The sequence below is a fragment of the Pseudomonas marginalis genome, assembly GCF_900105325.1.
Lineage (GTDB): Bacteria > Pseudomonadota > Gammaproteobacteria > Pseudomonadales > Pseudomonadaceae > Aquipseudomonas > Aquipseudomonas marginalis.
Genome location: NZ_FNSU01000003.1, coordinates 2,957,675 through 3,014,389, shown reverse-complemented (window position 1 = coordinate 3,014,389; position 56,715 = coordinate 2,957,675). Strand labels below are relative to the sequence as shown.

The following is a 56,715-nucleotide window of genomic DNA, read 5'->3' as shown; positions in this document are numbered from 1 at the left end:
GTTCCAAGCGACCCATGCAAACACAGTGGGCAAACTCTACGCCAACTAATGGAGAAAAAACAAGCCCTGGCAAAAGCCCAGGTTTTGCTCGGCCTCATGACACTTCGTTGAATAATGTGGAACCGACTTATTCGATAGAATGGGTCACTTGTTATAGGTTAATTCCTATAATAATGCCTATCGTTGCTGCACTGTTTTATGGCGGTTGCGTTACAGATTAGTGCACGTTAACGCAACCGCGTTACTTATAGGAACAGTCAATCAGCCACGATAGTAACGTTGCGGCACAAATGGCATTTTGCTTACACGAAGTGGCACTTTTTTCCCACGCACCAACGCAGAGACTTCGGTGTCCAGTGCGGTGAATGCGCTGTCCAGGTAACCCATGGCCAGTGGGCCACCCAGGCTCGGGCCAAAGCCACCGCTGCACACGCTGCCGATCACGCTGCCGTGTTCGTCGACGATCTCTGCGCCTTCACGTACGGGTGTGCGTTCCTGGGGCAGCAGGCCTACGCGCTTGCGGCTTACACCGGTTTGCTGCTGGGTGAAGATGCGGTCGGCACCCGGGAAGCCACCGGCACGCGCACCGTCGGTGCGTCGGGCCTTGGAGATTGCCCACAAGAGGCTGGCTTCGATCGGGGTGGTCTCAGTGTTCATGTCGTGGCCGTACAGGCACAGGCCGGCTTCCAGGCGCAGCGAGTCACGGGCGCCCAGGCCGATGGCCTGCACTTCGTCCTCGGCCAGCAGGCTGCGCGCCAGGCTTTCGGCGCTGGCGGCAGGCACGGAGATTTCAAAACCGTCTTCACCGGTGTAGCCCGAGCGGCTGACGTAGCAGTCCACGCCCAGCAGGCGCACCGGGGCGAATTGCATGAAGGTCATCCGGGTGACTTCCGGGGCCAGGCGCGCCAATACCTTCACTGCGGCCGGGCCTTGCAGGGCCAGCAGCGCGCGTTCTTCGAACAGCGGCTCGATGCGGCACTGCTCGCCGATATGCTGGCGCAGGTGCGCCAGGTCCTGGTCCTTGCAGGCCGCGTTGACTACCAGGAACAGTTCGTCGTTACCCAGGTTCGCCACCATCAGGTCGTCGAGGATGCCGCCCTGGTCATTGGTGAACATGGCGTAGCGCTGCATGCCGACCGGCAGGTCGATGATGTCGACCGGCACCAGGGTTTCCAGGGCCTTTGCGGCATTGGCGCCGGTCAGGCGGATCTGGCCCATGTGGGACACGTCGAACAGCCCGGCCTGTTCACGGGTGTGCAGGTGCTCCTTCATCACGCCCAGTGGGTATTGCACCGGCATGTCGTAGCCGGCGAAGGGCACCATGCGTGCACCCAGCTCGAGGTGCAGGGCGTGCAATGGGGTTTTCAACAGGGTTTCGGTGGACATGTTCAGCTCCTGAAAAACGTGCCGGCGCGCCTTTAGGCGTCAGCACTCGATAATGTTGACCGCTAAACCGCCACGGGCGGTTTCCTTGTATTTGCTTTTCATGTCGGCGCCGGTCTGGCGCATGGTGCGGATGACCTTGTCCAGCGAGACGAAGTGTTGCCCGTCGCCACGCAAGGCCATGCGCACCGCATTGATGGCCTTCACCGAGCCCATGGCATTGCGCTCGATGCAGGGCACCTGCACCAGCCCGCCAATCGGGTCGCAGGTCAGGCCGAGGTTGTGTTCCATGCCGATCTCGGCGGCGTTTTCCACCTGGGAAACCGTACCGCCCAATACTTCGCACAACGCGCCAGCGGCCATGGAGCAGGCCACGCCGACTTCACCCTGGCAACCGACTTCGGCCCCGGAGATCGACGCGTTTTCCTTGTACAGAATCCCGATGGCGGCGGCGGTGAGCAGAAAGCGCACCACGCCGTCTTCATTCGCGCCGGGGATAAAGCGCATGTAGTAATGCAGCACCGCCGGCACAATCCCGGCCGCGCCGTTGGTGGGCGCCGTGACCACGCGCCCGCCGTTGGCGTTTTCTTCGTTGACGGCCAGGGCGTACAGGTTGACCCAGTCCAGCACCGACAACGGGTCGCGCAGGGCCGACTCCGGGTTCTTGCACAACTGGCGATGCAAGGCGGCGGCACGACGCTTGACCTTCAGGCCGCCGGGCAAGATGCCTTCGTTGCGACAGCCGGCTGCCACGCAGTCCTGCATCACCTGCCAGATCTTCAACAGGCCGGCACGGGTTTGCGCTTCCGGGCGCCAGGCACTTTCATTGGTCAGCATCACCTGGCTGATGGACAGACCGTAGGTGGTGCAATGGCCGAGCAAGTCCTTGGCATGCTTGAACGGGAACGTCAGTGGGGTGGCGTCTTCGACGATCCGGTCCGCACCGGCGGCGTCTTCATCCACCACAAAACCGCCGCCCACCGAGTAGTACTCGCGGCTGCGGATCTGGATACCCGCCGCATCAAAGGCACGAAAAATCATGCCGTTGGGGTGGTAGGCCAGGGGTTTGCGAATCATCGCCAGGTGTTCTTTCTCGTTGAACGCAATGCTGTGTTCGCCGAGCAGGTTCAAGCGACCGTCGCCGCGCATCTGCGCCAGGCGTGCGGCCACGGTTTCGGTGTTCACGGTGTCCGGGTGTTCGCCTTCCAGGCCCAGCAGCACGGCCTTGTCGCTGCCGTGGCCTTTGCCGGTGGCGCCGAGGGAGCCATAGAGTTCCACCTTGATGCCGGTGGTGGCGCTCAGCAGGTTGTCACGCTTGAGGCCCTCGACGAACCGAGCGGCCGCACGCATGGGGCCGACGGTGTGGGAACTGGAGGGGCCGATGCCAATCTTGAACAGGTCGAACACGCTTAAAGACATGAGTTGTTCTCCGGTTTCTTGTTATGTATTGGGTGGTACTCGGTCAATGTGGGAGGGGGCTTGCTCCCGATGGCAGTGTGTCAGTCAACAGAGATGTTGAATGTAAAACCGCCATCGGGAGCAAGCCCCCTCCCACATTTGATTGAGTTCAGCCTCAGGTTACGCGTAGCTCTCGATTGAAGGGCATGCGCATACGAGATTGCGATCACCAAACACATTGTCAACCCGGCCAACCGGTGGCCAGTACTTGCCTTCGATCAACGAAGCGACCGGGTACACCGCTTGTTCACGGCTGTATGGGTGGCTCCATTCGCCAACCAGTTCCGCCGCGGTGTGTGGTGCGTTTTTCAGCGGGTTGTCGTCCTTGTCCAGGGTGCCGTTTTCCACCGCGCGGATTTCTTCGCGGATGGCGATCATCGCGTCGCAGAAGCGGTCCAGTTCTTCCTTGGACTCGCTTTCGGTCGGCTCGATCATCAGCGTACCCGCCACCGGGAACGACATGGTCGGGGCGTGGAAGCCAAAGTCGATCAGGCGCTTGGCCACGTCATCCACGCTGATGCCGCTGCTGTCCTTCAGCGGGCGCAGGTCGAGGATGCATTCGTGCGCCACCAGGCCGTTGCTGCCGGTGTACAGCACGGGGTAGTGCTCTTCGAGCCGACGGGAAATGTAGTTGGCATTCAGGATCGCCAGCTGCGACGCGCGCTTGAGGCCTGCGCCGCCCATCATGCTGATGTACATCCAGGTGATCGGCAGGATGCTTGCACTGCCGAACGGTGCCGCACACACCGCGCCTTCCTTGCGCGCCATGGCCGCGTGGCCGGGCAGGAAGGGCGTGAGGTGGGACTTGACGCCAATCGGGCCAACGCCCGGGCCGCCACCGCCGTGGGGGATGCAGAAGGTCTTGTGCAAATTCAGGTGGGACACGTCGCCGCCGAACTTACCCGGTGCGCACAGGCCAACCATCGCGTTCATGTTGGCGCCGTCGATGTACACCTGGCCGCCGTTGTCGTGGATGATCCCGCAGATTTCGCGGATACCTTCTTCGAACACGCCGTGGGTGGACGGGTAGGTAATCATCAGCGCGGCGAGGTGCTCACGGTGCTCGATGGCCTTGGCGCGCAGGTCTTCGATGTCGACGTTGCCACGGGCGTCGCAGGCGGTAACCACCACACGCATGCCGGCCATGTTGGCGGTGGCCGGGTTGGTGCCGTGGGCCGACGATGGGATCAGGCAGATGTCGCGACGTGCTTCGCCACGGCTCTGGTGATAGGCACGGATGGCCAACAGGCCGGCGTACTCGCCCTGGGAACCGGCGTTCGGCTGCAGGGAGATCGCGTCATACCCGGTGGCCGCGCAGAGCATGGCCTCCAGGTCGGAGGTCAGTTGCAGGTAGCCGGCGCTTTGCTCGGCCGGGGCGAACGGGTGCAGGGCACCGAACTCGGCCCAGGTCACCGGGATCATTTCACTGGCGGCGTTGAGCTTCATGGTGCACGAGCCCAGCGGGATCATGGTGCGGTCCAGGGCCAGGTCCTTGTCCGCCAGCTTGCGCAGGTAGCGCATCAGCTCGGTTTCCGAGTGATAACGGTTGAACACCGGATGGCTGAGGATCGGCGACTGGCGCAGCAATGCGGCGGGCAGGCGGCTGTCCACCGTGGCGTTGACGTCCGGCAGGGCTTTGCCATTGGCAAAGATCGTCCACAGGGTTTCGATATCGGCCTGGGTAGTGGTTTCGTCGACCGAAAGGCCAACCCGCTCGGCGTCCACCACGCGCAGGTTGATGCGCTGGGCGCGGGCCTTGTCGTGCAGCGCAGCGGTGTCGGCGCCGGTGTGCAGGGTCAGGGTGTCGAAGAAGTGTGCCTGCTCGACCTTGAGGCCCAGCGCGGTCAAGCCCTTGGCGAGCATCGCGGTCAGCTGGTGAATGCGCTTGGCGATCTGGGTCAGGCCCTTGGGCCCGTGGTACACGGCATACATGCTGGCGATGTTGGCGAGCAGCACTTGCGCGGTGCAGATGTTGCTGGTGGCTTTCTCGCGGCGGATATGTTGCTCGCGGGTCTGCATGGCCAGGCGCAGGGCCGGCTTGCCGAAGCGGTCTACCGACACACCGACCAGACGCCCCGGCATGTCGCGCTTGAACGCATCCTTGGTGGAGAAGTACGCCGCGTGCGGGCCACCGAAGCCCAGCGGCACGCCGAAGCGTTGCGCGCTGCCGATTGCCACATCGGCGCCGAACTCACCCGGCGGGGCCAGCAGGGTCAGGGCCAACAGATCGGCAGCCACGGCCACCAGGGCGTTGGCGGTATGGAAACGCTCGGTCAGCGCGCGGTAGTCGAACACGTCACCGTTGCTGGCCGGGTATTGCAGCAGGGCGCCGAAGAACCGGCTGACATCGGTCAGTTCGCGCTCATCGCCGACCACCACGTCGATGCCCAGCGGCTCGGCACGGGTGCGCAGTACGTCGAGGGTTTGCGGGTGGCTGTGGACCGAGGCGAAGAAGGCGTTGCTGCCCTTGTTCTTGCTCAGGCGCTTGCAGAAGGTCATGGCTTCGGCGGCGGCGGTGGCTTCATCGAGCAGCGAGGCGTTGGCGATCGGCAGGCCGGTGAGGTCGCTGATCAGGGTCTGGAAGTTCAGCAGCGCTTCCAGGCGGCCTTGGGAAATTTCTGGCTGGTAGGGGGTGTAGGCGGTGTACCAGGCCGGGTTTTCCAGGAGGTTGCGCAGGATCGGCGACGGCGTATGGCAGTTGTAGTAGCCCTGGCCGATGTAGGTCTTGAACAGTTGGTTCTGGCTGGCAATGGCCTTGATCCTGGCCAGGGCCTCGGCTTCGCCCAGGCCGTCTTCCAGGCCGAGCACGCTGGTGCCCTTGATGCTTTCCGGGATCACGCTGGCGCTCAGGGCTTCCAGGGAATCGAAGCCCAGGCTGGCGAGCATCTGCTGCTCATCTTCCTGGCGCGGGCCGATGTGGCGGGCGATGAACTCATTGGCGGTGCTGAGATTGATGGTCATGGCGCGCTCCTCAGGCTTCGGCGTTGGCTTTGATCAGGCGGTCGTACGCGTCCTGATCCAACAGTTTAGCTACCGCACCGGCATCGGCCGGTTTAAAGCGGAAGAACCAGCCTTCGCCCAGCGGGTCTTCGTTGACCAGTTCCGGGCTGCCATCGAGCTTGGCGTTCACTTCCAGCACTTCACCGTCCAACGGCATGTACACGCCGCTGGCGGCCTTGACCGATTCAACCGTGGACGCTTCAGCGCCCTTGTCATAGGCCTGCAACTCCGGCAGTTGCACGAAAACCACATCACCGAGCGCGTTCTGCGCGAAAGCGGTGATACCCACGGTGACGCTGCCGTCAGCTTCGGCGCGCAGCCATTCGTGATCTTCAGTGAAACGCAACTCGCTCATGGAAACTCCTCAGGGCCAGAATCGTCTGGTGGGCGGGATTGGAATAATGGGGAGTTGCTTAGCAATATCGCGGCCAACCTTATTAATCCGTTATAAATCAATAAGTTAATAAATATGGGTATAGGCTTATGCGGTTTAGCTGTAGCGATTTCGCTACAGTCAGGCCGGGGAAAAAAAGCCTATGTGGATCAAAGCCTTGCATGGCGCGCAAAAAGCAGGGCTGTAGCGAAATCGTTCCACTGTAGCGCTTTCAGTACAGCGGATGTCGTTCTCAGACCAAAACTTGGAAATGCATTCCATGCAGCGAGTCAGGGCTTGTTTGGAATGCCGTACTTGCGCAAGCGGTGGGCGATGGCGGTGTGTGAGGTTTGCAGGCGGCTGGCCAACTGCCGGGTCGAGGGGTAACTGACGTAGAGTTTCTCCAGCAGGCTGCGCTCGAAGTCCTCGACGGCCTGTTCCAGGCTATCGACTTCGCCGTCGTTCTGGCGGGCCACGGAGGTGCCGGCGATGTCCAGGTCACCGATGTCCACCAGGCTGCTTTCGCAGATGGCGGCGGCGCGGAAGATCACGTTCTGCAACTGGCGCACATTGCCCGGCCAGCGGTTGCCCAACAGCGCCGGATAGGTGCCGGGCGCCAGGCGGCACACCGGGCGCTGGATCTGCGCACAGGCCTGTTGCATGAAGTAGCGGGCCAACAGCAGGATGTCCTGGCCGCGCTCACGCAGGGGCGGCACTTCGACGTTGAGCACGTTGAGGCGGTAGAACAGGTCTTCGCGGAAGGTACCTTCGCTGACCATTTTTTCCAGGTCGCGGTGGGTGGCGCTGAGGATGCGCACATTGACCTTCACTTCGCGGTCGCCGCCGACCCGGCGGAAGCTGCCGTCGTTGAGAAAACGCAGCAGCTTGGCTTGCAAATAGGGCGACATTTCGCCGATTTCATCGAGAAACACCGTGCCCTGGTTGGCCAGCTCCATCAGCCCCGGCTTGCCGCCGCGTTGGGCGCCGGTAAAGGCGCCGGGGGCGTAGCCGAACAATTCACTCTCGGCGAGATTCTCCGGCAGCGCCGCGCAGTTCAGCGCCAAAAACGGCGCACTGTGGCGCGCGCTGATGGCATGGCAGGCCCGCGCCACCAACTCCTTGCCGGTGCCGGTTTCGCCCTGGATCAACAGCGGCGCATCGAGCGCGGCCACCCGTTGTGCGCGTGCCTTGAGGGTGCGGATCACCGGGGATTCGCCCAGCAGCGCATCAAAGCCTTCGGCATGATCGTGGTGCAGCGCCGACAGTTGTTCGCCGATGCGGTTGGGTTGGTACAGGGTGAGCAGGGCGCCGGCATCGGTGATCGGCGTGGCGTCGAGCAAAAGCGTCTGGCCGTTGACGCTGATTTCACGCAAGGGCAGGCGAAAGCCGTTTTCCAGCAAGGTGTCCAGCAAGGCCGAGTCATTGAACAGCTCGGCGATACTTTCCCCGGCCGGTTCGCGACCGTACAGCGCGATCAGCGCCGGGTTGGCCAGCAGGATCTTGCCCGCGCTGTCCAGGGCCAGCACCGGGTCGGTCATGGCTGCCAGCAGGGCATCGAGTTGCAGGTGGCGGCGTTGGCCGGGAAGGATGTCCACCACCGTCACCGCTTGTACGCCGTGCACGCTGAACAGCGCGTCACGCAGCTCTTCGAGCACGTCGGCGCTGAGGGTCGGCGCATCGATATAGACGTTGGGCGGCACCATTTCCACCGCATCCAGGTTGAGATTGCGCCCACCGAGCAAGGCCAGGACTTCCTGGGTAATGCCGACGCGGTCGATGAAGCTGACGTGGATACGCATGGGGCGCTTAGCAGTTCTGGAGAGTGGGAGGCGGCAAGTATGCCTTGGAGCGGGGCACAGGTGAAATCTGACAAATAATGGAGATCAAAATGTGGGAGGGGGCTTGCTCCCGATGGCGGTGTGTCAGCTGAAAATAAGCTGACTGACACCCTGCTATCGGGAGCAAGCCCCCTCCCACATTTTGCACAGTGTTGTGTCAGTCCTACCGGGTTACTCCAAGTGTTCAGGTTTGATCGGGTCCCCGGATTTCACATCCAGTTGATGCCGTACATCCTCGAACATCAGGTCGTACTGTTTGTGCATCGAGCCATTGAGCACTGCCATTTTCGGCATCCCATACTTCTGCGCGATGTTCATCGCATGCCGGGCAAAGTCGAATGCCTGGTCCTTGGGCAAGAAGAACTCTTCCTTGAGGTCCTTGCCCTGCACCGAGCCGTGCAGCTTGAACAGCATGCCCTTGCCTTCCTTTGGGTCCTGGCTGACTTCGTAGTCGATACACAGGTTGTAGCTGTAGTCGTCCTTGTTCAGCGCGTGACGTTCGACGTGCAGGTGACCGGGTTCAAAGGTGGCCATAGGCGTATCTCCTCTACTTCACAGATAGGTGATGCCAGGTGTCGCCGTGCTGATGCGTGTGCCGGCGCTGCCCTGGACGATGGCTTCGATGTCGGAGAGTGAACCGATCACCGCGGTTTTGCCAGTCTGGCGGGCGAACTCGCAGGCGGCTTGCACCTTGGGGCCCATGGAACCGGCGGCGAAGCCGAGTTTTTCCATGTCGTCGGGGTGGGCCTGGCCGATGGCTTTCTGGGTCGGCTTGCCGAAGTCGATAAAAGCGGCGTTGACGTCGGTGGCGATCACCAGCAAATCGGCGTCCAGTTGCGTGGCCAGCAACGAGGAGCACAGGTCTTTGTCGATCACGGCTTCGATGCCTTTGAGCTTGCCGTCTTCACCGTACAGGGTCGGGATACCGCCACCACCGGCGCAGATCACGATGGCGCTTTTTTCCAGCAGCCACTTGATCGGGCGAATCTCGAAAATACGTTTGGGCCGTGGGCTGGCCACGACGCGGCGATATTTATCGCCATCCGGGGCGATGGCCCAGCCTTTCTCGGCGGCGAGTTTTTCCGCTTCGGCCTTGGAGTACACCGGGCCGATGGGCTTGGTCGGGTTCTGGAAGGCAGGGTCCTTGGCGTCCACTTCCACCTGGGTGAGCAGGGTGGCGAACGGCACTTCGAAGTCCAGCAGGTTGCCCAGTTCCTGTTCGATGATGTAGCCGATCATGCCTTCGGTCTCGGCACCGAGCACGTCCAGCGGGTACGGCGAAACGCTGGTGTAGGCCGCCGCCTGCAACGACAGCAGGCCGACCTGCGGGCCATTGCCGTGGGCGATGACCAGTTCGTTGCCGGCATGGATCTTGGCGATCTGTTCGGTGGCGATGCGGATATTGGCGCGTTGGTTGTCTGCGGTCATGGGTTCACCACGGCGCAGGAGGGCGTTGCCGCCCAGGGCTACGACGATGCGCATATTGCAATCCTTCTAGAGCTCGTAATCCTTTGTAGGAGCGAGCTTGCTCGCGAAGGAGGTCAACGATAACGCGCCCATCCTGAATGAACGCGGTGCCCTTGAATTTTTCGCGAGCAAGCTCGCTCCTACAGTGGGATCGCAGCAGGGTTTAGATATCCGCGAGTGCCGACACCAGGATCGCCTTGATGGTGTGCATGCGGTTTTCCGCCTGCTCAAAGGCGATGTTGGCCGGTGACTCGAAGACTTCCTCGGTCACTTCCACACCATTGGCCAGGTTCGGATAACGTGCGGCGATGTCCTTGCCGACCTTGGTTTCGCTGTTGTGGAACGCCGGCAGGCAGTGCATGAATTTCACCCGAGGGTTGCCCGAGGCTTTCATCATCTTGGCGTTGACCTGGTACGGCAGCAGTTGCTCGATGCGTTCGTCCCACGCTTCCACCGGCTCACCCATGGACACCCAGATATCGGTGTGGATGAAGTCCACGCCCTTGACGGCTTCTTTCGGGTCTTCGGTGATGGTAATGCGCGCGCCGCTTTCCTCGGCGAAGGCCTGGCACTGTTTGATGAAGTCTTCATGGGGCCACAGGGCTTTCGGCGCGCCGATGCGCACGTCCATGCCGAGCTTGGCGCCGATCATCAGCAGCGAGTTACCCATGTTGTAGCGCGCGTCGCCCAGGTAGGCGTAGCTGATGTCATGCAGCGGCTTGTCGCTGTGCTCGCGCATGGTCAGGGTGTCGGCGATCATTTGGGTCGGGTGGAATTCGGCAGTGAGGCCGTTGAACACCGGCACGCCGGCGAACTTGGCCAGTTCTTCGACGATTTCCTGCTCGAAGCCACGGTATTCAATGGCGTCGAACATGCGACCGAGTACGCGGGCGGTGTCTTTCATGCTTTCTTTGTGGCCGATCTGCGACGACACCGGGTCGATATAGGTGACGTGGGCACCCTGGTCGTGGGCCGCCACTTCGAAGGCGCACCGGGTGCGGGTCGAGGTTTTTTCGAAGATCAGCGCGATGTTCTTGCCTTGCAGGTGCGGACGCTCGGTGCCGGTGTATTTGGCGCGCTTGAGGTCGCGGGACAGATCCAGCAGGTAATTCAGTTCGCGGGTGGTGTGGTGCATCAGCGACAGTAGGCTGCGGTTGCGCATATTGAAAGCCATGATGGAATCTCCTTAATAGTCGATAGGGTCGCGGATGATCGGGCAGGTCATGCAGTGGCCGCCGCCACGGCCACGGCCGAGTTCACCGGCGCTGATGGTGATGACTTCCACGCCGGCCTTGCGCAGCAGGGTGTTGGTGTAGGTGTTGCGGTCGTAGCCGATCACTACGCCAGGCTCCACGGCCACCACGTTGTTGCCGTCGTCCCACTGCTCGCGTTCGGCGGCGAAGCTGTTGCCGCCGGTCTCGACCACGCGCAGGGCCTTGAGGTTGAGCGCTGCGGCCACGGTCTCGAGGAAGTTGGTTTTCTCCCGCTGAATGTCGATGCCGTGGGGTTTGCTTTCGTCAGGGCGCAGGGTGAAGGGCACGATCTGGTTGACCACTTCGGGGAAGATGGTCACCAGGTCGCGGTCGCAGAAGCTGAACACGGTGTCCAGGTGCATCGCCGCGCGGGACTTCGGCAGACCGGCAACGATCACCCGTTCCACCGCTTTGTTCTTGAACAGGTTGCGCGCCAGTTGGCCGATGGCCTGGTGGGACGAACGCTCGCCCATGCCGATCAACACCACGCCATTGCCAATCGGCATGACGTCACCGCCTTCCAGCGTGGCGGCACCGTGTTCCTGGTCGGGGTCGCCGTACCAGATCTGGAAGTCCGCGTTGGTGAACTCGGGGTGGAATTTGTAGATGGCGCTCGCCAGCAGGGTTTCCTGGCGTCGCGCCGGCCAGTACATCGGGTTGAGCGTCACGCCGCCGTAGATCCAGCAGGTGGTGTCGCGGGTGAACTGGGTGTTGGGCAGCGGCGGCAGGATAAAACTGGCGTGGCCGAGGAAGTCGCGGAACATCTCGATGGTCTTGCCACCGAAGCTGCTCGGCAGGTCATCGGCTGACACGCCACCGATCAGGAACTCGGCGATCTTGCGCGGCTCAAGGCTGCGCAGCCAGGAGCTGACTTCCTCGACCAGGCCCAGGCCCACGGTGTTGGAAGTGATCTTTCGTTCCAGGATCCAGTCCAGGGCTTCGGGGTTGGCAACGATATCGGTCAGCAGGTTGTGCATTTCCAGCACATCGATGTCCCGTTCGCGCATCTTGGTCACGAAGTCGAAATGGTCGCGCTTGGCCTGGGCTACCCAGAGCACGTCATCGAACAGCAGTTCATCGCAGTTGTTAGGGGTCAGCCGCTGGTGGGCCAAGCCTGGGGAGCACACCATGACTTTGCGCAGTTTGCCGGCTTCGGAATGTACGCCGTACTTCACTTTTTCCGTGGTCATTACAGATCCTCCAGTGAACATCAGTTACAGAGTCAGGAAGCCGTCGTAGAGGCCATAGGCAGCCACCAGGGCGCCAATGACGACTGCGGCGAAAATCAGCTTCTCGACGTTGGTGAAAATCGGTTTGCCCAGTTCATGCTTGGCCTTGGCGAACAGGATCGCGCCGGGGGCATAGAGCAGGGCGGACAACAGCAGGTACTTGGTGCCGCCGGCATAGAGCAGCCAGACCGCGTAGATCAGTGCGACCGCGCCGATAAACAGGTCCTTCCTACGCTCCTTGAGGGCGTTTTCGTAGGTTTCGCCGCGTACCGCCAGCAGCAGCGCGTAGGCCGCCGACCACAGGTAAGGCACCAGGATCATCGAGGTGGCGAGGTAGATCAGCGACAGGTAGGTACTGGCGGAAAACAGCGTGATCACCAGGAATATCTGGACCATGGCGTTGGTCAACCACAGGGCGTTGGCCGGCACATGGTTGGCGTTTTCCTTGCGCAGGAACTCCGGCATGGTGTGGTCCTTGGCGGCGGCGAACATGATCTCCGCACACAGCAGCACCCACGACAGCAGCGCACCCAGCAACGAGATGATCAAGCCGACGCTGATCAGCACCGCACCCCAGTGGCCCACCACATGCTCCAGCACGGCGGCCATCGACGGGTTCTGCAGCTTGGCCAGCTCCGGTTGGGTCATGATGCCCAGGGACAGCACGTTCACCAGCATCAGGAACAGCAGCACGGTGATAAAACCGATCACGGTGGCCTTGCCGACGTCGCTGCGTTTTTCGGCGCGTGCCGAGAAGATGCTCGCGCCTTCGATACCGATGAACACCCACACGGTGACCAGCATCATGTTGCGCACCTGGTTCATCACGCTGCCCAGGTCCGGGTTCTTCACGCCCCAGATGTCAGCGGTGAAGATGTCCAGCTTGAAGGCGAACACGGCGATCAACACGAACAGCACCAGCGGCACCACCTTGGCGACGGTGGTCACCAGGTTGATGAACGCCGCTTCCTTTATCCCGCGCAGCACCAGAAAGTGCACGGCCCACAGCAAGACCGACGCGCCAATCACCGCCGCAGGCGTATTGCCTTCGCCAAAGATCGGGAAGAAGTAACCGAGGGTGCTGAACAGGAGGACGAAGTAACCGACGTTGCCCAGCCAGGCGCTGATCCAGTAACCCCAGGCCGACGAAAAGCCCATGTAGTCACCGAAGCCGGCCTTGGCGTAGGCGTAGACGCCGCCGTCCAGATCAGGTTTGCGATTGGCCAGGGTCTGGAAGACGAAGGCCAGGGTCAGCATGCCCACGGCGGTAATTACCCAACCGATCAATACCGCGCCAACATCGGCACTGGCGGCCATGTTTTGCGGCAGAGAGAAGATCCCGCCGCCAATCATTGAGCCGACGACAAGTGCAACCAGTGCACCCAATCGAAGTTTTCCGGGAGATTCAGACATCGCATAACTCCAATGCAGGAGAAGAGAGACCACAGAATAATTCCGTGCGCTAATCAAACAGCTGACTCAGATCACTTCATTGGCACATTCCATTGTGAATTAATGACTTAGACTGGAAAGTCGTGGGCAGTAGTTTTCCGCGCAAAGGCGCTTTCCAGAGCGATCTCTGCGGTTTGGTCAATCATTTAGTGCTGCGTATGGACGTTTGAAACTAGCCCGTTTTCCTGAATGTGCAAACTTTTCGCAATGGCGACAATAAAGAGCTTGGAAGCGACAAAGTATTCGGCGTATTTAAAATGTAAATAAGCCTAAACTATGCAAACTGTCATGCCGCTGAGTTATGAGCGTGGCGGTTTTATCGCTGTCTTTAATAAACGCTACACTCGCTGAGTTAATTAGTTGAGTGCATGGTTGTCCGCTCAAATTTTATTCAGGAGTCTGCATGTCTCAACCGGCCCAGAAACTTCGGCTTGGCGCCCTGATTGCCTTGGTGGTGGGCTCGATGATTGGCGGGGGGATCTTCTCGTTGCCGCAGAACATGGCCGCGCGCGCGGAGGTGGGCGCGGTGTTGATCGGTTGGGCGATCACCGCCGTGGGCATGCTGACCCTGGCGTTTGTCTTCCAGACCTTGGCCAATCGCAAGCCGGAACTGGATTCCGGGGTGTACGCCTACGCCAAGGCGGGTTTCGGCGACTACATGGGTTTTTCGTCGGCCTGGGGTTACTGGATCAGCGCGTGGATGGGCAATGTCGGTTATTTCGTGTTGCTGTTCAGCACCCTCGGCTATTTTTTCCCGGTGTTCGGCCAAGGCAATACGCCGGTGGCCATCGGCTGCGCATCGTTGCTGCTGTGGGCCGTGCATTTCCTGGTGATGCGCGGGATCAAGGAAGCCGCGTTCATCAACCAGATCACCACCGTGGCCAAGCTGGTGCCGCTGCTGATGTTCGTGGTGATCGCCGCCGTGGCGTTCAAGGCCGATATCTTCACGGCTGACATCTGGGGCCTGGAAAAGCCGCAATTGGGCAGTGTGGTGGACCAGGTGCGCAATATGATGCTGGTCACGGTATTTGTGTTTATCGGCATTGAAGGCGCCAGTGTGTATTCGGCGCGGGCCGAGAAGCGCGCGGACGTGGGGCGGGCCACGGTGATCGGCTTTCTCGGCGTGCTGGCGCTGTTGGTGCTGGTGAATGTGTTGTCCCTCGGCATCATGAGCCAGGCGGAGCTGGCCGGCCTGCAAAACCCGTCCCTGGCCGGTGTGCTCGAGCATATCGTCGGTCCCTGGGGCGCGTTGCTGATCAGTATCGGCCTGGCCGTGTCGCTGCTGGGGGCCTTGTTGTCCTGGGCGCTGCTGTGTGCCGAGATCCTCTATGCCACCGCCCATGACAAGACCATGCCGGCCTTCCTGAAAAAGGAAAATGCCAGCCAGGTGCCGGTCAACGCCTTGTGGCTGACCAATGTGATGATCCAGGTCTTCCTGGTGATCACGCTGTTTTCCCACAGCACCTACACCACCCTGATCTACCTGGCGTCGTCGATGATCCTCGTGCCTTACCTGTGGTCGGCGGCTTACGCGGTGTTGCTGAGCGGGCGTGGTGAAACCTATGAAGGTGCCCACCGCCATCGCATCAAGGACCTGCTGGTGGGGTTGATCGCCCTGGGTTACGCCGTATGGTTGCTCTACGCCGGGGGCCTTAAATACCTGCTGCTGTCGGCGCTGCTGTATGCGCCGGGCGTGATCCTGTTCGCCCTGGCCAAGCGCGAACAGGGCCAGTCGTTGTTTACCCACGTTGAGAAAGGCATTTTCAGCTGCGTGATCGCCGGTGCAGGGCTGGCGGCGTATGGGTTGTACAGCGGGGTATTGTCGTTGTGATGGGGTGACGGTACTGGCCTCATCGGGAGCAAGCCCCCTCCCACATTTTGAATATGTTCACCCATCAAAGTGTGGGGGGCTTGCTGCCGATAGCGGCCGTCAAGTCACCATTGAGGCCGGTGGGAGCCCAATTCTCCCGCCGGCAAATCCCATTGCAATGGCGTACCGCTGATAGTCAGCGGGGGCAGCAGACGATGGGCCTGGCCCCAGGCGGTCTGTTCGACGACCAGGCCTTGATCCCCTGGTTCTTCCTCGCGCAACGACGGTTGCTCGGGCACTTGGCCTGCTTGCACCAGTAACGTTGCGGTGCGTGCCAACGACAACCGCGCCGAACCACCGCGCCCCGACTGCAGCCGTTCGCCCAGCGCCTGAATCGCACTGGCCGCCATCAGATACCCGGTCGCGTGATCCAGCGCCTGCAACGGCAGTGGCACCGGTTTATCCGCGTGTTTCCAGAGCATGCCGGCCTCGGCGATCCCGCTGCTCATCTGCACCAGGCTGTCGAAGCCCCGGCGATTACGCCACGGGCCGCTCCAGCCGTAGGCGTTGAGGCTGACGTCGATCAGGCCTGGGGCGAGGTGTTGCAGTTCGGGGGCGGTGTAGCCCAGATGCTCCAGGGCGTCAGCGCGGTATCCGTGGAACAGGATGTCGGCGTCCCTGAGCAAACGCTCGAAAACCCGCCGACCTTCGGGCGTTTTCAGGTCCAGGCGCGCGCAGCGTTTGCCCAGGGTCATTTCCGGGACTACACCGGGTTCGTTCCAGGTGGGTGAGTCGATGCGCAGTACATCCGCGCCGAGGCCGGCAAGGAAACGACTGGCCACCGGGCCGGCCAATACGCGGGTCAGGTCCAGCACCTTGAGGCCGGCCAGCGGGCGTGCCAGCGAACCGTGCCAGGGTTTGTCGGTCGTGGTTTCGAAGGTCTGGCGTTGGACCAGCGCCTCGGCGTTCACCGCCAACCCCTGCGGATGTTGCTGCCAGGCTTGCCAGGCACGCATCTGCGCGGCGCAGCCACCTTGGTCGACAATCGCCTGTTCCAGTTCTGCCGCGTTCCACGCCGCGACCTTGCCGGCCATCCCGGCGCGGTCGGCGACCTTGCCCAGCACCCGCTCGGCGGCGGCACGGTGATGAGGCGCGTTGGTATGCAGGCGAATCCAGCCATCGGCGCTGGCGTAATCGCCGGCCACCGGATCCCACAACGGTGGCACTTGCCAGCCCAGCGGGCGGATCGAGGACGAGAACCAGAAAGAGGCGAGGCGTCGGTCCACACTCACCTCGGGCTGGCGCCCGGTCCGTTGCCGGATCAACTGGGCGACGGCCTGCCCGGCGGCGCCGATGCTGGCACTGGCCAGCTCGGTGACAGCGAAGGTCGAGGGCAGGGCGCCAGCCTCGGTGAAGGTCAGCGGGGTGTGGGGTAGATCGAGTGCGGCTTGGATGGGAGTCAGCAGGTCAGTCATCAAAGGCCCTCCGTAAGAGAGGGGCCACTATAGAAGATCATCACACCGGCGTGACAACTCCCGGTTCCAACGGCAGGTCGATGCTGGCGATAAAACCACCGGCTGGGTGATTGGCCAGGATCAGGCTGCCACCGTGGCGTTCGGCCGCGCGTCGCGCGATCGCCAGGCCCAGGCCGTGGCCTTGGGCGGTCTGGCCGGGAGCGCGGTAGAACGGTTCACCGAGTTGGCTCAGGTGTTCGGCGTCCACGCCGGGGCCATGGTCGCGCACGCTGATCAGGATACGTTCGCCCTGGCGCTGGGCGTGCAAATCGATCGGTTGCCCCGGCGGGTTGAAGCGCTGGGCATTGCGCAGCAGGTTATCCACAGCCCGTTCGATCATGGTCGGCCAGCCCTTCAGTTGCAGGTCTGCGTCGGTGCTCAGTTGCACCACCTGGTCCGGCGCGCTGAGTTGGGCATCCTTTTGCAGGGTTTTGAGCAGGGGGATGAGGTCGATGTCTTCGGCGCTGGCATGGTCGGCATCGACGCGGGCCAGCACCAGGATCTCGCTGATCAGCGCTTCCAGGCGGTCGCATTCGCGGGTCAGGCGTGGCCAGAGTTTTTCCCGTTCTTCGGGGCTGGCGCGCTCGGCCAAGGCCAGGGCGATGCGCAGGCGCGCGAGGGGCGAGCGCAGCTCATGGGACACGTCGCGCAGCAGCTGGCGTTGACTGCCGATCAGGCTTTGCAGGCGTGCGCCCATGCGGTTGAAGTCGGTGGCGAGTACGCCGAACTCATCGCGGCGGTTAGCCAGTTGCGCCAGGCTGTTCTGCTGGTAGGTGGCCTGGCCGAGGTCATGCACGGCGCCGCGCAGGCGGCTTAGTGGGCGGGTGATGGACAAGGTGACGAACAGGCTGAACAAGGTCAGTACCACCAGGGCAATCGTCAGTGCGCTCAAGGGCCATGCCAGGCTGCTGCGGTGCCACTCGTCCAGTTCCGGGTGCGGGATGCGGTAGATCAACAGGTAGGTGTCGCCGGTCTTCTCGCTGGTGTACTCGGCGGTCAGGCGTCGCCAGGGCAGATGGCCTTCCTTGCTGTCGTTCTGTCGGGCTTCAAAGGCGGCGGCGCGGCGCGGGAAGGTGCCGCGCACCACCGGCTCGCCGCTTTCGTTGAGCACTTGCACGTCGATGTGGTACTGGCGCTTGCGCTGTTGCAGCAGGTCCTGGGCAGCATCCTCACCCTGGGTTTCGTAGAGCTGGGTCCACTCTTGCGCCAGGTTATTGAGGCCGGGGTGGCGGCTGAGAATCCAGGCATCCTGGTTAAGCATGTGCCCAAGCAGGATCGACAACCCGGCAACCAAGGCGATGGCCAGCCAGAAACTGGCCAGGATGCGCCAGAACAATGAACGCACAGGAAACCCTCAAACAGGAAAAGCCCAGTGGTGGTGGCCACTGGGCTGGGAGTGTTAACGCGGGTGCATTATTGCGCTTTTTGCGACTGTTGCGCTTTCCAGGCCTGGAATTCCTTCCATTCTGCACGGCGCTGTTCTTGCTTCTTGACGATCTCGTCGAACTTCTTCTGCTGGTCAGGCTTGAGCACGGCACGGATATCGGCCTGGGTTTTCTGCTTGCCGGCGGCGATTTCATCCTGCATGGCTTTCTGGTCGGCGGCCGGGAGTTTGTCCAGGTACTTTTTGACCAGGTCCTTGCGAGCGTGCCATTGGTCACCCATCAGCTTGCCGATCTGCTCGCGCTGTTCGCGGCTCAGGTCCAGTTGGCTGAAGGGGCCGCCTTTGCCACGCGGACCGTGTTCACCGCCGTGGCCCGGGCCACCCATCATGTGCCCTTCAGGGCCGCCCATCGGGCCCGGGCCTTCAGGCAGTGCGGCCATGGCAACGGTCGGCAGGGCGGCGGCGAACATCAAAGCGATAAGGGTCTTGCGCATGGTGATTCTCCTGTCTCTATTCCGGTGAGTCCGGATGTGAGTAGATTACGGAGATCAAGGTCAGCCGCCGTCAGGAGAGGGTAAAGGTTTGGTAAGGGGGGCGGCAGCTGCAAGTTTTTAGCTGCAAGCGGCAAGTAACAGCTTTTCACTTGCCGCTTGTAGCTTGCAACTTATAGCTGCCTCTAGAGGCTGTAATAGTAGCCCCGGCTGCGCAACGCCACGATCCGTGGCCGGCCATCGGGGTGAGGGCCGATCTTCTTGCGCAGGTTGCTGACGTGCATGTCCAGGCTGCGATCGTAAAGGGTCAGCTTGCGGCCCAGGGCGATCTGCGCCAGTTCCTGCTTGTCCAGTGGTTCGCCGGGCTGGCGCAATAATGCTTCCAGCAGGCGGCTTTCGGAGACGGTGAGGGTGAATTCCTGCTCATCGATGCTGACCACGCCGCGCACCGGGCTGAAGCACAGGTCGCCCAGTTCCAGTTGGCTGGACACGGCGGCCGGGTGGCTGCGGCGCAATACCGCGCGCAGGCGCGCGGTGAGTTCGCGTGGGTCGCAGGGCTTGGCCAGGTAGTCGTCGGCGCCCAATTCCAGGCCGAGGATGCGGTCCAGGGGTTCGCCCCGCGCCGAAAGCATCAGCACCGGCAGCTCCGGATGGTCGTTGCGCAATTGCTTGAGCAGCTCCAGGCCGCTGCCGTCGGGCAGCATCACATCCAGTACCACCGCCGCCGGGGCGCTGTCGGCCAAGGCTTTGCGCGCGCTCAAGCCATCGTGGCAGGCGCGCACCTGGAAACCTTCCTGGCTCAGCCAACTGCTCAGCAGCTCGCAGAGCTCCTGGTCATCATCTATCAGTAACAGCTCGCTCATGACTCACTCAATTTAGCCATTGTCGACGGCGACGGTGCCCACCGCTGGCGAAGATCCCGCACAACAGGGCGATCAGTGCGACGGCCCCACCCGTGACGAACCATTGTTGCTGCTCGGTCAGCCAGCGGGTCAAGGCGCCGCCCTGTGCATCTTTGAGTTGCTGGGCCAGGCGTTGGTTCTCCTGGCGAAGGCGACTCAATTGAGCGCTTTCGCGGGTGGCATCCGCGCTTTGCAGTTGCTTGCTCAGTTCTTCACGCTGCCGCTCGCTTTCTTTCAAGCGTTGCTGCAACTCGGTGATCTGGGCGCCGGCGCTCAAGGACAGGGGCGTGGAACTGCCGGTGCTCGAGGTTTCTTCAGCGTGGGCCGTAGCCCCGATCATTAACACTGCCAACAGACACAACTGACGTAAGCGCATCGGAACTCCTGATTCCACACGAATATTCAGAACGTTGTCGGCAGGTTGCCGAAAATAATGAGCAATTAGGAGTGCGCCGTACTCAATAGGTTCGGCGCAATCGGGATCAGGGCAGGACTTGCTTGAAGGGTTTGATCACTACGTCGGCGTAGACCCCTGCGGCGACATAGGGATCGGCCTTGGCCCAGGCCTGGGCATCGGCCAGCGAGGCGAACTCGGCGACGATCAGGCTACCGGTAAAACCGGCGTCGCCCGGGTCGTTGCTGTCCACGGCCGGGTGCGGGCCGGCCAGCACGATGCGGCCTTCGGCTTGAAGGACTTTCAGGCGCTCGACGTGGGCCGGGCGCACGGACAGGCGTTTTTCCAGCGAGTTGGCAACGTCGGTGGCAATGATGGCGTAGAGCATGTCAGTCCTCGGTTTTCGGCGTAGTAGGCTCGGTGTCATGCAGGTGGCGCGACAGGTAGATGCCCTGGGCGACCAGGAACAGCACGGTCATGCCCAGGCTGCCGAACACTTTGAAGTCGACCCAGTAGTCCTGGAAGGTAAACGCCACGAACAGGTTGGCGGCACCGCAGAAGATGAAAAACACGATCCAGGCCACGTTCAAGCGTGTCCACACCGGTTCCGGCAGGGTCAGTGCGTGGCCCATGATCCGCTTGATCAGCAGGCGATCACCGATGAAGTGGCTGCCGATGAATGCCAGGGCGAACAGCCAGTTCACCACCGGCGCTTTCCATTTAAGGAAGGTTTCGCTGTGGAAGGCCAGGGTCAGGCTGCCGAAGACCAGGCAGGCGACCAGGGTCAGCCACTGGCTTTTTTCCAGTTTGCGCTGGGAAATGAAGATGGCGCCGTAGACCACCACAGAGCTGATGATGAGCACGGCGGTGGCACTGTAGATGCCGCCGACAGTCAGCTCATGGCCGGCCAGGTCGATGACCCTGGGGTCGAGTTTGTAAACGATGAAAAACAGCAACAGCGGGATGAAGTCGATGAATTGTTTCACAGTAAGAGCCAGAAGCTGGATGTGGCGGCATAATAACAAACATCCTTGGTTGCGATAGCGCCAGCTGACTTGAGGTTACACACCCCCGTGAATGTTGATTTGCACTGCCACAGCACGGCCTCCGACGGCGCCCTGGCGCCCGCGGTACTGGTTGCGCGTGCGTTTGAAAAAGGCGTGCGAGTCCTCTCGTTGACCGACCACGACACCCTCGAAGGCCTCGACGAAGCGCGTACAACGGCCCATGCCCTGGGCATGCAACTGGTCAACGGGGTGGAATTGTCCTGCACCTGGGGCGGCGCCACCATTCATGTGCTCGGCTACGGCTTCGATCAAAAAGCGCCGCCGCTGGTGGAGGCTATCGCGCAATTGCACGATGGCCGCTGGCTGCGGTCCGAAGAAATAAGCCGAAAACTCAGCCTCAAAGGCATGCCCAACGCCCTCGACGGCGCCCGCGCCCTCCAGCAGGAACTGGGTGACAGCGGCAACGCGCCGGCCCGTCCGCACTTTGCCGACTGGATGGTGCGTGAGGGTTTTGTCAAAGACCGCGCCGAAGCCTTTCGCAAGTGGCTGGGCGCCGGCAAGTTGGGCGATGTGAAGCAACATTGGCCGACCCTCGAAGACACCGTCGAGACCCTGCGGGCCTCCGGAGCCTGGGTCAGCCTGGCGCATCCCTGGCATTACGATTTCACCCGCAGCAAGCGTCGCAAGCTGATTGGCGACTATATTGGAGCGGGCGGTCACGCGATCGAAGTGGTCAACGGCTTTCAACCCGCCGAACAGGTGGGCAGCCTGTCGATCCTTGCTCGCGAATTTGGTCTGCTGGTCAGCGCCGGCAGTGACTTTCATGGCCCTGGCGGCTGGTCCGAGATCGGCGAGTACCGCGCGGTCCCGGAAGATTTGCCGCTGTTGTGGGGGAGATTCAAGCATGACCCCATTATTGCCACCGTCTGAACAGGTAGAACCCGTGAGTCAATTCTTCCAGATTCATCCGGAAAACCCCCAGGCGCGCCTGATCAAGCAGGCCGTAGAGATCATTCGCGCCGGCGGTGTGGTGATCTACCCAACCGATTCGTCATACGCCATCGGTTGCCAGATCGGTGACAAGGGCGCAGTCGAGCGTGTCAGACGCCTGCGCCAGCTGGATGACAAGCACAACTTTGCGCTGATCTGTAGCGACTTGTCCCAGCTGGGCCTGTTCGCCAAGGTCGACACCGGCACCTTCCGCCTGCTCAAGGCCCACACGCCAGGGCCCTACACTTTTATCCTCAACGCCACCCGCGAAGTGCCGCGCCTGCTGCTGCACCCGAAAAAACGCACCATCGGCCTGCGGGTGCCGGAGCATCCCATCGCCCTGGCGTTGCTGGCCGAGCTGGGTGAGCCGTTGATGAGTGTGTCGCTGATCATGCCCGGCGACACCGAGCCCCTGGAAGACCCGTACGAGATGCGCCAATTGCTGGAAAAACAGGTGGACCTGATCATCGACGGCGGTTTCGGCGGCAACAAGGCCTCCACCGTGATCAACCTGGCCGACGGCGAACCTGAAGTGATCCGTGTCGGTTGCGGCGATCCTGCGCCCTTTATGGCCGAGGCCTGAATGTCAGCCGTGGAAACCGTCGACAGCCAGGCGGGCGCCCAGCAGGAGCTGCCGTTTGCCATGGTGTACGGCCAGGCGGTGCTGGAAATGCCGCTGGACCTGTACATTCCGCCGGACGCCCTGGAGGTCTTCCTTGAGGCTTTCGAGGGCCCGCTGGACTTGCTGCTGTACCTGATCCGCAAGCAGAACATCAACATCCTCGACATCCCGGTGGCGGAAATCACCCGCCAGTACATGGGCTATGTCGAGTTGATGCAGTCGGTACGCCTGGAACTGGCTGCCGAGTACCTGGTGATGGCCGCCATGCTCGCCGAGATCAAGTCGCGCATGCTGTTGCCGCGCGCGGAGACGGTCGAGGCCGAAGAGGACGACCCGCGCGCCGAACTGATCCGCCGGCTGCAGGAATACGAGCGCTTCAAGGCCGCCGCCGAAGGTATCGACGGCCTGAGCCGCGTCGGCCGCGACGTGGTGGTACCCAAGCTCGACGCCCCCGAAGCCCGCGCGCGCAAGCTGCTGCCGGACGTGAGCCTGGAAGAGTTGCTGATGTCCATGGCCGAGGTGCTGCGCCGTGGCGATATGTTTGAACACCACCAGGTCAGTCGCGAGGCCCTGTCCACCCGCGAGCGTATGAGCGATGTGCTCGAACGCCTCAAGGGCGGCGGGTTTGTGCCGTTTGTGGAGCTGTTCACGGCGGAAGAAGGGCGCCTGGGGGTGGTGGTGACCTTTATGGCGGTCCTCGAGCTGGTCAAGGAGTCCTTGGTCGAGCTGGTCCAGAATGAGCCTTTTGCGGCTATCCACGTGCGGGCGCGAGCCGAATAAAGAGCTGAAACGATGAATCTGACTGAACCCCGCGAATTGGCCCCGTTGCTGGAGGCCTTTCTCCTGGCCTCGGGTAAACCGCAATCCCTGGAGCGTCTGTTCGAACTGTTTGAGGAAGCCGAGCGCCCTGAACCGCCGGTGTTCAAGAAGGCGCTGGAAATCCTGCGCAAATCCTGCGACGGCCGCGCCTTTGAACTGCGTGAGGTGGCGTCGGGTTATCGCCTGCAGATCCGTGAGAAGTTTTCCCCGTGGGTCGGCCGCCTCTGGGAAGAGCGCCCGCAGCGCTATTCACGGGCGATGCTGGAGACCATGGCGCTGATCGCCTATCGCCAGCCCATCACCCGTGGCGAAATCGAGGACGTGCGGGGCGTGGCGGTCAACAGCCATATCGTCAAGACGCTGCTGGAGCGTGAGTGGATCCGCATCGTCGGCTACCGCGACGTGCCCGGCAAACCGGCGATGTTCGCCACCACCAAGGTGTTCCTCGACCATTTCAACCTGAAAAACCTCGACGACCTGCCGCCCCTGGCCGAATTGCGTGAGATGGAAGCCGAGCCGGTGCTCGACTTCGACGACGCCCCGGTCCCGGCGAGCCTGCAGGAACTGGCCGACGCCACCGCCGAGCCGGAAGAGCCCAAGGACGAAACCAGTTTCCACACGTTGTTGCTGGAACTGGACGACATGGAGCAGGGCATCAAGACCGACTTTGATGACTTGCTGCGCGATGGTGTGGCCGAGCCGGAAGCCCAGGTGAGCGTGGAGGTCGAACCTGAACCTGAGGACGATATCCTCGGCGTGGCCGAAGCCCGCGAAAAACTCCTGGCCGCCGTCGCCGCCCTCGAACAACCGCCCCTGAGCGACGAAGAAGACGAAGCCCGGGCCCTGGCCGAAGCCATCGAGAACGAACGCCGCCAGTTCGAAGACTGACGCAGTCGAATGCGGGGCCTGGGGCACCACCGGTCGGCGGAAAAAACCATGACCTGGCGCTTATCGACTAGTCTCTGATGCGCAACGCGCGCCATGGGCGTATGATTCGCGACCCTTTGCCGACCTATTCGGCCAAAGCCCCGCTTTCAACACTCTTCAGGCCACGCCTGAATCGACCCACCGGGAGGTGCTTAAGATGAACGATAAAGACCAGAACGACAGCCAGGAAATCGGCCCTGCAGGCGAAAAGCTGCAAAAGGTGCTGGCGCGTATCGGCGTGGGCTCGCGCCGCGACGTCGAAGCCTGGATCACCCAGAAGCGCATCAAGGTCAACGGCGTCGAGGCCACCCTGGGCCAGCGCGTCGACCTGCACGACGCAATCACCATTGATGGCAAGGTCATCAAGCGTGAAGAGGCCGCCGAATCGGTGCGCCGCGTGATCATGTACAACAAACCCGATGGCGAGATCTGCACCCGTGACGACCCGGAAGGCCGTCCGACCGTGTTCGACAAGATGCCCAAGCCTAAAGAAGGTCGTTGGATCAACATCGGTCGTCTCGACATCAACACCACCGGCTTGCTGATGTTCACCACCGACGGTGAACTGGCCAACCGCCTGATGCACCCGTCCTACGAGATGGACCGCGAATACGCCGTGCGTGTGCGTGGTGAAGTCGATGACGAGATGATCGAACGCCTCAAGGCCGGCGTGGTGCTGGAAGACGGCCCGGCCAAGTTCACCGACATCAAGCAGGCGCCGGGCGGTGAAGGTTTCAACCACTGGTACCACTGCGTGGTGATGGAAGGGCGTAACCGTGAAGTGCGTCGCCTGTGGGAATCCCAGGGCCTGGTGGTCAGCCGCCTGAAGCGCGTGCGTTTTGGCCCGGTGTTCCTCAACTCCGACCTGCCGATGGGCCGCTGGCGCGAAATGAGCCAGTACGAAGTCGACATCCTCAGCGCCGAAGTCGGCCTGACGCCGGTCGCCATGCCGCAGATGAACGCCAAGAGCAAAGACAAGCTCGATCGTATGCAGCGTAAATCGTCGCGCCCCGTGGCCCGCACCGAACGTGTTGCCCGCACCCTGCGCCCGGCGCTGGATGCACCGGCTACCGGGGGGCGTATCTCACGTCAACCGCACATCGAAGGCGAGCGTCGCCCAACCGCGCCATCGCGCCAGGAAGGCGAACGTGCGCCACGCACCCCACGCCCAGCCGGTCGTGGTGACGCGCCAAGCGGTGGTCGCAGCAACCGTGGTGACGCCGGTCGCGGTGCTCCAGCATCCGATCACCCAGCCGACAGTGCCAACACCAAGCGCCCGGCCAAGCCAGCGCCGAAAAAGCGCCCAGGCCTGAAACTGGTCGCGGACGAGCCATCGGGCAAGCGCCGTGGCGCACCGGCCGGTTCAGGTCAACGTCCAGGCTTTGGTCGCAAGAAACCGCAGTGATGTAACCGCGGCACACAAACGCCAACCCTAGGGTTGGCGTTTGTGTGCCTTGGAATAGAGGTAAAACATGTGGGAGGGGGCTTGCTCCCGATAGCGGTGTATCAGCTTGCCAATCCGGCGACTGACGCACCGCTATCGGGAGCAAGCCCCCTCCCACAGTTGGATCTCCATCATTTTCAAGGTCGGTGATCAGAACGCAAAGGTGCCGTCAAAGACGGGTTTGTCATCCAACGCCAACACCCCACTGGCAAAGATCAGGTCCAGGTGATGGCTGCCTTTCTGCCCGCCACCCAAGCCCAGGTGCAAGCCGCAGTGGCGCTCCTCGAACCCGGCATTGCGCGCATACAGGTCCTTCACCCCTTCATTGGTGCCAATCCCCAGTTCCTCCACCCGGCGATTGGACGGGTTGGCATTCAGGTATTTATTGAAGTCGTCGGCCAGCCCCGGCACGTCACTGGCCACGCTGCAGATGGTCGAGTTTTCGATCCACAGTTCCAGTGGTGACTGCAGCACGCCGTACTTGCGTGCGAAGGGGATGGTGCTGAGAAAGGTGCCGACAAACCGCACCTGACCATTGATGGCCTCGCTGTGGGTGGCGATTTCGCCGGGGGCCAGGTCGTGGTTGCCGATGCCGTTGATATTGGTCCACTTCTTGATGCTGCTCATGGGCGCCTGCAGGCGTGAGCCGTGTTTGTCGGTAAAGCTCAGCACAGCGGCTTGGGACATGCGCCGGATCAGCGTGGCGTTGAGGTCGGCGATGCGCTGCGGCTCGACGCTGAAAGTGTCGTAGAAGTAGTCGCCGTAATCCTTGAACAGCAGGGATTTCTTCCAGTGTTCGGCCATCACGCCTTGCAGGGCACGGATGAAGTCCGGGCCTTCGGCGCGCGGGTTGGGCAGGGTGGAGGAATCGTAGAGGAACAGGTACAGGTCGCAGGCTTCGATGGCCTGCGCCAGGCTGTCGCTGTCGGCCAGGTCCAGGCGCTGCACCTGGAAGTTGAAACGGGCGGCGCTGCTCTGGGCGATCGCCTGGGCGATGGCGTCGTAGCGCTCGGTGTGGCCCAGCAGCACAGTGGGGCAGTTCAGGCCGCTGAGGGCCGGATGGTGTGCAAGGTAGTAGAGAAAGTGTTCAACGGCGCGGGCCTTGTCCATGACGTATGTCCTTGTGTGCCTTGGGTAAGGAGGCAGGTGCCGTGCACAGCACCTGCCGAATACGTGCCGGGTGTCAGAAAGGCCACATCGCCGTGCCAAATGGCACCACGGCATCGGCTTGCATCATTTCAACGGCGGCCTCGTGGGTCGGCGCTTCAAACCAATCGTCGAGCTGCAGTTCGGTTTCCAGGTCGTTTTCCAGTGCTTGCATGGTGTATCTCCTAGAGGACGTTGTTTGAGAACGGCTTGCCAGCGGGCTTCGCTGGGCAAGTGAAAGAACCTAGGTGAGAGTGTTTGGTAATGCAAAAATTTTATTGACACGGTCTCATTTGGATTTTTTCTTCTGTTTTTTCGCCGGCTTTTTTTCTTCAGGAAATACAGTGAGCTGGCATCGCTAATGGTGATGAATTTTCCTACCGCCATTTTTTCAAAAACTTACAGCTGTAACGCAGATTTTCCATGCTGTAACGATTAATTTACGTGTACCTCGCGGCATGATTGGCCTATTTACCGCTGTAAGGAATACCTGACAGATCGTCGCACGTGCTCTGCGGGTGCGGCTTGAAGCTGTCGAGCGGTGTACAATGCGCCGCGTTTTACTGTGACCCCCTTGCGTAACCACGCAAAAGGCCAAGACCTCAGGGTTTACCCGCCCTGATCACTCCGCCTGGCCACGAGCCCGGCGGGTTCGATTTCGTCACAGATAAAAACAAACAGGTGACGCATGACCGTTAGAAAGACGCTGTATTCCTGGTGCCTGCGCTGGGGTTTGAGCGGCGCTGCTTGAGTCGGTAATTCAAGGCAGCAACCTGCATTCAACATCATCAAACCTTGCGTGAGACCCTTTTCATGAGTGAACCCCATTGCTCTTCAGGCGAGCTGAAACGCGGCCTGAAAAATCGGCATATCCAGTTGATCGCCCTTGGTGGCGCCATCGGCACCGGCCTGTTCCTGGGCTCGGCCGGCGTGCTCAAATCCGCCGGCCCGTCGATGATCCTGGGTTATGCCATCTGCGGCTTCATTGCCTTCATGATCATGCGCCAGCTCGGCGAAATGATCGTCGAAGAGCCGGTCGCCGGTTCCTTCAGCCACTTTGCCCACAAGTACTGGGGCGGTTTCGCCGGCTTCCTGTCGGGCTGGAACTGCTGGATCCTGTACATCCTGGTGGGCATGTCCGAGCTGACAGCCGTCGGCAAATACGTGCACTACTGGTGGCCGGAGATCCCGACCTGGGTCTCGGCGGCGGCGTTCTTCGTGCTGATCAACCTGATCAACCTGGCCAACGTCAAAGTCTTTGGTGAAGCGGAGTTCTGGTTCGCCATCATCAAGGTGGTCGCCATTGTCGGCATGATCGCCCTGGGCAGCTACCTGCTGGTCAGTGGCAGCGGCGGCCCGCAAGCCTCGGTGAGCAACCTGTGGGAACACGGCGGCTTCTTCCCCCATGGCGTCAGCGGCTTGGTGATGGCCATGGCGATCATCATGTTCTCCTTCGGCGGCCTGGAAATGCTCGGCTTTACCGCCGCCGAAGCCGACCAGCCACGCACTGTGATCCCCAAGGCGATCAACCAGGTGATCTACCGCATCCTGATCTTCTACATCGGCGCCCTGGTGGTGTTGCTGTCGCTGACACCATGGGACAGCCTGCTGGCCACCCTCAACGCCTCCGGCGATGCCTACAGTGGCAGCCCGTTCGTGCAGGTGTTCTCGATGCTGGGCAGCAACACCGCCGCGCATATCCTCAACTTCGTGGTGTTGACGGCGGCGTTGTCGGTGTACAACAGCGGCACCTACTGCAACAGCCGCATGCTGCTGGGCATGGCCGAGCAGGGGGATGCGCCCAGGGCGCTGGCCAAGATCGACAAGCGCGGCGTGCCAGTGCGTTCGATCCTCGCTTCGGCGGCGGTCACGCTGGTGGCGGTGTTGATGAACTACTTCATTCCGCAACATGCGCTGGAACTGCTGATGTCACTGGTGGTGGCCACGCTGGTGATCAACTGGGCAATGATCAGCTTCTCCCACTTCAAGTTCCGCCAGCACATGAACCGCACCGGCCAGGCGCCGTTGTTCAAGGCGCTGTGGTACCCGTACGGCAACTATGTGTGCCTGGCGTTCGTGGTGTTTATCCTGGTGATCATGCTGATGATTCCGGGGATCCAGGTGTCGGTGTACGCGATCCCGGTGTGGGTGGCGTTTATGGCGGTGTGTTATTGGATCAAGAACAAGCGCAGTGCTGAAGCGGCGTTGAACACCGCGAGTGCGGCGTTGAAGTAAACAGGCGCCTACCTGGAAAACCCCGCATCCTGCATAGGGCGCGGGGTTTTTGCATTTTGAAGCCGTCAACTTTTTGAAATCACACCGCTCATGTATTCATTCAAGTCGCGAAAGTCCTTAACGTTCCAGGCATGCGGCGGGACCTTTACTCCATTCTCGCGCAGCGTTTTTGGGATCAGGTCTCCATTCGGGCGAAGTATGACCGACGACACAATAACGCCCGGGTAAGCCGCCAGCCGTTTTTTGAAGGCTGGGGTTGTCAGGTCAGGTGTAGGCGGGTTGCTTTTCCTGGCCAACGGTCCCGTTGCCTTGAGGTCTGGCCCGTGGCACATGGCGCAGCGCTGTGAATAGAGGTTTTTGCCATTGGCGTTATCTGCAAAGGACAGTGACGTTTGAATGAGTGATAAGGTGCCGAGCAAAGTGATTAATAGTCTTTTCATTGTCATGCGTCCTTGTTGTCGAGGTTGTTGTCCTGATTGGGCGTGTCTGTTGCCTAGGGTTTATTGAGTGATGCTGGTTATTTCCAACAACGTGCACCTGCCCGATGCCGAAATCGAGTTGACCGCCATCCGCGCCCAGGGCGCCGGAGGGCAGAACGTCAACAAGGTGTCGAGCGCGGTGCACCTGCGGTTCGATATTCCGGCGTCGTCGCTGCCGGCGTTCTACAAGGAGCGACTGCTGGCACTGCGTGACAGCCGTATCACCAGCGAAGGCGTGCTGGTGCTCAAGGCCCAGCAGTACCGGACCCAGGAACAGAACCGCGCCGACGCGCTGGAACGCCTGGTGGAGCTGATCCTCACTGCCACCAAGGTCGAGAAGAAGCGCCGCCCGACCAAGCCCACCCTGGGCTCGAAAAAGCGGCGCCTGGAATCCAAGACCAAGCGCGGCAGCATCAAGGCCGGGCGCGGCAAGGTCGACTTCTAGGCATCGCGCGCTTCGCGGGCCTTGGGCGCTTGCCGGTACAGGTAGACACTCAGCAGCAGCCCACCGAGGGCGGCGAGGGCGGCGAACAGGAAGATCGACGCAAAGCCGAAACCTGCCGCCACGGCCCCGGCCAGCGGCCCGGTAATGCCCAGCGACAGGTCGATAAACAGCGAATAGGCGCCCACCGCCGAACCACGGCTGGACGCGGGCACCAGGTTGACCGCCTCCACCCCCAGCGCCGGAAACACCAGGGAAAAGCCGAAACCGCTCAACGCTGCGCCGGCCAGGGCCAGGTTGGCATCCGGCGCCAACCACAACAGCAGCAGGCCGAGGATCTCCACCGACAGGCAGGCGATTGCCACGCGAAAGCCGCCGATACGGTTGATCAAGTTGCCGAACAGCAGGCGTGCACCGATAAAGCTGGCGCCGAACAGGCTCAATGCCCACACCGCGTTATCCCAATGCTGGGTGGTGTAATACAGGGTGATAAAGGTGGCGATGGTGCCAAAGCCGATGGAGCCCAGGGCCAGCGCGCAACCGTGGGGCAACACCCGGCCCAGTACATTCATGAACGGCAGGCGCACGCCGGCGACGATGGGCGCAGCCACTTTGTTCCAGGCCAGCAACAGGCCGACGACCGCCAGCAGGATAATGCTGACGCCCATGCTCCACAGCCCGAAATTCCTCACCAGCAGCACGCCCAACGGTGCACCGACCGCCAGCGCGCCGTAACTGGCGATACCGTTCCACGAAATGACCTTGGCGGTATTGGCCGCGCCCACCCGGCCAATGCCCCAGCCGATGGCGCCTGAGCCCACCAGGCTTTCTGCGCTGCCCAGTACCAATCGACCGATGAGCAGGCTGGCCAGGCTGACGGCCGGCACGCTTGAAAACCACGCCGCAAGCAACATGAACACGCCGCTCGCGCCGCAGCCCAGCAGGCCGATCAGCACCGCCCGCTTGCTGCCCAGGTTGTCGATGATTTTGCCTGCATACGGGCGGCTCAACAGCGTGGCCAGGTATTGCACGCTGATCACCAGGCCGGCGATCACCGCGCCGTAGCCCAGTTCACTGTGGACATAGCCCGGCAACACGGCCAGGGGAATGCCGATATTCAGGTAGCCGATAAAGGTGAACAACACGATGGAAACAACTTGCAGCGTGACCGCCATGGGGCGCTGGGTATCTGGCATGGGAGAGGTCCACTGTCGCAGCAGGTAAAGATAGGCTGCTAATGATACCGGGGCTTGGGCGTGCGCAGGGCGGTAAAACGCAAAAACGTCAGATCAAAAAGACGTCAGGCTTGAAGGGGGGCGAGTAACTGGGTGGTGACCAGGGCGGCCAGGGCGTTTTCCTGGGTGCCGAAGCGCTTGAGCAGCAAGGCTTGTTTGTCCGCGCTGAGGCGGTTCCACACGTCGACCATCTGCAGGGCGGTGTCGAGTACGGCGGTGTCCGGGAGGGTGTCTGTCATGGCGGGTACCTCGGGGTGATTCAGGCAGTGTGGAAAGCGTTCAAAGGTCCGCTTTCCACACGGTCTGGTACGGCGTCAGTCCTGGCTCTTGCTGTCGACTGGTTTTGCTTGTTTGGCCTCAGGCTGCTTCGCGCTGGCCTGCTGCGGTGTTGGCTGCTCAGTTTCGTGCAGGCTTGGGAAGGGGAGATTAGGTATCTCGTGCATCGTCGTCGCTCCTCGCAAAGTCTGTTTTTTCAATCGCAGGTGATTCCGCGCTCTCAAAAAGCCTTGGCAGGATACAGCACTGTAAATGACAAAAAGACTTTTATATCGCCGGGTGTACGAACCTTTTATCGTTTTTACGCAAGTGACAAGAGGTCACACCGTTCAGAACGGCACCTTGCCGAGGATCATGTCGCGGTACATCACAAAATCCCCGAGCAAGCTGTAGAACGGGTGCTGGAAAGTCGCCGGACGGTTCTTTTCGAAGAAGAAATGCCCGATCCAGGCAAAACTGTAGCCGGCAATCGGCACGGCCAATAACAGCCCCAGTGAGCCTCGGCCGATGGCATAGGCCAGGATGCCGATCACCAGGGTAGTGCCGATAAAGTGCAGGCGCCGGCAGGTGCTGTTGCCGTGCTCGGTCAGGTAATAAGGGTAAAACTCGGCAAAGCTGTTGAATCGCTTGAGGTTTTCCACTACGGCCGGCCCTTTGATTGTTGTGCCGCCGAACAGATGTTCGGCGGGGAGCTTATTTGAGTCTAGAGTGATCAGTGGTAACAGCCAGTGACAATAGATGCCACTTTAGTATCCTTGGCTTTCCTGGCTGCCGTTTTGAGCCTGCTTTATTCAAGAAGACGCCATGAGCGAACGAACAACGTCTGCAAGCTGGGCGATGGGGATAGTCAAGGCACTGGAAATGGACGGCCTGGATTGCCGCGCCTTGTTCAAGCAACTGGGCCTGGACTACGCCGCCCTGAGTGACCCCGATGCGCGGTTCCCGCAGGACTCCATGACCCGCCTGTGGCAGCGCGCGGTCGAGTTGTCGGGCAACCCGGCGATTGGCCTGAACATGGGCAAGGTGGTGCGCCCGGCGTCGTTTCATGTGGCCGGTTACGCCTTGATGTCCAGCAACACCCTGGCCGAAGGCTTCATGCGCTTGGTGCGTTACCAGCGGATCATCGCCGAAAGCGCCGACTTGAGTTTTCGACTATTACCTGAAGGCTATGCGCTGATTCTCACGGTGCATGGCGATCATCTTCCGCCGACCCGACAAAGCGCCGAAGCCTCCCTGGCCTGTGCGTTGGCGCTGTGCGGCTGGCTCACCGGGCGGACCCTGCAACCCCGCAAAGTGCTGTTGCAGGGCGATCAACCGGGGGACCTGGCCCCCTATAAACAAGCGTTCCATGCCCCGCTGGAGTTCGATGCGCCGTATGACGCGCTGATCTTTGAGCGCGCCGACATGGACGCGCCGCTGCCCACAGCCAACGAGGCCATGGCGCTGTTGCACGATCGATTTGCCGGTGAGTACCTGGCGCGTTTCTCCGAAAGCCGCGTGACCCACAAGGCGCGGCAGGTGCTGTGCCGGCTGCTGCCCCAGGGCGAACCCAAGCGCGAAGTGGTGGCCAAGACCCTGCACCTGTCCCAGCGCACCTTGCAGCGGCGCCTGCAGGAAGAAGGCACGAGTTTCCAGACCCTGCTCGACGACACCCGCCGCGAACTGGCCGAGCAATACCTGGCGCAGCCGCGCATGACCCTGTTGGAGATTGCCTACCTGCTGGGCTTTGCCGACCCGAGCAACTTCTTTCGCGCGTTTCGCCGCTGGTTTGATGCCACGCCCGGCGAATACCGGGCGCGGCTGCAGGACGCGTCGACGGTCAGTGACGCCAGAACGCCGGAATGCACAGAACAAAGACTGTGATGATTTCCAGCCGGCCCAGCAGCATGCCCAGGGACAGGATCCACTTGGCCGCATCCGGCAGGCTGGCGAAGTTGCCGGCCGGGCCAATGGTTTCCCCCAGGCCCGGGCCGACGCCGGACACGGTGCTGGCGGCGCCGGTGAGTGCGGTCATCCAGTCCAGGCCCAGCAGCGACAAGGCCAGGGCGATGGCGCAGATGGTGATGGCGAAGAAAAACGAAAAGGTCAGGATCGAACGCACGATCTCTTCGTCGAGACGGTGGCCGTTGTACTTCTGCTTGATTACCGCGCGCGGGTGAATCAGCTGGTTCAAGTTGGCCTTGAGCAGGATATAGGCGACCTGGAAGCGGAAAATCTTGATCCCGCCCGCCGTGGAGCCGGAACAGCCACCGATGAAGCCCAGGTAGAAAAACAGCATCAGTGAGAAATTGCCCCACAGGCTGTAGTCCCCCAGTGCAAAACCGGTGGTGGTCACTACCGACGTGACGTTCAACGCCACATGGCGCAGGGCATCCAGCCAATGCAGGTTGGTGGTCCACCAGTACCAGGTGCCGAGCACCAGCCAGGTCACCAGCAACAAACCGAGCAGGCCCTGTACTTGCTGATCCTTGATCAATGCCTTGCGATTACCCCGCAAGGTGGCCACGTACAGGGTGAACGGCAAGCTGCCGAGGATCATCACCACCACCGCCACCCAGTGCACCGCCGGTTGTTTCCAGTGCGCCAGGGACTCGTCCGAGGTGGAGAACCCACCGGTGGAAATCGCCGACATCGCATGGTTGATCGCATCGAACAGGCCCATGCCGGCCCACCAGAACGCCAGGCTGCCGAGGATGGTGATGCCGACGTAGGCCGCCACGATCAGCCGCGCCACCATGTGTGAGCGGGGCATGACCTTCTCCGAGCGGTCCGAGGATTCGGTCTGGAACAGGCGCATGCCACCGATGCGCAGCAGCGGCAGGATCGCCACCGCCATGCCGATAAAGCCGATGCCGCCGAGCCAGTGCAGCAGCGAGCGCCATATCAAAATGCCGGGGGACAGGGTGTCCAGGCCGCTCAGCACCGTGGAGCCGGTGGCGGTGATGCCGGACATGCTTTCGAAAAACGAGTCGGTGTAGCTGATGTGCTGGGTCAGCAGGAACGGCAGCGCGGCGAATACGCATACCACCACCCAACTGCTGACCGTGAGCAGGTACATGTCTCGCGGACGCAGGTGCACGTGTTCGGGACGCCCGGGAATCACCAGGGCAAGCCCGGCGACAAAAGTGATCAGGCTGGCCCAGAGGAACGAGGGCAGGTCGCTGGTCCGTTCGAAAATCACCAGGGTGGCCATGGGCACGACCATGGCGATCGCAAGGGTGATCAGGAAGATGCCGATGATGAAACCGATGATGCGTAGGGTCGGCAACGCCATGAAGTAAGCTCGAAATAGGGCAGAGGCGCCATTCTACCTGGGGTGCAGGGCATGTAAACCGGCGGATTTGGGCACAACATGGATCAAATGTGGGAGGGGGCTTGCTCCCGATGTCGGTGTGTCAGTGAAGGAAGTATCTACTGAGCCACCGCTATCGGGAGCAAGCCCCCTCCCACATGGGTTTGCGGTGGTAAAGACAGTGCACAAAAAAGGCGACCCGAAGGCCGCCTCATTCAACACCGCGCTGATCAGAATTCGTGATCAGCGTTATCCGGGTTCAGGTCGCTGATGCCCAGCTTGCCGGCAGCGGCTTCGATCGAGCCGGTCTGCTTGACCAGGGCGGCGATGGCGTCACGCACGATCTGGTTACCTGCGTCGTTACCGGCCGCGATCAACTGGTCATAGTGCTCACCCTTGTTGGCGTGATCAACCATGACCTGGATCTTCGCTTCGGTCGCCGCCAGGTCCGCTTTCAGCGCGGTATCGGCAGCCGGGTCGGCCTTGGCCACCAGGGACGACAGGCTGGCGCCGGTCAGTTTGGTGCCGTCGACGCGGGTGTACTCGCCCAGGTAGACGTTGCGGATGCCCTTGGCGTCGTAGAAGTGCGAGTAGTGGGTGTTGTCGCTGAAGCAGTCCTGTTCGTCTTCCGGCGAGTTGGCTTCCAGGGAAACCTTCATGCGCTCACCGGCCAGCTCGCCCAAGGACAGGCTGCCCATGCCGAACAACATTTTGCGCAGGCCGTCGGTGGCAGGTTCTGCCTCCAGGGTGGCGCGGTAGTTGTCTTCGACGTTGGGTTTCCAGTTGCCGACCATTTCCTGCAGGTCGCTGACCAGCAGTTGGGTCACGGCGGTCAGGTAGGCGCGGCGGCGCTCGTTGTGGCCGCCGGTTGCGCCGTCGCCGGTCAGGTAGTCCGACGCAGGGCGGTTGCCCGCGCCCGGGCCGGTGCCGTTCAGGTCCTGGCCCCAGAGCAGGAATTCGATGGCGTGGTAGCCGGTGGCGACGTTGGCTTCGGAACCGCCCAGCTCATTGAGGCTGGCGAGTTTTTCCGGGGTGATGTCCTTCACGTCGACCTTGTCTTCGCCGACCTGGACTTCGGTGTTGGCGATGATGTTGGCGGTAGCGCCCGGGTTGCCCAGGGCGTGTTCGTAGGATTTGTCGACGTAGTCGATCAGGCCTTCGTCCAGGGGCCAGGCGTTAACCTGACCTTCCCAGTCATCGATGATGGTGTTGCCGAAGCGGAACACTTCGCTCTGCAGGTACGGAACGCGCGCGGCAACCCAGGCGGCCCGGGCGGCTTTCAGGGTTTCGTCGTTTGGTTTGGCGAGGAAGGCGTCGATTGCGGTTTGCAGGGTTTTTGCCGTGGACTCGGCATCGCTGTACACCGCGAAGACCATGTCGGCGTAATGCGCAACCACGGCCTTGGCGGCCGCTTCATCGACCTGGCCGGCAGGGGTGGCAGCCGCTGGAGCGGTGGTGCTGGCAGCCGGGGTCGGCGCCTGGTTTGCTGCGGGCTTGTCTTTACCTTCGCCGCAACCGGCGAGAGAAATGGCAATGGCCAGCAGACTGGCGGTGGCCAGGGGCATACGAATCATGGCGAACATCCTGCTTCGGTTGTTGATGGGCGCGCGGGGGTCGCGCAAAACTGCGACATAATGCGAAAGATTTGCATTTTGTGTAAAGGGTTATACGCGGGAAATATTCAGTATCGTTTTGCCCGCTCAGAGAATGGCCGCGCCATTGCGCTCCGCCTGCTTCAAAAAAGCCGCCAACTCCCGGGCCGGCAGGGGTTTACTGTAGTAGTAACCCTGACCTTCATGGCAACCCTCGGAGATGATGTAGGCCTCCTGCTCCGCGGTTTCCACGCCTTCCGCGATGACCTGCATGCCCAGGCTTTTGCCCAGTTGGATAATGGCGCGAACGATGGTGGCGTCGTCATCGTCGTCCAGCAGGTCCTGGACGAAGCTTTTGTCGATCTTGATCTTGTCCAGGGGCAGGCTTTTCAAATAGCTCAAGGAGGAATAGCCGGTGCCGAAGTCATCAATCGCGATCAATGCCCCGGAGCGGCGCAGGCTCAACAGGTGTTGGGCGGCGGTGCTGATGTCTTCCATCAGGCCGGTTTCGGTGACTTCCAGCTCCAGGCTGCGCGGCGGCAGGCGGTAGATCTGCATCAGGTTGTTGACCACCCGTGGCAGCTCGGTGTGGTGCAACTGCACGGTGGACAGGTTGACCGCCATGCGCAGTTCGGTGAAGCCCAGGTCATGCCATTCGCGCAATTGTCGACAGGCCTGGTCCAGTACCCATTCGCCAATCGGAATAATGGTGCCGTTCTGTTCTGCCAGCGGGATGAACAGGTCCGGCGGCACCAGCCCGTGTTCCGGGTGCTGCCAACGGATCAGGGCTTCCACGCCTACCACACGCTGGTCGCGATAGCTGATCTGCGGCTGGTAGACCAGGTGGAACTGGTCGCGGCTGAGGGCATCGCGCAGGTCTTTTTCCAGCTCGCGGCGGCGGCGCATTTCGCTGTCGACGCTGGCGATATAGAACTGATAGCGGTTGCGAGAGCGGCTCTTGGCCAGGGTCATGGTCTGTTCGGCTTTTTGCAGCAGCTTCTCGGTGCTGTCGCCATCTTCGGGAAACAAGGTGATGCCGATGGTGGCGCGCAGGCGAATTTCCTCGTGGTCGAGGGCGAACTCCGCCTCCAGGTCGTCGAGGATACTTTGCGCCAGTTCGGCCGCTTCGTAGGGCTGGTCGATATCGGCCTGTACCAGCGCGAACTGGTCGCCCCCCAGGCGGGCGAGGGCGCCGAGGCGACCGCTGTGGGCGCGCAGACGGTCGGCCAGGGCCAGCAGCAATTTGTCGCCGGCCTGGTAGGTAAACTGCTCGTTGACGCTTTTGAAGTCATCCAGTCCCACGCACAGCACCGCCACCCGGCGCTGGCGGCGACCGGCGTCGATGAGGATCTTGTCCAGTTGCTCCTGCAGTTTCTGGCGGTTGGGCAGGCCGGTGAGGAAATCGTACTGGGCCATGCGCAGCAGGCTGGATTCCGCCTCATGGCGCAGGTGGGTGTTGCGCTCGATGGATTCGAGCAACTGGTTGGCGGTGTTGATCCACAACCCCAACTCGTTGCGCTCGTGGCCCTTGAGTTGCGGGATCTTGTGCTCGCTGGGGCGGTCCGGGTTGATCGATGTCAGGTGTTCGATAATCCGCGACAGCGGCTTGGTCAGCAGCCAGTGGTAAACCAGGTACAACACCAGGCCCATGGCCAAGGCGCGTAACACGCCGGAAATGAAGATGATCACCGAACTGACAATAAAGCCCTGGCCGTACGTGGCGGTGTCGAGGGTAATGCTCAGGTCACCGTAATATTCGCTGTAGGGGCCTTTGCCGACCAAGGCAGTGGTGAAGGTGCGTTCCCGGCCAAGAATCAGGTCGGTGAGCCAGCGGCTGGGGGAGTGCTGCAAGGCACGGCTTTTTTCTGCCAGCATGGTTTCGTTGGGATGGCCGATGGAGGCCATGCGCACCGCCTCGTCCTGGAACAGCCCCTCTATCACCTGCATGCCCATCTCGCGGTCCAGGCTATAGACGGCCTGGGTCGAGGGGTCGCGAAACATGTCGAGGATGCGCTGGGCATCACCGGCCACGGCCTGGCGCGTCTTGTAGGCATCGAAAACGATCTGCGCCACGCTCAGCGTCACGCCCACGATCAACGCCGACAGCAGCACGACCCGTAGCAACTTCACCGACAAGCTGTTTTTGAGTTCCAGCTTCAAAGGGGCATTCCTTGTCTCATGCGGGTGGCCTTCAATATGCCATGAGTATTGGCAATCTGAGGTTGGCAGTCAAAGGGACATTGGGGCATAAGCTCAATTGACGTTTTGGCTGACCAGCATTGAGAGGTACCAACGCAGATCGGTGCCTGGCAGACGTGGATAAAGAATCAGCATGCGGTACAAATATTGACTGGAGAGAAGGCGGAGCCGGTCCGCCTTCTGCGAGCCGGCGGTGTTAGTAATTAACCGGACCCTGTGGTTGTTGTCCTTCCCCGCCGATCTTTTCGCCGCCACCGGCTATGTCGATTTCCTCGTTTGTCATGTCCATTACTCCTTTGGCCAGATCCATACCCTTATCAAGAAGTCCCGTTATCATTGGGATTGCGCCCGTTGCCGCCGACATAGGATCCATCGTAATTCCTCACACGTGATTAAGAGGTTTATTCCTCCTACCCCTTGTGTGGTGAATCCTATTGGTGGGTTCCAGTATTTCTGGCTTGCCTATGCTGCACCCACAAAAAAGCCCGGCAATCGCCGGGCTCTTTCTACTGCAAGGGTTGCTTAGGCAGTGAAGGTCTTGCCTTCGAACTGCTCAGCGACGAACTTCCAGTTGACCAGGTTCCAGAACGCTTCCACATACTTTGGACGTACGTTGCGGTAGTCGATGTAGTAGGCGTGTTCCCACACGTCGCAGGTCAGCAGCGGGGTGTCGCCGCTGGTCAGCGGGTTGCCGGCGCCGATGGTGCTGGCCAGGGCCAGGGAACCGTCAGCCTTTTTCACCAGCCAGCCCCAACCGGAACCGAAGGTGCCGACGGACGTCTTGGTGAATTCTTCCTTGAACTTGTCGAACGAACCGAACGCGGCGTTGATGGCTTCAGCCAGCGCGCCGGTGGGTTGGCCGCCGGCGTTTGGTGCCAGGCAGTTCCAGTAGAAGGTGTGGTTCCAGACCTGAGCGGCGTTGTTGAAGATGCCGCCCGAAGAAGATTTGACGATTTCTTCCAGGGTCTTGCCTTCGAACTCGGTGCCTGGCACCAGGTTGTTCAGGTTCACGACATAGGTGTTGTGGTGCTTGTCGTGGTGGTATTCCAAGGTTTCCTTGGAGATGTGCGGCTGCAGGGCATCGTGTGCGTAGGGCAGCGGCGGCAATTCGAAAGCCATGATGATTCTCCTAATCAGGTCAGTTGCGGTGAGCGCAAGGCCGATCACGGGCGGCCAAACAAGCGCCGGGGAGTTTGTACTCTTTGCGGCGCAGGGTCCGGATCATAGCACCGGGGGTGCGGCAAAACCACGCAACAACTGTGTGGGATAGAGGTTCCAGAGCGTTTTGGAATATTCATCAGGCGCTGATCAATTGATAGGCCACGCTGAACATCATCGCCGCTACCAACAGGTCCAACAGGCGCCATGTCGCCGGGCGTGCCAGCCATGGCGCCAGCCAGGCCGCGCCGAGCGCCAGGGTGGCGAACCACAGCAACGATGCACTCGCGGCCCCGGCCACGTAGGCGCCGGGTTCGGTTTGTTGCGCGCCCAGTGAGCCGATCAGCAGCACCGTGTCCAGGTACACATGAGGATTGAGCAACGTGACCGCCAAGGCGCTGAGCAATACGGCGCGCAATGAGCGGACCTTGAGGTCGCCCCCTTGCTCCAGGCCCTGTGTCGAAAACGCCCGGCGCAGCGCCAGGGTGCCGTACCACAGCAGGAACGCGGCGCCGCCCCAGCGGGCAATCTCCAGCAGCAGCGGGTTTTGTGCCAGCACCGTCGCCAGGCCGAATACCCCGGCGGCCACGAGCAAGGCGTCGCACACCACGCACAACGCCGCCACCGGCAGGTGATGTTCACGGCGCAGGCTTTGCGCCAATACAAATGCGTTTTGCGTGCCGATGGCCATGATCAGCCCCAGGGCCACCAATAATCCGTTCAGATAGCTTTGCCACATAACCATTACTCCGAAGTCGCTGCCAGTTGCCGCAATACGTCCATGGCTCGCTCGGCATCCGCACGGCCGACGAACAGGTGGTCGTGGTAGTAGCCGGCGATCACGTTGCAACTGATCCCGGCTTTGCCGAGTGCGCTGGCGAAGGCGGCCGTCAGGCCCACGGCTTGCAGCGCTGAATGCACATTCAGGGTGATCCACGCGGCGATGTAGTCGAACGCCAGCCCGGCCTGTTCCGCCTGCCGGCGCTCCAGGATCAGGGTCAGGCCTTCCTGCTCGCGAAAGCTGCCGATGGCCTCGCAACCGGCCGGGATACGATGGTCAGGCAGGGTGCAGAACACGTAGTCACCGTCATTGAGCTGCGGGCTCATGCTGCGCAGCAGGGTTGCCAGGGCGGTTTCGCCAGCCATGGTGAAGGTTCCTTTTAAAGAGAGAAGCGATGCTGGCTATTCTCGTGGTCCAGGCTGTATAAGAAAAACCAATATTGCTGATCGCTCATTAGAGAAACTGATGTTCGACTATAAATTGCTTTCCGCCCTGGCGGCGGTGGTGGAACAGGCCGGCTTCGAGCGCGGTGCCCAGGTATTGGGGCTGTCGCAATCGGCGATTTCCCAGCGCATCAAGTTATTGGAAGCACGCATCGGCCAGCCGGTGCTGGTGCGGGTTACGCCGCCGGCGCCCACCGATATAGGTCGGCGTTTGCTTAACCATGTGCAGCAGGTGCGGCTGCTGGAGCGCGACCTGCAAAGCCAGGTGCCGGCGCTGGACGAAGAAGGCATGCCTGAACGCCTGCGCATCGCCCTGAATGCCGACAGCCTGGCCACTTGGTGGGCCGAGGCGGTCAGCGACTTCTGTGCCGAGCAGCATTTGCTGCTGGATCTGGTCGTAGAAGACCAGACGGTGGGACTCAAGCGCATGCGCGCCGGGGAAGTAGCCGCCTGTATCTGCGCCAGCGAGCGCCCGGTGGCCGGAGCCCGCAGCCTGTTGCTCGGCGCCATGCGTTATCGGGCGTTGGCCAGCCCTGCATTTGTTGCACGGCATTTCCCCCAAGGTGTGCGTGCCGAGCAACTGGCGCGCACACCGGCACTGGTGTTCGGCCCGGATGATTTCCTGCAGCACCGCTACCTGGCGTCTCTGGGCGTGGACGGCGGTTTCGAACACCATTTATGCCCATCGTCCGAAGGCTTTATCCGCCTGGCGGAAGCCGGGCTCGGCTGGGGGCTGGTGCCTGAGTTGCAGGTGCGCGACCAACTGGAAAAGGGCGTGTTGGTCGAGTTGATGCCAGATAAGCCCATCGATGTACCGTTGTACTGGCATCATTGGCGCAGCGGCGGGCAGCTGTTGGGCCTGTTGACCGACCACCTGGCCCAAGCCTGCGGACAATGGTTGGTGCCGTTGGACTGATGGCGGTCGTCAAGGCAACTGCGATGAAAAATGAAAGAACACGGGGTAATACATGAAGATTCTGGTCACCGGCGCAAGCGGCTTCATCGGCGGGCGCTTTGCGCGTTTCGCCCTGGAGCAGGGCCTGGACGTGCGGGTCAACGGGCGGCGCGCCGAGGGTGTGGAGCACCTGGTTCGACGCGGTGCCGAGTTTATCCAGGGTGACTTGAGTGATGCCGACCTGGTGCGCGACCTGTGCCGCGATGTCGAAGCCGTGGTGCATTGTGCAGGCGCCGTGGGCTTGTGGGGGAGGTACCAGGACTTCCATCAAGGCAACGTGCTGGTGACTGAAAACGTCGTGGAAGCCTGCCTCAAGCAGCGCGTGGGCCGTCTGGTGCACCTGTCGTCGCCGTCGATCTACTTCGACGGGCGCGATCACCGCGGGTTGACCGAAGAGCAAGTCCCCAAGCGCTTCAAGCATCCCTATGCGGCCACGAAGTACCTGGCCGAACAGAAAGTGTTCGGCGCCCAGGAGTTCGGCCTCGAGGTGCTGGCCCTGCGCCCGCGTTTCGTCACCGGTGCCGGTGACATGAGTATTTTCCCGCGCCTGTTGAAGATGCAGCGCAAGAACCGCCTGGCTATCGTCGGCGACGGTCTCAACAAGGTCGACTTCACCAGTGTGCACAACCTCAACGAAGCGCTGCTCAGCAGCTTGCTGGCCACCGGTTCGGCCCTGGGCAAGGCCTACAACATCAGCAACGGCACGCCGGTGCCGGTGTGGGATGTGGTCAATTACGTGATGCGCCAAATGGAGCTGCCCCAGGTGACCCGTTACCGCTCCTACGGCTTGTCTTACAGCGTGGCGGCGCTTAACGAAGCCTTTTGCGCAATGTGGCCCGGTCGTCCGGAGCCGGCGTTATCGCGCCTGGGCATGCAGGTAATGAACAAAGATTTCACCCTCGACATCAGCCGGGCCAGGCATTATCTGGATTACGAGCCCAAGGTCAGCCTGTGGACTGCCCTCGACGAGTTCTGCAGTTGGTGGAAGGCCCAGGATCCCGGGTTCAAATAAGGTCACAACAGGCAACACATCGGGAACCGAATTCCAGGTTCCGGGTCGATCAACGCGATGGGGTTGGGGTTTATACTCCCGTCGCTCGGCTTTCCAGCCAGCTAACTCACCGATTCAGGGTTGATTCATGCGTAACGATGCCAAAGACGATTTCGACAACATTCCCAGCCTGCGGGCCGATCTTGGGGATGACGATGATTTCGAACCTTCCCCGGCCACCTCGGTGCGTTCGCGCAACACGCCCGTGGTCAAGGTCAAGGGCGCCAGCACCGGCCCGCTGTGGGCATTGATCGGCGCGCTGCTGATCGCCTTCGCCGGCCTGGCCTGGTGGAGCTTCCAGCAGATTTCCCTGATGGGCCAGCAGTTGGTAGCCACCCAGGAAAGCTTTGCGCGCATCAGCGAAGAAGCGGCAGGGCGCCTGCAGGACATTTCCGGCAAGGTCGTAGCCAGTGAAGCCAACGTGAACAACGGCAGCGAAGCACTGAAACTGCAGATCAAACAGCTGGAAACCCAGTTGCTGGAGCAGGGCAAGCAGCAACTCGGCGTTGCCGGCCAGGCCACCGAGTTGGACAAGCGCCTGGCGCAAATGACTGCCAGCACCACTGAGCTGTCGAGCGCCAATGCCAAGCTGCAGGGCCAGGTGCAAGCCTTGACCGATGCAGTGGCCACCCTGAAGGCAGCGCAGGGCGATGCCGGCAAGCGCGATACCGAGATAAAGGAATTGGTTGCTGATGTGGCTGCCTTGAAAAAGCAAGGTAACCCGAGCGCAGCCATCGCCCGTCTTGAGCAGGACCTCGTGGTACTCAAAAGCGCCCAGGACAGCCAGCCGGCCAACAGCGATGCGCCGACCAACAAGGAGTTCGACGTGTTCCGCATCCAGACCACCCGCAATATCACCACCTTGCAGAGCCAGGTGCAGAACCTGAATCAGCGCCTGAATGCGCCGGCGGCAGCAACGCCGCTCGGCCAGTAATATCGGGCCTGTGGCAAGCTTGCTTGCCACAGGCCGCCTAGCGGCTTGAATGTCACCATCTGGTGACATTTCCCATCCCCTTCGTTACTTGCCCCCACCTTGCCCTTGTTTAGACTCCGGTCATCCCACAAACAATAATAAGGGCCACCCATGACCACGCGACCACTGCCTGCCAGCAGTTGGCTGAATGCACCTGCCCATCACGACTGGCTCGCCGCCGAAGGGCAGCGCCTGCTGGCCTTCGCCAAGGCCTCCCGTCTGCCTGAGGGTTTTGGCAACCTCGGCGACAGAGGCCAGTTGCCGGCCGATGCTCGCGCCGAAACCATGAATACCGCGCGCATGACCCACAGCTTCGCCATGGCCCATGCCATGGGCTTGCCGGGTTATGCCGAATTGGTGGCGCACGGTGTTGCGGCCCTGGGCGGACCTTTGCGTGACAGCGAACACGGTGGCTGGTTCGCCGTGCCCCAGGCCCTGGACGGCAACAGCGGCAAGGCGGCCTACCTGCATGCCTTTGTCGCCCTGGCCGCCAGCTCGGCCGTGGTGGCAGGCGCGCCCGGTGCGCAAAATCTGCTGAACGACGCCATCCATATCATCGACCAGTTCTTCTGGAGCGAAGAGGAGGGCGTGATGCTCGAATCCTTCGCCCGGGACTGGAGCGGCGTCGAAGCCTATCGCGGCGCCAACAGCAACATGCACGCCACCGAAGCCTTCCTGGCCCTGGCCGATGTCACCGCCGACACACGTTGGCTGGATCGCGCCCTGCGCATCGTCGAGCGAGTGATTCATACCCACGCCGCCGCCAACCAGTTCATGGTGATCGAGCATTTCGACGCGCAATGGAAACCCCTGCTCGATTACAACGAAGACAACCCCGCCGATGGCTTCCGCCCGTATGGCATCACCCCTGGCCATGGCTTTGAGTGGGCGCGGCTGGTGCTGAACCTGGAAGCCGCGCGCCTGCAGGCCGGGCTGGCCACGCCGGACTGGCTGCTGAGCGCCGCCAAGGGCCTGTTTGCCAGCGCCTGCGACTATGCCTGGGCCGTGGATGGCGCCCCCGGTATCGTCTACACCCTGGACTGGAACCACCGCCCGGTCGTGCGCGAGCGTCTGCACTGGACCCACGCCGAAGCCAGCGCCGCTGCCCAGGCCTTGCTCAAACGCACGGGTGAGCTGCATTACGAAACCTGGTACCGGCGTTTCTGGGAGTTTTGCGACACCCATTTCATCGACCGCCTCCACGGCAGCTGGCACCACGAACTCAGCCCGCACAACCAGCCCAGCAGCACCATCTGGGGCGGTAAACCGGACCTGTACCATGCCTGGCAAGCGGTCGTGCTGCCTGCACTGCCCCTGGCACCGAGCATGGCCAGCGCTTTAGGCGCTGGATGTTATGTCACCAAGTGGTGACATTTGTGCATCCCTTTGTTACCTGTGCTCGAAAAAACCATGTTTAAACTCCGTGCAGCGCAAGCTCCAGACTTGCATGCATAACAACAAGAAAAGGTATTCAGATGAACGCGATTAATCGCCTCGCCGTAGCTATTTCCGTTGCCTCGTTGTTTCCCCTCAGTGCATTTGCCGCCGACTCCAAAGGGACGGTTGAAGTTGTGCATTGGTGGACCTCGGGTGGCGAAAAAGCGGCTGTAGATGTCCTGAAGGCCCAAGTCGAGAAAGACGGCTTCACCTGGAAAGACGGCGCCGTCGCAGGTGGTGGTGGCGCCACGGCCATGACCGTGCTGAAAAGCCGCGCGGTCGCCGGCAACCCGCCAGGCGTTGCCCAGATCAAAGGCCCCGACATCCAGGAGTGGGCCTCTACCGGCCTGCTCGACACCGACGTCCTGAAGTCCGTCGCCAAAGACGAAAAATGGGATTCCCTGCTCGACAAGAAAGTCTCCGACACCGTGAAGTACGACGGCGACTACGTTGCCGTACCGGTCAACATCCACCGCGTGAACTGGCTGTGGATCAACCCGGAAGTCTTCAAGAAAGCCGGTATCACCAAGAACCCAACCACCCTCGAAGAATTCTACGCCGCCGGCGACAAGCTCAAGGCTGCGGGCTTTATCCCGCTTGCCCACGGTGGCCAGCCTTGGCAGGACAGCACCGTGTTCGAAGCGGTGGTCCTGTCGGTAATGGGCGCCGATGGCTACAAGAAAGCCCTGGTCGACCTGGATAATGCTGCGCTGACCGGCCCGGAAATGGTCAAGTCCCTGACCGAGCTGAAGAAAGTCGCGACCTACATGGACGTCGACGGCAAAGGCCAGGACTGGAACCTCGAAGCAGGCAAGGTCATCAACGGCAAGGCCGGTATGCAGATCATGGGTGACTGGGCCAAGTCCGAATGGACTGCCGCCAAGAAAGTCGCCGGCAAAGACTACGAGTGCGTAGCCTTCCCGGGCACCGACAAAGCCTTCACCTACAACATCGACTCCCTGGCGGTGTTCAAGCAGAAAGACAAAGGCACTGCCGCTGGCCAGCAGGACATCGCCAAAGTCGTGCTGGGTGAAAACTTCCAGAAGGTGTTCAGCATCAACAAGGGCTCGATCCCTGTTCGCAACGACATGCTGAACAAAATGGACTCCTACGGTTTCGACTCCTGCGCCCAGACCGCCGCCAAGGACTTCCTGGCTGACGCCAAGACCGGCGGCCTGCAGCCAAGCATGGCGCACAACATGGCCACCACCCTGGCGGTGCAAGGTGCGTTCTTCGATGTCGTGACCAACTACATCAACGACCCGAAAGCCGACCCGGCCGACACCGCCAAGAAACTCGGCGCTGCGATCAAGTCTGCCAAGTAACGGTTGACCTTGTGAGGGGGATCCCTGACCCCTCACAAGGCGTGCTTCTGTAGTCCTTTTTCCCTGTATTGGATTTCCCCATGAGTTCTGTTGCTGTGTTCAGCAAAGCCTCGCCGTTCGATGCACTGCAGCGCTGGCTACCCAAACTGGTGCTGGCGCCCAGCATGTTCATCGTGTTGGTGGGTTTCTACGGCTACATCCTGTGGACGTTTGTGCTCTCGTTCACCACCTCTACGTTCCTGCCAAGCTACAAATGGGCGGGTCTTGCGCAATACGAGCGGTTGTTCGACAACGACCGCTGGTGGGTGGCGAGCAAGAACCTGGCGCTGTTCGGCGGGATGTTTATCGGCATCACCTTGGTGATCGGCGTGACCCTGGCGATTTTCCTCGACCAGAAAATCCGCCGCGAAGGTTTTATCCGCACCATTTACCTGTACCCGATGGCGCTCTCGATGATCGTCACCGGTACCGCCTGGAAATGGCTGCTCAACCCGGGCATGGGCCTGGACAAACTCCTGCGTGACTGGGGCTGGGAAGGCTTCCGTCTCGACTGGCTGATCGACCCGGACCGCGTGGTCTACTGCCTGGTGATTGCCGCCGTGTGGCAAGCCTCCGGTTTCATCATGGCGATGTTCCTCGCCGGCCTGCGTGGCGTTGATCAGTCGATCATCCGTGCCGCCCAGATCGACGGCGCAAGCCTGCCGCGCATCTACTGGAGCGTGGTGCTGCCGAGCCTGCGTCCGGTGTTCTTCAGTGCGGTGATGATCCTGGCGCACATTGCGATCAAGAGCTTCGACCTGGTGGCGGCCATGACGGCCGGTGGCCCGGGCTATTCGTCCGACCTGCCCGCCATGTTCATGTACTCGTTCACCTTCAGCCGTGGCCAGATGGGCATGGGCTCGGCCAGTGCAATCCTGATGCTCGGTGCGATCCTCGCGATCATCGTGCCTTACCTCTACTCCGAGCTGAGGACCAAACGTAATGACTAGTCTCGCTGCCAAACCTGCCATCAGCCTGAGCCGCATCGCGATCTACGCGGTGTTGATCCTCGCTGTATTGCTGTACCTGGTACCGCTGGTGGTGATGTTGCTCACCAGCTTCAAGACCCCGGAAGACATCAGCACCGGCAACCTGTTGAGCTGGCCGACCGTGGTCAGCGGCATCGGCTGGGTCAAGGCATGGGCCACCGTGGATGGCTACTTCTGGAACTCGCTCAAGATCACCGTGCCGGCCGTGCTGATTTCCACCGCCATCGGTGCGTTGAACGGTTATGTGCTGTCGTTCTGGCGCTTCCGTGGTTCGCAGCTGTTCTTCGGCTTGCTGTTGTTCGGCTGCTTCCTGCCGTTCCAGACCGTGCTGCTGCCCGCGTCGTTCACCCTCGGCAAGATGGGCCTGGCCAGCACCACCACCGGCCTGGTGTTTGTGCACGTGGTGTACGGCCTGGCGTTCACCACGCTGTTCTTCCGTAACTACTACGTGAGCATCCCGGATGCGTTGATCAAGGCGGCACGCCTGGACGGTGCCGGTTTCTTCACCATCTTCCGCCAGATCATTCTGCCGATGTCCACGCCGATCATCATGGTCTGCCTGATCTGGCAGTTCACCCAGATCTGGAATGACTTCCTGTTCGGTGTGGTGTTCTCCAGTGGCGACTCCCAGCCCATCACGGTGGCGCTGAACAACCTGGTCAACACCAGCACCGGGGCCAAGGAATATAACGTGGATATGGCGGCGGCGATGATCGCCGGGCTGCCGACCCTGCTGGTCTATGTGATCGCAGGCAAGTATTTCGTGCGCGGCCTGACGGCCGGCGCGGTCAAGGGGTAATCATGGCTACGCTTGAACTTCGCAATGTAAACAAGACCTATGGCGCCGGCCTGCCCGACACCTTGAAGAACATCGAACTGTCGATCAAAGAGGGAGAGTTCCTGATCCTGGTCGGCCCTTCGGGTTGCGGTAAGTCCACGCTGATGAACTGCATCGCCGGCCTGGAGACCATCACCGGCGGCGCGATCATGATCGGCGACCAGGACGTCAGCGGCATGAGCCCCAAGGACCGTGACATCGCCATGGTGTTCCAGTCCTACGCGCTGTACCCGACCATGAGCGTGCGCGAGAACATCGAGTTCGGCCTCAAGATCCGCAAGATGCCCCAGGCCGACATCGACGCCGAAGTGGCGCGCGTGGCCAAGCTGCTGCAGATCGAACACCTGCTCAACCGCAAGCCGGGCCAGCTCTCCGGCGGCCAGCAACAGCGCGTGGCCATGGGCCGGGCCCTGGCGCGTCGGCCGAAGATCTACCTGTTCGACGAACCGCTGTCGAACCTCGATGCCAAGCTGCGCGTCGAGATGCGTACCGAAATGAAGCTGATGCACCAGCGCCTCAAGACCACCACGGTCTACGTGACCCACGACCAGATCGAAGCGATGACCCTGGGCGATAAGGTGGCGGTGATGAAGGACGGCATCATCCAACAATTCGGCACGCCGAAAGAAATTTACAACGACCCTGCTAACCTATTTGTGGCAAGCTTTATCGGTTCACCACCGATGAACTTCGTTCCTATGCGTCTAAAACGCAAGGACGGGAAGTTGGTGGCGCTGCTCGACAGCGGCCAGGCGCGATGCGAATTGCCGCTGGGTATGAACGACGCCGGCCTGGAAGACCGTGATGTGATCCTGGGCCTGCGCCCGGAGCAGATCGTGTTGGCGGCGGGTGAGGGTAATGGTTCATCGAGCATTCGTGCCGAGGTCCAGGTCACCGAGCCGACCGGCCCGGACACACTGGTGTTTGTGCAGCTCAATGACACCAAGGTCTGCTGCCGTTTGGCGGCTGATGTGGCGCCGCAGGTGGGCGAGACCCTGACACTGCAATTCGATCCATCCAAGGTATTGCTGTTCGACGCCAACACGGGCGAGCGCCTCGGCACTGCTTCTTCATTGCCCGCACAGGGGCATGCGGACAACGTGGCCCAATTCAAAGGTCGCTGAAGTAGATAAGTTGTTGTTTTAGATGAAAAAAAGTAACCCGCGTTAGATAAAAACAGTTTAATAACAATAAAGACGAGGATGTAGGGATGAAAAAGCAACACAACAACACTCGGCTGATCTGCCAACTGTCAGCAGCAGCAGCTCTTGTACTGTCCGCCAATGCGATGGCGGCCGATGCATTCAGTGCCGACTCCAAGTGGATGACCGGTGATTGGGGCGGCGAGCGTACCAAGCTGATCGAGCAAGGTATCGACATCAAGGCTGACTACGTAGGGGAAATGGGCGCCAACCTGCGCGGCGGCTACAACGACGACAGGACCGGCCGTTACTCCGACCAGTTCGGGTTGGGCGTGGCGCTGGACCTGCAAAAGCTGTGGGGCTGGGATAACACCCAGGCCAAGATCCAGCTGACTAACCGTAATGGCCAGAACATCTCCAACGACCGCATTGGCGACCCGCGTGCCGGCACGCTGAGCTCGTCCATGGAAGTCTACGGTCGTGGCCACATGGTGCGTCTGACCCAGTTCTGGATTCAGCACCAGATGTTCGACAACAAGCTGGACGTGAAGCTCGGTTACTTCGGTGAAGGCGAAGACTTCAATACCTTCCCGTGCGACTTCCAGAACCTGTCGTTCTGTGGCTCCCAGGTCGGCAACTATGTAAACACCTGGTACAACTGGCCGGTCAGCCAGGCCGCGATCCGCGTGAAGTACAACATCACGCCTGAGCTGTATGCGCAAATCGGTGCGTACAACCAGAACCCGTCGCAGCTGGAGCACGGCAACGGCTTCAAGCTCAGCGGCAGCGGCACCAAGGGCACCGTGATTCCGGTGGAATTGGTCTGGTCGCCGAAGGTGAATAACCTGCCGGGCGAATACCGTGTGGGTTACTACAAGAGCGCCGCCGATGCTGCTGACGTTCGTGAAGACGTCAATGGCAACGATGCTGCCACCACCGGTGCGGCCTACCGTACCCGCAGCAGCAAAAAAGGCTACTGGTTCGTTGCCCAGCAGCAACTCACCACCCACAACGGCGACGCTTCCCGTGGCTTGAACATCGCCGCCAACGCGACCTTCCACGACAAGGAAACCAACCTGGTCGACAACTACCAGTCGTTGATGCTGGTGTACAAAGGCCCATTCGACGCGCGTCCGAAAGATGACGTCGGTATTGGTGCTGCGCGTCTGCACGTCAACGATGACGTGAAGAAAAACGCCGAACTGCTGAATGCCGCCAACGGCGTGGCCGACTACGACAACCCGCTGTTCTCGCCGATCCGCGAAACCGAGTACAACTTCGAAATCAACTACGGTTTCCACGTCACCAACTGGCTGACCGTGCGTCCCAACCTGCAATACGTTGTCCAACCGGGCGGCGTGGATAAAGTCGACAACGCGCTGGTGGCGGGCCTGAAAATTCAGTCTACGTTCTAACGCTGTTGCGATAAGCTCCTTCTCTCTGTGCGCATTTTGCGGGTAGCCATGGCTATCCGCTTTTTTTTGGGTGGCACTGTGATATTTGGGACCGTGGCACATGCATGAGCAACCGCTGCAACGCTTTTTCAAATCCCTGCGCGAGCGTCCGGTGTTCGCCTGGGAGCGCTTTCAGATGCGCGACGTGTTGGTGATCGACCATCCGCTGTGCCAGGCGGTGTTCAGTCGCCAGGGCGCGCAACTGTTGCACTTTCAGCCCCGTGGCCAGAAACCCTGGCTGTGGTGTGCGGCCAAGTGGCCGCAAGTCGGCGCCATCCGTGGCGGCGTGCCGGTGTGCTGGCCGTGGTATGGCCGCCATCCGTGCGAAAACGCGTGGCCGTCCCATGGTTGGGCGCGGTTGATCGACTGGAAACTGCTCGACAGCAGCAGCGACGACGACGGCGTGCGCCTGCACTGGCAATTGCAGCTGTGCGACTGGCAGGTCGACCTGCACGCGCACCTGGGCGACACCCTGGAATTGCGCCTGAGCACCGAGCACCAGGACGAGTTGCCGTGCCAGTTGAGCCATGCTTTGCACGCTTACTGGCGTATTGGTCACGTCGATGAGATAGCGCTGTCTGGGCTCGACGGCGCGCACGGTTACGACCAGCTCAATCGCCAGGCGTGCCAGCAGGAAGGCGAACTAAGGGTTGATGGCGGCTGCCAGCGGGTGTTCCAGCACGATGGCGAACTGCACCTCAAGGATCACGCCTGGCAGCGTGAATTGTGCATTGATACCGGCGACAGCGCCGACACCGTCGTATGGCATCCCGGCAGCCGGCCGCTGCTGGGGGTGAGCTTCAACGAAGCGTCGGGGTTTGTGTGCGTGGAGTCGGCGATGGCCGGGGCGAGTCTGGCGCCGGGGGAGAGGGCGCATCTCAGTTTGCAGGCGCGGGCAGGCGCCTAGCACATTGTCGTAGATACCGTCTTATCCGACACTGCGCAAAACCGTAGCAGCTGCCGAGCGCAAGCGAGGCTGCGTCAGGCGCGCTGCCGATTCAAGCCCGAGTCGCAGCCGACGCAGCCTCGCTTGCGCTCGGCAGCTGCTACGGTGGCAGGGGCTTAGTTGAACTCATCCCCCACCGGATACCGGCTGTCATTCAAGCTCTCTTTGATCTTGCGCAAATGCGGCTGGAAATCCACTCCACGGCGCAAGGTCATACCGGTCGCCAGCACATCCAGCACCGTCAACTGAATGATCCGTGAGGTCATCGGCATATAGATGTCGGTGTCTTCGGGCAGTGGAATGTTCAGGCTTACGGTACTGGCCTTGGCCAGCGGCGAGTTCTCGGCGGTTACGCCCAGCACCGACGCACCGTTTTCCCGGGCGATACGCGCCACTTCCACCAGCTCACGGGTGCGCCCGGTGTAGGAAATAATCACGAACAGCTCGCCCGTGTGGGCCACCGAGGCGATCATGCGTTGCATCAGCACGTCGGCGTGGGCGGTGACCGCCAGGTTGAAGCGGAAAAACTTGTGCAGCGCGTCCATGGCCACCGGCGCTGAAGCGCCCAGGCCGAAGAAGTGGATCTGCCGCGCCTGGATCAACAGGTCCACGGCCTTGCTGATCAGGGCCGGGTCCAGGGCCTGGCAGGCGGCATCCAGTGAGGCGATGGCGCTGCCAAAGATCTTCTGGGTGTAGGCCTCGGGGTTATCATCGGCCTCCACGGCGCGGCTGACATACGCTGCGCCACTGGCCAGGCTTTGCGCCAACTGCAATTTAAGTTCAGGGTAACCGCTGACGCCGAACGAACGGCAGAAACGGTTGACCGTCGGTTCACTGACCGAGGCGGCCTGGGCAAGGGCTGCGATGGAGAAGCGGGTCGCCTGCTGCGGGTTGAGCAGGATGACCTCGGCCACTTTTTTCTCAGCCTTGTTCAATTCTTCGAGGCGGTTCCGGATCTGTTCCAGAAGATTTCGCACGCGGTCCATTCAGTCTTTCCTTCGGGCGACGATGCAAATAAAGGGTGGCAACCAATCGACGAGTGGCCTTTTGCGGTGGCCTATCCTACTGAGGGTAGCTGAACACCACCACTCGGAATGCGTATTTCCGGAAAATGTTGTGGTTATTACTACATTTTTCCTTGAGTGATGCCTTGAAAAAAGGTATTTGTAGCTTAACTTGATAAAAGAACAAACATCATGCCTTCGATAACCGTAGAACCCTGCACCTTTGCCCTGTTTGGCGCCTTGGGTGATCTGGCGCTGCGCAAGTTATTTCCTGCCCTCTATCAACTCGATGGCGCCGGGCTGCTGCACGACGATACCCGTATCCTGGCCCTGGCCCGGGAAGCCGGTTCCGAGCAGCAACACCTGGCCCATATCGAAAAAGAATTGCGTAAATACGTCGGCAAGGAACTGGACGAGAGCATCGCCCAGCGCTTCCTGGCGCGCCTGACCTATGTCCACGTCGACTTCATGAAAGCCGATGACTACGTGGCCCTGGCGGAAAAGGCCGGCACCGAGCAACGCCTGATTGCCTACTTCGCCACGCCTGCGGCGGTGTACGGTGCGATCTGCGAGAACCTGTCCAAGGTCGGCCTGGCGGAAAACACCCGCGTCGTGCTGGAGAAACCCATCGGTTCGGACCTGGAATCCTCGCGCAAGGTCAACGACGCCGTGGCGCAGTTCTTCCCGGAAAACCGCACCTACCGTATCGACCACTACCTGGGCAAAGAGACCGTCCAGAACCTGATCGCCCTGCGTTTCGCCAACAGTCTGTTCGAAACCCAGTGGAACCAGAACTACATCTCCCACGTGGAAATCACCGTGGCCGAGCAGGTCGGTATCGAAGGCCGTTGGGGCTATTTCGACAAGGCCGGCCAGCTGCGCGACATGATCCAGAACCACCTGCTGCAACTGCTTTGCCTGATCGCCATGGACCCGCCGGCCGACCTGTCCGCCGACAGCATCCGTGACGAGAAGGTCAAGGTGCTCAAGGCCCTGGCGCCGATCAGCCCGGATGGCCTTACCACTCAAGTGGTGCGTGGCCAGTACATCGCCGGCTACAGCGCCGGCAAGCCGGTGCCCGGTTACCTGGAAGAAGAGAACTCCAACACCCAGAGCGACACCGAAACCTTCGTCGCCCTGCGCGCCGATATTCGTAACTGGCGTTGGGCCGGGGTGCCGTTCTACCTGCGCACCGGCAAGCGCATGCCGCAGAAGCTGTCGCAGATCGTCATCCATTTCAAGGAACCGTCCCACTACATCTTCGCCCCCGAACAGCGCCTGCAGATCAGCAACAAGCTGATCATCCGCCTGCAGCCGGACGAAGGTATTTCCCTGCGCGTGATGACCAAGGAGCAGGGCCTGGACAAGGGCATGCAACTGCGCAGCGGGCCACTGCAATTGAATTTTTCCGACACCTATCGCAGCGCGCGCATCCCCGATGCCTACGAGCGTTTGCTGCTGGAAGTGATGCGCGGCAATCAGAACCTGTTTGTTCGCAAAGATGAAATCGAAGCCGCGTGGAAGTGGTGTGACCAGTTGATCGCCGGGTGGAAAAAATCCGGTGATGCGCCCAAGCCGTATGCGGCGGGGTCCTGGGGGCCGATGAGCTCGATTGCACTGATCACGCGGGATGGGAGGTCTTGGTATGGCGATATCTGAATTGAAACTGCCTCGGGGCGTGACTGCCCACGAGTACCGCACGCCTGTGCTGCTGGCGGACGGCCTGGCCAACGACGTGGCCGAACAACTGCGCGCGGCCATCAGTGCCCGTGGCGAAGCGACCCTGGTGGTGTCCGGTGGCCGCAGCCCCGTGGCGTTTTTCCAGAACCTGGCCAAGCAAGGCCTGGACTGGTCCAAGGTCACCATCACCCTGGCCGATGAGCGCTGGGTGCCGGTGGAACACGCCGACAGCAATGCCGGCCTGTTGAAGCAGCACCTGTTGCAAGGCCCGGCGGCCAAGGCCAGGTTCCTCAGCCTGTACAGCGCCGCCGCCAACCTTGAAGACGCTGCCGAGCAGGCCGATCGCCTGCTGGCCGAGTTGCCGGCCATTGATGTGCTGGTGCTGGGCATGGGCGATGACGGCCACACCGCATCGCTGTTTCCCAACAGCCCGAACCTCGCCGCTGCACTGCAGGCCGACGGTACCCGCCGTTGCTGGCCGATGCTGGCGCCGACCGTGCCGCACCAGCGCCTGACCATGAGTCGCGCATTGCTGGCCACGGCCCACTACACCGCGCTGTCGATTTCCGGCAGTTCGAAATTGACCACCTTGAGCGCCGCGCTGGCCAGTGACGACGTTGCTGCCATGCCGATTCGCGCGTTTTTGCAACCTACTTTAGAGATTTACTGGTGCCCATGAGCCAAGGATCAGCCGCTATGAAAAGCCCTCAACCGACCGTGTCCATGGCGGATAAAGTTGCCCTGATCGACAGCCTCTGCGCCAAGGCGCGGATCCTGCCGGTGATCACCATTGCCCGCGAGCAGGACATCCTGCCGCTGGCCGATGCCCTGGCAGCCGGTGGTTTGACCGCATTGGAAGTGACCTTGCGTTCCGAGTTCGGCCTCAAGGCCATTCAGGTGCTGCGTGAGCAGCGGCCTGAACTGTGCACCGGCGCCGGCACCGTACTCGACCGCCACATGCTTGAAGCGGCGGAAGTCGCCGGTTCGCAATTTATCGTCACCCCCGGCATCACCCGTGACCTGCTGGAAGCCTCGGTGCACAGCCCGATCCCGCTGCTGCCAGGCATCAGCAACGCCTCCGGCATCATGGAAGGCTACGGCCTGGGCTACCGTCGCTTCAAGCTGTTCCCGGCCGAAGTCAGCGGTGGTGTCGCCGCGATCAAGGCCTTGGGCGGCCCGTTCGGCGAAGTGAAATTCTGCCCGACCGGCGGCGTCGGCCCGGCCAATATCAAAAGCTACATGGCGTTGAAAAACGTGATGTGCGTGGGCGGCAGCTGGATGCTTGACCCGGAGTGGGTCAAGAACGGCGACTGGGCCCGCATCCAGGAAGTCACCGCGCAGGCGCTGGCGCTGCTGGATTGATCTGATTCATCGAATCGTTGTTGCTGTGCTTAACGGCATTTTTGCGGTGCACTTGGTCGGTGTACCGCTTTTTTTTTGCCGGTAAAAACCTGAGGCCCACCTTTAATCTCTGCTTAGCTCGGTAATGGCATTGACCAGGACATTGATGTCCTCCGCCGACGTCACCAACCCCGGTGTCACGCGGATACAGGTACCAAACGCCGCACCGGTGCGCGTAGTAGTGAACAGCCCATAGTCCTTGAGCATGCGATCCACCATCACCTGCTGATCCCGCCCGCTGAACTTGAACGCCGTAATCCCGCAATACAGCCGTGGATCATCCGGCGTCAGCACCTCGATCCCCGGCAACGGTCGCACCTGTCTCACCCATAAATCCCGCAGGTAATTGATCCGCGCGCCCTTGGCCGCCGCGCCACCCAGCGCGCGATGTTCTTGCAGTACCAGCGGCAAGGTCATCAGTGCCGGAAAGTTCGGCGTGCTGTACG

Annotated in this window: 54 protein-coding genes (1 of these 54 running past the window's edge); 22 read left to right on the top strand and 32 right to left on the bottom strand. The window is 61.3% G+C overall.

Annotation, left to right across the window (positions count from 1 at the left end; genetic code table 11):
- Positions 1-261 precede the first annotated feature (261 nt).
- The 10 genes from gcvT to arcD (BLW22_RS23135) all read right to left on the bottom strand — a co-directional run bounded on the left by gcvT (position 262) and on the right by arcD (BLW22_RS23135) (position 13,414).
- Complete coding sequence (gene gcvT, locus BLW22_RS23185; protein ID WP_065925903.1) at positions 262-1,386, bottom strand: glycine cleavage system aminomethyltransferase GcvT; 1,125 nt, start codon at positions 1,384-1,386, stop codon at positions 262-264.
- A gap of 39 nt (positions 1,387-1,425) precedes the next feature.
- Positions 1,426-2,802: an L-serine ammonia-lyase gene (locus tag BLW22_RS23180; RefSeq protein ID WP_065925904.1), complete on the bottom strand. Its 1,377-nt coding sequence runs from the start codon at positions 2,800-2,802 to the stop codon at positions 1,426-1,428.
- Positions 2,803-2,961: 159 nt separating this feature from the next.
- Positions 2,962-5,802, bottom strand: a complete 2,841-nt coding sequence (gene gcvP, locus BLW22_RS23175; protein WP_074847528.1) for an aminomethyl-transferring glycine dehydrogenase — start codon at positions 5,800-5,802, stop codon at positions 2,962-2,964.
- Positions 5,803-5,812: 10 nt separating this feature from the next.
- Positions 5,813-6,196, bottom strand: coding sequence for a glycine cleavage system protein GcvH (gene gcvH, locus BLW22_RS23170; protein WP_027605554.1), 384 nt, complete (start codon positions 6,194-6,196; stop codon positions 5,813-5,815).
- 308 nt (positions 6,197-6,504) lie between these two features.
- Positions 6,505-8,013: a sigma-54-dependent transcriptional regulator gene (locus BLW22_RS23165; RefSeq protein ID WP_065925906.1), complete on the bottom strand. Its 1,509-nt coding sequence runs from the start codon at positions 8,011-8,013 to the stop codon at positions 6,505-6,507.
- A gap of 210 nt (positions 8,014-8,223) precedes the next feature.
- On the bottom strand, positions 8,224-8,586 hold the full coding sequence (locus BLW22_RS23160) for a DUF5064 family protein (RefSeq protein ID WP_065925907.1): 363 nt from the start codon (positions 8,584-8,586) through the stop codon (positions 8,224-8,226).
- 18 nt (positions 8,587-8,604) lie between these two features.
- Positions 8,605-9,534, bottom strand: coding sequence for a carbamate kinase (arcC, locus tag BLW22_RS23155; protein ID WP_065925908.1), 930 nt, complete (start codon positions 9,532-9,534; stop codon positions 8,605-8,607).
- 148 nt (positions 9,535-9,682) lie between these two features.
- Entirely contained in the window at positions 9,683-10,693 is a 1,011-nt protein-coding gene (locus BLW22_RS23145; protein WP_015885593.1) for an ornithine carbamoyltransferase, read from the bottom strand.
- A gap of 12 nt (positions 10,694-10,705) precedes the next feature.
- Positions 10,706-11,962: an arginine deiminase gene (gene arcA, locus BLW22_RS23140; protein ID WP_027605560.1), complete on the bottom strand. Its 1,257-nt coding sequence runs from the start codon at positions 11,960-11,962 to the stop codon at positions 10,706-10,708.
- A 24-nt stretch (positions 11,963-11,986) separates the two neighbouring features.
- Positions 11,987-13,414 carry an arginine-ornithine antiporter gene (gene arcD, locus BLW22_RS23135; RefSeq protein ID WP_065925910.1) on the bottom strand — a complete coding sequence of 476 codons (1,428 nt, stop codon included), beginning with the start codon at positions 13,412-13,414 and terminating at the stop codon, positions 11,987-11,989.
- A gap of 442 nt (positions 13,415-13,856) precedes the next feature.
- On the opposite strand from arcD (BLW22_RS23135), the gene arcD (BLW22_RS23130) reads away from it, so the two are divergent.
- Entirely contained in the window at positions 13,857-15,284 is a 1,428-nt protein-coding gene (gene arcD, locus BLW22_RS23130) for an arginine-ornithine antiporter (RefSeq protein WP_074847526.1), read from the top strand.
- A gap of 104 nt (positions 15,285-15,388) precedes the next feature.
- Here arcD (BLW22_RS23130) and BLW22_RS23125 read toward each other — a convergent pair whose 3' ends face one another.
- The 7 genes from BLW22_RS23125 to BLW22_RS23095 all read right to left on the bottom strand — a co-directional run bounded on the left by BLW22_RS23125 (position 15,389) and on the right by BLW22_RS23095 (position 20,934).
- Positions 15,389-16,738, bottom strand: a complete 1,350-nt coding sequence (locus tag BLW22_RS23125) for a CoA transferase (RefSeq protein ID WP_074847525.1) — start codon at positions 16,736-16,738, stop codon at positions 15,389-15,391.
- Between the two features lie 40 nt (positions 16,739-16,778).
- Complete coding sequence (locus tag BLW22_RS23120; protein WP_074847524.1) at positions 16,779-18,122, bottom strand: sensor histidine kinase; 1,344 nt, start codon at positions 18,120-18,122, stop codon at positions 16,779-16,781.
- 68 nt (positions 18,123-18,190) lie between these two features.
- Positions 18,191-18,655, bottom strand: a complete 465-nt coding sequence (locus BLW22_RS23115) for an LTXXQ domain protein (protein WP_074847523.1) — start codon at positions 18,653-18,655, stop codon at positions 18,191-18,193.
- A 182-nt stretch (positions 18,656-18,837) separates the two neighbouring features.
- Positions 18,838-19,515, bottom strand: a complete 678-nt coding sequence (locus BLW22_RS23110) for a response regulator transcription factor (protein ID WP_027605566.1) — start codon at positions 19,513-19,515, stop codon at positions 18,838-18,840.
- Between the two features lie 7 nt (positions 19,516-19,522).
- Positions 19,523-19,930: an SH3 domain-containing protein gene (locus BLW22_RS23105; RefSeq protein WP_027605567.1), complete on the bottom strand. Its 408-nt coding sequence runs from the start codon at positions 19,928-19,930 to the stop codon at positions 19,523-19,525.
- A 106-nt stretch (positions 19,931-20,036) separates the two neighbouring features.
- Entirely contained in the window at positions 20,037-20,336 is a 300-nt protein-coding gene (locus BLW22_RS23100) for a YciI family protein (RefSeq protein WP_027605568.1), read from the bottom strand.
- A gap of 1 nt (position 20,337) precedes the next feature.
- Positions 20,338-20,934 (bottom strand): septation protein A, encoded by a 597-nt coding sequence (locus tag BLW22_RS23095; protein ID WP_065925914.1) that lies wholly within the window; start codon positions 20,932-20,934, stop codon positions 20,338-20,340.
- 87 nt (positions 20,935-21,021) lie between these two features.
- Between BLW22_RS23095 and BLW22_RS23090 the strand changes: the two genes are divergently transcribed.
- The 5 genes from BLW22_RS23090 (at position 21,022) to rluB (ending at position 25,718) form a co-directional block, all read left to right on the top strand.
- Positions 21,022-21,885 carry a PHP domain-containing protein gene (locus tag BLW22_RS23090; RefSeq protein ID WP_065925915.1) on the top strand — a complete coding sequence of 288 codons (864 nt, stop codon included), beginning with the start codon at positions 21,022-21,024 and terminating at the stop codon, positions 21,883-21,885.
- A gap of 13 nt (positions 21,886-21,898) precedes the next feature.
- Entirely contained in the window at positions 21,899-22,528 is a 630-nt protein-coding gene (locus BLW22_RS23085) for an L-threonylcarbamoyladenylate synthase (RefSeq protein ID WP_027605571.1), read from the top strand.
- 120 nt (positions 22,529-22,648) lie between these two features.
- Positions 22,649-23,347 (top strand): segregation and condensation protein A, encoded by a 699-nt coding sequence (locus BLW22_RS23080; protein ID WP_169898658.1) that lies wholly within the window; start codon positions 22,649-22,651, stop codon positions 23,345-23,347.
- A 12-nt stretch (positions 23,348-23,359) separates the two neighbouring features.
- A complete protein-coding gene (gene scpB / locus BLW22_RS23075) occupies positions 23,360-24,274 on the top strand; it encodes an SMC-Scp complex subunit ScpB (RefSeq protein WP_074847521.1) in 915 nt (304 codons plus the stop codon).
- A 196-nt stretch (positions 24,275-24,470) separates the two neighbouring features.
- Entirely contained in the window at positions 24,471-25,718 is a 1,248-nt protein-coding gene (gene rluB, locus BLW22_RS23070) for a 23S rRNA pseudouridine(2605) synthase RluB (RefSeq protein WP_027605574.1), read from the top strand.
- A gap of 189 nt (positions 25,719-25,907) precedes the next feature.
- On the opposite strand, the gene BLW22_RS23065 is transcribed toward rluB, so the two are convergent.
- Complete coding sequence (locus tag BLW22_RS23065) at positions 25,908-26,867, bottom strand: CgnE/CgnB domain-containing protein (RefSeq protein WP_065925918.1); 960 nt, start codon at positions 26,865-26,867, stop codon at positions 25,908-25,910.
- Between the two features lie 73 nt (positions 26,868-26,940).
- Positions 26,941-27,078 (bottom strand): hypothetical protein, encoded by a 138-nt coding sequence (locus BLW22_RS35040; RefSeq protein ID WP_003175756.1) that lies wholly within the window; start codon positions 27,076-27,078, stop codon positions 26,941-26,943.
- Between the two features lie 638 nt (positions 27,079-27,716).
- Here BLW22_RS35040 and BLW22_RS23060 point away from each other — a divergent pair.
- Positions 27,717-29,138 carry an amino acid permease gene (locus BLW22_RS23060; protein ID WP_065947874.1) on the top strand — a complete coding sequence of 474 codons (1,422 nt, stop codon included), beginning with the start codon at positions 27,717-27,719 and terminating at the stop codon, positions 29,136-29,138.
- Between the two features lie 65 nt (positions 29,139-29,203).
- On the opposite strand, the gene BLW22_RS23055 is transcribed toward BLW22_RS23060, so the two are convergent.
- On the bottom strand, positions 29,204-29,578 hold the full coding sequence (locus BLW22_RS23055) for a cytochrome c (protein WP_065925921.1): 375 nt from the start codon (positions 29,576-29,578) through the stop codon (positions 29,204-29,206).
- A 70-nt stretch (positions 29,579-29,648) separates the two neighbouring features.
- On the opposite strand from BLW22_RS23055, the gene arfB reads away from it, so the two are divergent.
- Entirely contained in the window at positions 29,649-30,062 is a 414-nt protein-coding gene (gene arfB, locus BLW22_RS23050; RefSeq protein WP_065925922.1) for an alternative ribosome rescue aminoacyl-tRNA hydrolase ArfB, read from the top strand.
- Here the strand turns inward: arfB and BLW22_RS23045 are convergent.
- The 3 genes from BLW22_RS23045 to BLW22_RS23040 all read right to left on the bottom strand — a co-directional run bounded on the left by BLW22_RS23045 (position 30,059) and on the right by BLW22_RS23040 (position 32,211).
- The gene (locus BLW22_RS23045) at positions 30,059-31,255 is read right to left on the bottom strand and encodes an MFS transporter (protein ID WP_074847520.1); all 1,197 of its coding nucleotides are present in this window, start codon (positions 31,253-31,255) and stop codon (positions 30,059-30,061) included. The genes arfB and BLW22_RS23045 overlap by 4 nt on opposite strands.
- 104 nt (positions 31,256-31,359) lie before the next feature.
- Positions 31,360-31,533: a hypothetical protein gene (locus BLW22_RS35035; RefSeq protein WP_162844272.1), complete on the bottom strand. Its 174-nt coding sequence runs from the start codon at positions 31,531-31,533 to the stop codon at positions 31,360-31,362.
- A gap of 366 nt (positions 31,534-31,899) precedes the next feature.
- On the bottom strand, positions 31,900-32,211 hold the full coding sequence (locus BLW22_RS23040; protein ID WP_027605580.1) for an Mpo1-like protein: 312 nt from the start codon (positions 32,209-32,211) through the stop codon (positions 31,900-31,902).
- A 163-nt stretch (positions 32,212-32,374) separates the two neighbouring features.
- Here BLW22_RS23040 and BLW22_RS23035 point away from each other — a divergent pair, with 163 nt between their 5' ends.
- Positions 32,375-33,433, top strand: coding sequence for an AraC family transcriptional regulator (locus BLW22_RS23035; RefSeq protein ID WP_065925924.1), 1,059 nt, complete (start codon positions 32,375-32,377; stop codon positions 33,431-33,433).
- Here BLW22_RS23035 and BLW22_RS23030 read toward each other — a convergent pair.
- From BLW22_RS23030 to BLW22_RS23005, 7 genes are all read right to left on the bottom strand, one after another.
- Positions 33,390-34,844, bottom strand: a complete 1,455-nt coding sequence (locus BLW22_RS23030) for a TrkH family potassium uptake protein (protein WP_065925925.1) — start codon at positions 34,842-34,844, stop codon at positions 33,390-33,392. The genes BLW22_RS23035 and BLW22_RS23030 overlap by 44 nt on opposite strands.
- Positions 34,845-35,092: 248 nt before the next feature.
- A complete protein-coding gene (locus BLW22_RS23025; protein WP_027605583.1) occupies positions 35,093-36,436 on the bottom strand; it encodes an imelysin family protein in 1,344 nt (447 codons plus the stop codon).
- 126 nt (positions 36,437-36,562) lie between these two features.
- The gene (locus BLW22_RS23020; protein WP_027605584.1) at positions 36,563-38,614 is read right to left on the bottom strand and encodes a putative bifunctional diguanylate cyclase/phosphodiesterase; all 2,052 of its coding nucleotides are present in this window, start codon (positions 38,612-38,614) and stop codon (positions 36,563-36,565) included.
- 235 nt (positions 38,615-38,849) lie between these two features.
- Entirely contained in the window at positions 38,850-39,026 is a 177-nt protein-coding gene (locus tag BLW22_RS34885; RefSeq protein WP_159440256.1) for a hypothetical protein, read from the bottom strand.
- Between the two features lie 149 nt (positions 39,027-39,175).
- Positions 39,176-39,772 carry a superoxide dismutase gene (locus BLW22_RS23015; protein ID WP_003212997.1) on the bottom strand — a complete coding sequence of 199 codons (597 nt, stop codon included), beginning with the start codon at positions 39,770-39,772 and terminating at the stop codon, positions 39,176-39,178.
- Between the two features lie 178 nt (positions 39,773-39,950).
- On the bottom strand, positions 39,951-40,550 hold the full coding sequence (locus tag BLW22_RS23010) for a LysE/ArgO family amino acid transporter (protein WP_074847519.1): 600 nt from the start codon (positions 40,548-40,550) through the stop codon (positions 39,951-39,953).
- A gap of 5 nt (positions 40,551-40,555) precedes the next feature.
- Positions 40,556-40,957, bottom strand: a complete 402-nt coding sequence (locus BLW22_RS23005) for an ACT domain-containing protein (protein WP_027605586.1) — start codon at positions 40,955-40,957, stop codon at positions 40,556-40,558.
- 100 nt (positions 40,958-41,057) lie between these two features.
- Here BLW22_RS23005 and BLW22_RS23000 point away from each other — a divergent pair, with 100 nt between their 5' ends.
- The 10 genes from BLW22_RS23000 (at position 41,058) to BLW22_RS22955 (ending at position 52,145) form a co-directional block, all read left to right on the top strand.
- Positions 41,058-41,951, top strand: a complete 894-nt coding sequence (locus BLW22_RS23000; RefSeq protein ID WP_065925928.1) for a LysR family transcriptional regulator ArgP — start codon at positions 41,058-41,060, stop codon at positions 41,949-41,951.
- Positions 41,952-42,003: 52 nt separating this feature from the next.
- Positions 42,004-43,002 (top strand): NAD-dependent epimerase/dehydratase family protein, encoded by a 999-nt coding sequence (locus tag BLW22_RS22995; protein WP_074847518.1) that lies wholly within the window; start codon positions 42,004-42,006, stop codon positions 43,000-43,002.
- Positions 43,003-43,129: 127 nt separating this feature from the next.
- Positions 43,130-43,975 carry an ATPase gene (locus BLW22_RS22990; RefSeq protein WP_074847517.1) on the top strand — a complete coding sequence of 282 codons (846 nt, stop codon included), beginning with the start codon at positions 43,130-43,132 and terminating at the stop codon, positions 43,973-43,975.
- A 150-nt stretch (positions 43,976-44,125) separates the two neighbouring features.
- Positions 44,126-45,385, top strand: coding sequence for a D-mannose isomerase (locus BLW22_RS22985; protein ID WP_074847516.1), 1,260 nt, complete (start codon positions 44,126-44,128; stop codon positions 45,383-45,385).
- A gap of 104 nt (positions 45,386-45,489) precedes the next feature.
- Complete coding sequence (locus tag BLW22_RS22980) at positions 45,490-46,776, top strand: ABC transporter substrate-binding protein (protein WP_027605591.1); 1,287 nt, start codon at positions 45,490-45,492, stop codon at positions 46,774-46,776.
- A gap of 80 nt (positions 46,777-46,856) precedes the next feature.
- Positions 46,857-47,765, top strand: a complete 909-nt coding sequence (locus tag BLW22_RS22975; RefSeq protein WP_003175732.1) for a carbohydrate ABC transporter permease — start codon at positions 46,857-46,859, stop codon at positions 47,763-47,765.
- Complete coding sequence (locus BLW22_RS22970) at positions 47,758-48,603, top strand: carbohydrate ABC transporter permease (protein WP_027605592.1); 846 nt, start codon at positions 47,758-47,760, stop codon at positions 48,601-48,603. Before BLW22_RS22975 ends, BLW22_RS22970 begins: the two co-directional genes overlap by 8 nt.
- Before the next feature lie 2 nt (positions 48,604-48,605).
- Positions 48,606-49,766: an ABC transporter ATP-binding protein gene (locus BLW22_RS22965; RefSeq protein WP_074847515.1), complete on the top strand. Its 1,161-nt coding sequence runs from the start codon at positions 48,606-48,608 to the stop codon at positions 49,764-49,766.
- 86 nt (positions 49,767-49,852) lie between these two features.
- On the top strand, positions 49,853-51,199 hold the full coding sequence (locus BLW22_RS22960) for a carbohydrate porin (protein WP_065925933.1): 1,347 nt from the start codon (positions 49,853-49,855) through the stop codon (positions 51,197-51,199).
- Positions 51,200-51,299: 100 nt separating this feature from the next.
- Entirely contained in the window at positions 51,300-52,145 is an 846-nt protein-coding gene (locus BLW22_RS22955) for a D-hexose-6-phosphate mutarotase (RefSeq protein ID WP_074847514.1), read from the top strand.
- 155 nt (positions 52,146-52,300) lie between these two features.
- Here the strand turns inward: BLW22_RS22955 and BLW22_RS22950 are convergent, their stop codons facing one another.
- A complete protein-coding gene (locus BLW22_RS22950; RefSeq protein ID WP_169898656.1) occupies positions 52,301-53,161 on the bottom strand; it encodes a MurR/RpiR family transcriptional regulator in 861 nt (286 codons plus the stop codon).
- Between the two features lie 219 nt (positions 53,162-53,380).
- On the opposite strand from BLW22_RS22950, the gene zwf reads away from it, so the two are divergent.
- From zwf to BLW22_RS22935, 3 genes are read left to right on the top strand one after another with little or no spacing between them, the layout of a single operon-like run.
- Positions 53,381-54,847: a glucose-6-phosphate dehydrogenase gene (gene zwf, locus BLW22_RS22945; RefSeq protein WP_027605596.1), complete on the top strand. Its 1,467-nt coding sequence runs from the start codon at positions 53,381-53,383 to the stop codon at positions 54,845-54,847.
- A complete protein-coding gene (gene pgl / locus BLW22_RS22940; RefSeq protein WP_027605597.1) occupies positions 54,834-55,547 on the top strand; it encodes a 6-phosphogluconolactonase in 714 nt (237 codons plus the stop codon). Before zwf ends, pgl begins: the two co-directional genes overlap by 14 nt.
- A 17-nt stretch (positions 55,548-55,564) precedes the next feature.
- Positions 55,565-56,230, top strand: a complete 666-nt coding sequence (locus BLW22_RS22935) for a bifunctional 4-hydroxy-2-oxoglutarate aldolase/2-dehydro-3-deoxy-phosphogluconate aldolase (RefSeq protein ID WP_026067364.1) — start codon at positions 55,565-55,567, stop codon at positions 56,228-56,230.
- 102 nt (positions 56,231-56,332) lie between these two features.
- On the opposite strand, the gene BLW22_RS22930 is transcribed toward BLW22_RS22935, so the two are convergent.
- A protein-coding gene (locus BLW22_RS22930) for an aminotransferase class V-fold PLP-dependent enzyme (RefSeq protein ID WP_074847513.1) crosses the window boundary here: on the bottom strand, positions 56,333-56,715 show its 3' portion. Its footprint extends 793 nt past the window's final position; the window shows 383 of its 1,176 coding nt (coding positions 794-1,176); its start codon lies off the right edge, out of view; it ends in the stop codon at positions 56,333-56,335.

Excerpts from the sequence above, each read along its gene's own strand:
- gcvT (WP_065925903.1), bottom strand. The coding sequence starts at position 1,386 with ATGTCCACCGAAACCCTGTTGAAAACCCCATTGCACGCCCTGCACCTC.
- BLW22_RS23180 (WP_065925904.1), bottom strand. The coding sequence starts at position 2,802 with ATGTCTTTAAGCGTGTTCGACCTGTTCAAGATTGGCATCGGCCCCTCC.
- gcvP (WP_074847528.1), bottom strand. The coding sequence starts at position 5,802 with ATGACCATCAATCTCAGCACCGCCAATGAGTTCATCGCCCGCCACATC.
- gcvH (WP_027605554.1), bottom strand. The coding sequence starts at position 6,196 with ATGAGCGAGTTGCGTTTCACTGAAGATCACGAATGGCTGCGCGCCGAA.
- BLW22_RS23165 (WP_065925906.1), bottom strand. The coding sequence starts at position 8,013 with ATGCGTATCCACGTCAGCTTCATCGACCGCGTCGGCATTACCCAGGAA.
- BLW22_RS23160 (WP_065925907.1), bottom strand. The coding sequence starts at position 8,586 with ATGGCCACCTTTGAACCCGGTCACCTGCACGTCGAACGTCACGCGCTG.
- arcC (WP_065925908.1), bottom strand. The coding sequence starts at position 9,534 with ATGCGCATCGTCGTAGCCCTGGGCGGCAACGCCCTCCTGCGCCGTGGT.
- BLW22_RS23145 (WP_015885593.1), bottom strand. The coding sequence starts at position 10,693 with ATGGCTTTCAATATGCGCAACCGCAGCCTACTGTCGCTGATGCACCAC.
- arcA (WP_027605560.1), bottom strand. The coding sequence starts at position 11,962 with ATGACCACGGAAAAAGTGAAGTACGGCGTACATTCCGAAGCCGGCAAA.
- arcD (WP_065925910.1), bottom strand. The coding sequence starts at position 13,414 with ATGTCTGAATCTCCCGGAAAACTTCGATTGGGTGCACTGGTTGCACTT.
- arcD (WP_074847526.1), top strand. The coding sequence starts at position 13,857 with ATGTCTCAACCGGCCCAGAAACTTCGGCTTGGCGCCCTGATTGCCTTG.
- BLW22_RS23125 (WP_074847525.1), bottom strand. The coding sequence starts at position 16,738 with ATGACTGACCTGCTGACTCCCATCCAAGCCGCACTCGATCTACCCCAC.
- BLW22_RS23115 (WP_074847523.1), bottom strand. The coding sequence starts at position 18,655 with ATGCGCAAGACCCTTATCGCTTTGATGTTCGCCGCCGCCCTGCCGACC.
- BLW22_RS23110 (WP_027605566.1), bottom strand. The coding sequence starts at position 19,515 with ATGAGCGAGCTGTTACTGATAGATGATGACCAGGAGCTCTGCGAGCTG.
- BLW22_RS23105 (WP_027605567.1), bottom strand. The coding sequence starts at position 19,930 with ATGCGCTTACGTCAGTTGTGTCTGTTGGCAGTGTTAATGATCGGGGCT.
- BLW22_RS23100 (WP_027605568.1), bottom strand. The coding sequence starts at position 20,336 with ATGCTCTACGCCATCATTGCCACCGACGTTGCCAACTCGCTGGAAAAA.
- scpB (WP_074847521.1), top strand. The coding sequence starts at position 23,360 with ATGAATCTGACTGAACCCCGCGAATTGGCCCCGTTGCTGGAGGCCTTT.
- rluB (WP_027605574.1), top strand. The coding sequence starts at position 24,471 with ATGAACGATAAAGACCAGAACGACAGCCAGGAAATCGGCCCTGCAGGC.
- BLW22_RS23065 (WP_065925918.1), bottom strand. The coding sequence starts at position 26,867 with ATGGACAAGGCCCGCGCCGTTGAACACTTTCTCTACTACCTTGCACAC.
- BLW22_RS35040 (WP_003175756.1), bottom strand. The coding sequence starts at position 27,078 with ATGCAAGCACTGGAAAACGACCTGGAAACCGAACTGCAGCTCGACGAT.
- BLW22_RS23060 (WP_065947874.1), top strand. The coding sequence starts at position 27,717 with ATGAGTGAACCCCATTGCTCTTCAGGCGAGCTGAAACGCGGCCTGAAA.
- BLW22_RS23055 (WP_065925921.1), bottom strand. The coding sequence starts at position 29,578 with ATGAAAAGACTATTAATCACTTTGCTCGGCACCTTATCACTCATTCAA.
- arfB (WP_065925922.1), top strand. The coding sequence starts at position 29,649 with ATGCTGGTTATTTCCAACAACGTGCACCTGCCCGATGCCGAAATCGAG.
- BLW22_RS23045 (WP_074847520.1), bottom strand. The coding sequence starts at position 31,255 with ATGCCAGATACCCAGCGCCCCATGGCGGTCACGCTGCAAGTTGTTTCC.
- BLW22_RS35035 (WP_162844272.1), bottom strand. The coding sequence starts at position 31,533 with ATGACAGACACCCTCCCGGACACCGCCGTACTCGACACCGCCCTGCAG.
- BLW22_RS23035 (WP_065925924.1), top strand. The coding sequence starts at position 32,375 with ATGAGCGAACGAACAACGTCTGCAAGCTGGGCGATGGGGATAGTCAAG.
- BLW22_RS23030 (WP_065925925.1), bottom strand. The coding sequence starts at position 34,844 with ATGGCGTTGCCGACCCTACGCATCATCGGTTTCATCATCGGCATCTTC.
- BLW22_RS23025 (WP_027605583.1), bottom strand. The coding sequence starts at position 36,436 with ATGATTCGTATGCCCCTGGCCACCGCCAGTCTGCTGGCCATTGCCATT.
- BLW22_RS34885 (WP_159440256.1), bottom strand. The coding sequence starts at position 39,026 with ATGGATCCTATGTCGGCGGCAACGGGCGCAATCCCAATGATAACGGGA.
- BLW22_RS23015 (WP_003212997.1), bottom strand. The coding sequence starts at position 39,772 with ATGGCTTTCGAATTGCCGCCGCTGCCCTACGCACACGATGCCCTGCAG.
- BLW22_RS23010 (WP_074847519.1), bottom strand. The coding sequence starts at position 40,550 with ATGTGGCAAAGCTATCTGAACGGATTATTGGTGGCCCTGGGGCTGATC.
- BLW22_RS23005 (WP_027605586.1), bottom strand. The coding sequence starts at position 40,957 with ATGGCTGGCGAAACCGCCCTGGCAACCCTGCTGCGCAGCATGAGCCCG.
- BLW22_RS23000 (WP_065925928.1), top strand. The coding sequence starts at position 41,058 with ATGTTCGACTATAAATTGCTTTCCGCCCTGGCGGCGGTGGTGGAACAG.
- BLW22_RS22995 (WP_074847518.1), top strand. The coding sequence starts at position 42,004 with ATGAAGATTCTGGTCACCGGCGCAAGCGGCTTCATCGGCGGGCGCTTT.
- BLW22_RS22990 (WP_074847517.1), top strand. The coding sequence starts at position 43,130 with ATGCGTAACGATGCCAAAGACGATTTCGACAACATTCCCAGCCTGCGG.
- BLW22_RS22985 (WP_074847516.1), top strand. The coding sequence starts at position 44,126 with ATGACCACGCGACCACTGCCTGCCAGCAGTTGGCTGAATGCACCTGCC.
- BLW22_RS22980 (WP_027605591.1), top strand. The coding sequence starts at position 45,490 with ATGAACGCGATTAATCGCCTCGCCGTAGCTATTTCCGTTGCCTCGTTG.
- BLW22_RS22975 (WP_003175732.1), top strand. The coding sequence starts at position 46,857 with ATGAGTTCTGTTGCTGTGTTCAGCAAAGCCTCGCCGTTCGATGCACTG.
- BLW22_RS22970 (WP_027605592.1), top strand. The coding sequence starts at position 47,758 with ATGACTAGTCTCGCTGCCAAACCTGCCATCAGCCTGAGCCGCATCGCG.
- BLW22_RS22965 (WP_074847515.1), top strand. The coding sequence starts at position 48,606 with ATGGCTACGCTTGAACTTCGCAATGTAAACAAGACCTATGGCGCCGGC.
- BLW22_RS22960 (WP_065925933.1), top strand. The coding sequence starts at position 49,853 with ATGAAAAAGCAACACAACAACACTCGGCTGATCTGCCAACTGTCAGCA.
- BLW22_RS22955 (WP_074847514.1), top strand. The coding sequence starts at position 51,300 with ATGCATGAGCAACCGCTGCAACGCTTTTTCAAATCCCTGCGCGAGCGT.
- zwf (WP_027605596.1), top strand. The coding sequence starts at position 53,381 with ATGCCTTCGATAACCGTAGAACCCTGCACCTTTGCCCTGTTTGGCGCC.
- pgl (WP_027605597.1), top strand. The coding sequence starts at position 54,834 with ATGGCGATATCTGAATTGAAACTGCCTCGGGGCGTGACTGCCCACGAG.
- BLW22_RS22935 (WP_026067364.1), top strand. The coding sequence starts at position 55,565 with ATGAAAAGCCCTCAACCGACCGTGTCCATGGCGGATAAAGTTGCCCTG.